Source organism: Chelatococcus asaccharovorans, assembly GCF_003201475.1.
Classification (GTDB): domain Bacteria; phylum Pseudomonadota; class Alphaproteobacteria; order Rhizobiales; family Beijerinckiaceae; genus Chelatococcus; species Chelatococcus asaccharovorans.
The window spans coordinates 920520-978190 of sequence record NZ_QJJK01000001.1 but is presented as its reverse complement, the minus strand read 5'-3'; the positions used below and the strand labels follow the sequence as shown (position 1 = coordinate 978190).

The 57671-nt window shown below is 67.2% G+C and carries 45 protein-coding genes and 1 pseudogene (2 of these 46 cut by a window edge); 27 read left to right on the top strand and 19 right to left on the bottom strand.

Going from position 1 to position 57671, the window contains the following annotated elements; all coding sequences use genetic code 11:
- On the bottom strand, window positions 1-2062 hold the 5' portion of the coding sequence (locus C7450_RS04595) for a 3-hydroxyacyl-CoA dehydrogenase NAD-binding domain-containing protein (RefSeq protein ID WP_110373149.1). Its footprint begins 89 nt before the window's first position; 2062 of the gene's 2151 nt are visible here — the first part of the coding sequence; it begins with the start codon at window positions 2060-2062; its stop codon lies off the left edge, out of view.
- A 50-nt stretch (window positions 2063-2112) separates the two neighbouring features.
- Window positions 2113-3321, bottom strand: a complete 1209-nt coding sequence (locus tag C7450_RS04590) for an acetyl-CoA C-acetyltransferase (protein ID WP_110373148.1) — start codon at window positions 3319-3321, stop codon at window positions 2113-2115.
- A gap of 205 nt (window positions 3322-3526) precedes the next feature.
- Between C7450_RS04590 and C7450_RS04585 the strand changes: the two genes are divergently transcribed.
- From C7450_RS04585 to C7450_RS04570, 4 genes are all read left to right on the top strand, one after another.
- Window positions 3527-4582, top strand: a complete 1056-nt coding sequence (locus C7450_RS04585; RefSeq protein WP_170147046.1) for an MBL fold metallo-hydrolase — start codon at window positions 3527-3529, stop codon at window positions 4580-4582.
- Window positions 4583-4798: 216 nt separating this feature from the next.
- Complete coding sequence (locus C7450_RS04580; RefSeq protein ID WP_170147045.1) at window positions 4799-6421, top strand: class I adenylate-forming enzyme family protein; 1623 nt, start codon at window positions 4799-4801, stop codon at window positions 6419-6421.
- Window positions 6422-6573: 152 nt separating this feature from the next.
- Window positions 6574-7731, top strand: coding sequence for an acyl-CoA dehydrogenase family protein (locus C7450_RS04575; protein ID WP_110373145.1), 1158 nt, complete (start codon window positions 6574-6576; stop codon window positions 7729-7731).
- A 29-nt stretch (window positions 7732-7760) separates the two neighbouring features.
- Window positions 7761-8153: a nuclear transport factor 2 family protein gene (locus C7450_RS04570; protein WP_110373144.1), complete on the top strand. Its 393-nt coding sequence runs from the start codon at window positions 7761-7763 to the stop codon at window positions 8151-8153.
- Between the two features lie 240 nt (window positions 8154-8393).
- Here the strand turns inward: C7450_RS04570 and C7450_RS04565 are convergent, their stop codons facing one another.
- Entirely contained in the window at window positions 8394-11108 is a 2715-nt protein-coding gene (locus C7450_RS04565; protein WP_110373143.1) for a winged helix-turn-helix domain-containing protein, read from the bottom strand.
- A 315-nt stretch (window positions 11109-11423) separates the two neighbouring features.
- Here C7450_RS04565 and C7450_RS04560 point away from each other — a divergent pair, with 315 nt between their 5' ends.
- The 12 genes from C7450_RS04560 (at window position 11424) to C7450_RS04505 (ending at window position 25147) form a co-directional block, all read left to right on the top strand.
- Entirely contained in the window at window positions 11424-12308 is an 885-nt protein-coding gene (locus C7450_RS04560) for an SDR family oxidoreductase (protein WP_245449470.1), read from the top strand.
- 10 nt (window positions 12309-12318) lie between these two features.
- Entirely contained in the window at window positions 12319-13395 is a 1077-nt protein-coding gene (locus C7450_RS04555; RefSeq protein WP_110373261.1) for a CaiB/BaiF CoA transferase family protein, read from the top strand.
- A gap of 52 nt (window positions 13396-13447) precedes the next feature.
- Window positions 13448-14104 (top strand): TetR/AcrR family transcriptional regulator, encoded by a 657-nt coding sequence (locus C7450_RS04550; RefSeq protein WP_110373141.1) that lies wholly within the window; start codon window positions 13448-13450, stop codon window positions 14102-14104.
- A 64-nt stretch (window positions 14105-14168) separates the two neighbouring features.
- Window positions 14169-14807 (top strand): TetR/AcrR family transcriptional regulator, encoded by a 639-nt coding sequence (locus tag C7450_RS04545; protein WP_110373140.1) that lies wholly within the window; start codon window positions 14169-14171, stop codon window positions 14805-14807.
- 418 nt (window positions 14808-15225) lie between these two features.
- On the top strand, window positions 15226-15738 hold the full coding sequence (locus tag C7450_RS04540) for a nuclear transport factor 2 family protein (protein ID WP_110373139.1): 513 nt from the start codon (window positions 15226-15228) through the stop codon (window positions 15736-15738).
- A gap of 120 nt (window positions 15739-15858) precedes the next feature.
- Window positions 15859-17121, top strand: a complete 1263-nt coding sequence (locus C7450_RS04535; protein WP_170147044.1) for a cytochrome P450 — start codon at window positions 15859-15861, stop codon at window positions 17119-17121.
- A 14-nt stretch (window positions 17122-17135) separates the two neighbouring features.
- On the top strand, window positions 17136-18821 hold the full coding sequence (locus tag C7450_RS04530) for an FAD-dependent oxidoreductase (protein ID WP_210206357.1): 1686 nt from the start codon (window positions 17136-17138) through the stop codon (window positions 18819-18821).
- A gap of 115 nt (window positions 18822-18936) precedes the next feature.
- On the top strand, window positions 18937-19728 hold the full coding sequence (locus tag C7450_RS04525) for an SDR family NAD(P)-dependent oxidoreductase (protein WP_110373136.1): 792 nt from the start codon (window positions 18937-18939) through the stop codon (window positions 19726-19728).
- Between the two features lie 40 nt (window positions 19729-19768).
- Window positions 19769-20815, top strand: a complete 1047-nt coding sequence (locus C7450_RS04520) for an ABC transporter substrate-binding protein (protein WP_110373135.1) — start codon at window positions 19769-19771, stop codon at window positions 20813-20815.
- Between the two features lie 14 nt (window positions 20816-20829).
- On the top strand, window positions 20830-22608 hold the full coding sequence (locus tag C7450_RS04515) for an ABC transporter permease (protein ID WP_146227256.1): 1779 nt from the start codon (window positions 20830-20832) through the stop codon (window positions 22606-22608).
- Window positions 22605-23801, top strand: coding sequence for an ABC transporter ATP-binding protein (locus C7450_RS04510; RefSeq protein WP_110373133.1), 1197 nt, complete (start codon window positions 22605-22607; stop codon window positions 23799-23801). The genes C7450_RS04515 and C7450_RS04510 overlap by 4 nt, the downstream gene beginning before the upstream one ends.
- Window positions 23750-25147, top strand: a complete 1398-nt coding sequence (locus C7450_RS04505; protein WP_170147043.1) for an MFS transporter — start codon at window positions 23750-23752, stop codon at window positions 25145-25147. Before C7450_RS04510 ends, C7450_RS04505 begins: the two co-directional genes overlap by 52 nt.
- An 18-nt stretch (window positions 25148-25165) precedes the next feature.
- Here the strand turns inward: C7450_RS04505 and C7450_RS04500 are convergent, their stop codons facing one another.
- From C7450_RS04500 to C7450_RS33860, 7 genes are all read right to left on the bottom strand, one after another.
- The gene (locus C7450_RS04500) at window positions 25166-26788 is read right to left on the bottom strand and encodes a class I adenylate-forming enzyme family protein (protein WP_110373131.1); all 1623 of its coding nucleotides are present in this window, start codon (window positions 26786-26788) and stop codon (window positions 25166-25168) included.
- 38 nt (window positions 26789-26826) lie between these two features.
- Window positions 26827-27570 (bottom strand): SDR family NAD(P)-dependent oxidoreductase, encoded by a 744-nt coding sequence (locus C7450_RS04495; protein ID WP_110373130.1) that lies wholly within the window; start codon window positions 27568-27570, stop codon window positions 26827-26829.
- Window positions 27571-27776: 206 nt separating this feature from the next.
- The gene (locus C7450_RS04490) at window positions 27777-28940 is read right to left on the bottom strand and encodes an acyl-CoA dehydrogenase family protein (protein ID WP_110373129.1); all 1164 of its coding nucleotides are present in this window, start codon (window positions 28938-28940) and stop codon (window positions 27777-27779) included.
- A gap of 104 nt (window positions 28941-29044) precedes the next feature.
- Window positions 29045-31747 (bottom strand): winged helix-turn-helix domain-containing protein, encoded by a 2703-nt coding sequence (locus tag C7450_RS04485; protein WP_110373128.1) that lies wholly within the window; start codon window positions 31745-31747, stop codon window positions 29045-29047.
- 252 nt (window positions 31748-31999) lie between these two features.
- On the bottom strand, window positions 32000-32704 hold the full coding sequence (locus tag C7450_RS04480) for an ABC transporter ATP-binding protein (RefSeq protein ID WP_110373127.1): 705 nt from the start codon (window positions 32702-32704) through the stop codon (window positions 32000-32002).
- Window positions 32697-33467, bottom strand: coding sequence for an ABC transporter ATP-binding protein (locus C7450_RS04475; RefSeq protein WP_245449469.1), 771 nt, complete (start codon window positions 33465-33467; stop codon window positions 32697-32699). The genes C7450_RS04480 and C7450_RS04475 overlap by 8 nt, the downstream gene beginning before the upstream one ends.
- On the bottom strand, window positions 33464-35392 hold the full coding sequence (locus tag C7450_RS33860) for an ABC transporter permease (protein WP_170147042.1): 1929 nt from the start codon (window positions 35390-35392) through the stop codon (window positions 33464-33466). Before C7450_RS33860 ends, C7450_RS04475 begins: the two co-directional genes overlap by 4 nt.
- A 385-nt stretch (window positions 35393-35777) precedes the next feature.
- Between C7450_RS33860 and C7450_RS04465 the strand changes: the two genes are divergently transcribed.
- From C7450_RS04465 to C7450_RS04455, 3 genes are all read left to right on the top strand, one after another.
- Window positions 35778-37886, top strand: a complete 2109-nt coding sequence (locus tag C7450_RS04465; protein WP_110373126.1) for an oxidoreductase — start codon at window positions 35778-35780, stop codon at window positions 37884-37886.
- Entirely contained in the window at window positions 37883-38686 is an 804-nt protein-coding gene (locus tag C7450_RS04460; protein ID WP_110373125.1) for an enoyl-CoA hydratase/isomerase family protein, read from the top strand. The genes C7450_RS04465 and C7450_RS04460 overlap by 4 nt, the downstream gene beginning before the upstream one ends.
- 69 nt (window positions 38687-38755) lie before the next feature.
- The gene (locus tag C7450_RS04455; protein WP_170147041.1) at window positions 38756-39412 is read left to right on the top strand and encodes a TetR/AcrR family transcriptional regulator; all 657 of its coding nucleotides are present in this window, start codon (window positions 38756-38758) and stop codon (window positions 39410-39412) included.
- Here the strand turns inward: C7450_RS04455 and C7450_RS04450 are convergent.
- Both C7450_RS04450 and C7450_RS04445 read right to left on the bottom strand, forming a co-directional pair.
- Window positions 39387-40142: an SDR family oxidoreductase gene (locus tag C7450_RS04450; RefSeq protein ID WP_110373123.1), complete on the bottom strand. Its 756-nt coding sequence runs from the start codon at window positions 40140-40142 to the stop codon at window positions 39387-39389. The genes C7450_RS04455 and C7450_RS04450 overlap by 26 nt on opposite strands.
- On the bottom strand, window positions 40139-41929 hold the full coding sequence (locus C7450_RS04445) for an acetyl/propionyl/methylcrotonyl-CoA carboxylase subunit alpha (protein ID WP_110373122.1): 1791 nt from the start codon (window positions 41927-41929) through the stop codon (window positions 40139-40141). The genes C7450_RS04450 and C7450_RS04445 overlap by 4 nt, the downstream gene beginning before the upstream one ends.
- A gap of 148 nt (window positions 41930-42077) precedes the next feature.
- On the opposite strand from C7450_RS04445, the gene C7450_RS04440 reads away from it, so the two are divergent.
- Window positions 42078-43649: an acyl-CoA carboxylase subunit beta gene (locus C7450_RS04440; RefSeq protein WP_110373121.1), complete on the top strand. Its 1572-nt coding sequence runs from the start codon at window positions 42078-42080 to the stop codon at window positions 43647-43649.
- A 68-nt stretch (window positions 43650-43717) separates the two neighbouring features.
- Here the strand turns inward: C7450_RS04440 and C7450_RS04435 are convergent, their stop codons facing one another.
- The 4 genes from C7450_RS04435 to C7450_RS04420 form a co-directional block, all read right to left on the bottom strand.
- A complete protein-coding gene (locus tag C7450_RS04435; RefSeq protein ID WP_110373120.1) occupies window positions 43718-45391 on the bottom strand; it encodes a class I adenylate-forming enzyme family protein in 1674 nt (557 codons plus the stop codon).
- An 8-nt stretch (window positions 45392-45399) separates the two neighbouring features.
- Entirely contained in the window at window positions 45400-45819 is a 420-nt protein-coding gene (locus C7450_RS04430; RefSeq protein WP_210206356.1) for a nuclear transport factor 2 family protein, read from the bottom strand.
- Between the two features lie 105 nt (window positions 45820-45924).
- Window positions 45925-46416, bottom strand: a complete 492-nt coding sequence (locus C7450_RS04425) for a VOC family protein (protein WP_110373119.1) — start codon at window positions 46414-46416, stop codon at window positions 45925-45927.
- Between the two features lie 27 nt (window positions 46417-46443).
- Window positions 46444-47607, bottom strand: a complete 1164-nt coding sequence (locus C7450_RS04420; protein ID WP_110373118.1) for an acyl-CoA dehydrogenase family protein — start codon at window positions 47605-47607, stop codon at window positions 46444-46446.
- Window positions 47608-47809: 202 nt separating this feature from the next.
- Between C7450_RS04420 and C7450_RS04415 the strand changes: the two genes are divergently transcribed.
- Window positions 47810-48145 (top strand): type II toxin-antitoxin system HicB family antitoxin, encoded by a 336-nt coding sequence (locus C7450_RS04415; protein WP_110373117.1) that lies wholly within the window; start codon window positions 47810-47812, stop codon window positions 48143-48145.
- A 181-nt stretch (window positions 48146-48326) separates the two neighbouring features.
- Here the strand turns inward: C7450_RS04415 and C7450_RS04410 are convergent, their stop codons facing one another.
- Window positions 48327-48599, bottom strand: coding sequence for an AMP-binding protein (locus C7450_RS04410; RefSeq protein WP_245449468.1), 273 nt, complete (start codon window positions 48597-48599; stop codon window positions 48327-48329).
- A 149-nt stretch (window positions 48600-48748) separates the two neighbouring features.
- Between C7450_RS04410 and C7450_RS04405 the strand changes: the two genes are divergently transcribed.
- Together C7450_RS04405 and C7450_RS04400 are read left to right on the top strand one after the other, a co-directional pair.
- Window positions 48749-48982 (top strand): AbrB/MazE/SpoVT family DNA-binding domain-containing protein, encoded by a 234-nt coding sequence (locus C7450_RS04405; RefSeq protein ID WP_110373115.1) that lies wholly within the window; start codon window positions 48749-48751, stop codon window positions 48980-48982.
- Complete coding sequence (locus C7450_RS04400) at window positions 48979-49383, top strand: type II toxin-antitoxin system VapC family toxin (protein ID WP_110373114.1); 405 nt, start codon at window positions 48979-48981, stop codon at window positions 49381-49383. The genes C7450_RS04405 and C7450_RS04400 overlap by 4 nt, the downstream gene beginning before the upstream one ends.
- Before the next feature lie 400 nt (window positions 49384-49783).
- Here C7450_RS04400 and C7450_RS04390 read toward each other — a convergent pair.
- A pseudogene (locus C7450_RS04390) lies at window positions 49784-49948 on the bottom strand (IS66 family transposase zinc-finger binding domain-containing protein); the annotation flags it as partial.
- A 586-nt stretch (window positions 49949-50534) separates the two neighbouring features.
- Here C7450_RS04390 and C7450_RS04385 point away from each other — a divergent pair.
- Complete coding sequence (locus tag C7450_RS04385; protein ID WP_110373113.1) at window positions 50535-51704, top strand: efflux RND transporter periplasmic adaptor subunit; 1170 nt, start codon at window positions 50535-50537, stop codon at window positions 51702-51704.
- Window positions 51704-54838, top strand: a complete 3135-nt coding sequence (locus C7450_RS04380) for a multidrug efflux RND transporter permease subunit (RefSeq protein ID WP_110373112.1) — start codon at window positions 51704-51706, stop codon at window positions 54836-54838. Before C7450_RS04385 ends, C7450_RS04380 begins: the two co-directional genes overlap by 1 nt.
- Before the next feature lie 143 nt (window positions 54839-54981).
- Here the strand turns inward: C7450_RS04380 and C7450_RS04375 are convergent, their stop codons facing one another.
- Window positions 54982-55509 (bottom strand): GNAT family N-acetyltransferase, encoded by a 528-nt coding sequence (locus C7450_RS04375; protein WP_110373111.1) that lies wholly within the window; start codon window positions 55507-55509, stop codon window positions 54982-54984.
- A 345-nt stretch (window positions 55510-55854) separates the two neighbouring features.
- Between C7450_RS04375 and C7450_RS04370 the strand changes: the two genes are divergently transcribed.
- Together C7450_RS04370 and C7450_RS04365 are read left to right on the top strand one after the other, a co-directional pair.
- Complete coding sequence (locus C7450_RS04370; RefSeq protein ID WP_110373110.1) at window positions 55855-56529, top strand: response regulator; 675 nt, start codon at window positions 55855-55857, stop codon at window positions 56527-56529.
- Window positions 56526-57671: the 5' portion of a sensor histidine kinase gene (locus C7450_RS04365; RefSeq protein WP_110373109.1), read on the top strand. The gene runs 180 nt beyond the window's last position; the window shows 1146 of its 1326 coding nt (coding positions 1-1146); its start codon is at window positions 56526-56528; its stop codon lies beyond the right edge, outside the window. Before C7450_RS04370 ends, C7450_RS04365 begins: the two co-directional genes overlap by 4 nt.

The following is a 57671-nucleotide window of genomic DNA, read 5'->3' as shown; positions in this document are numbered from 1 at the left end:
TGCCATAACGCTGGGCGAACCCGTCGCATTGCGCGACGAAGGCCTCAAGCCCGACCGTGTCGATGTAGGAGAGCGTACCGCCTGTCCAGCTGGGGAACCCCCAGGCGAGAAGCGAGCCAAGGTCGCCATCGGCAGCGGTCGTCAGCACGCCCTCCTCCAGGCAACGGGCCGTATCAAGCGCCTGAATCGCGAGCAGCCGGTGGCGAATTTCGGTGATGTCAGGCTGGTCGGCGCGTACGGGATAGATGTCCGCCAGTCCCGGCCAAAGGCGCTTGGGGCCGTCCTGCGGATAGTCGTAGAAGCCGCCACCGGATTTGCGTCCGCCACGGCCTGCCGCAAGCATCCGCTCGAGAACCGGCGTGCCGCACGGCCTTTCGAAAGCCTGGCCAACCTCCGCCTCGGCCTGGCGGATGATCTTCATGGGGAGTTCAAGCGTCACCTCATCGGTGACCGCCAGCGGGCCCACGGGAAAGCCGGCAAAACGCGCGGCATTCTCGATGAGGGCCGGGGCGATTCCCTCGCCGAGCATGGCCATGCCTTCATGGATGAAGGTCTGGAAGACGCGGCTGGTGTAGAAGCCGCGGCTGTCGTGGACCACGATCGGCGTCTTGCGCAGGAAGGCCACGAAGTCGAGCGCGTGAGCAAGCGTCTCCTGGCTCGTCCGGCGGCCGAGGATGACCTCGACGAGCGCCATGCGATCGACCGGCGAGAAGAAGTGCAGACCGATGAAGCCTTCGGGCCGCTGAGAAGCCTCGGCGAGACCGCTGATCGGAAGCGTCGACGTGTTGGAGGCGAAGATCACGTCGGGGCCGGCCACCGCCTGCGCCCGCCGCGTCACGTCGGCCTTCACCGCGGTTTCCTCGAACACCGCCTCGACGATCAGTGACACGCCGGCAAGTGCCGCGAAATCCTCGCCTGGCCTGATCCGCGAGAGGATGTCGTCGGCCTGAGTCTCACTGCGCCGGCCGCGCTCAACCTCGCGCGCCAGCGTCTTCTCCGCGAAGGCCTTGCCCTTGTCGGCTTCTGCCTGGCTGCGGTCTATCAGCACCACTTCGGCGCCCGCCACCGCCGCCACATAGGCGATACCGGCCCCCATCATGCCGGCGCCGAGCACGCCGACCCTGGCAAAATTCGCCTTGGGAACGCCGGCCGGTCGGCTGGCGAGCTTCTCCGCTTCACCCTTGCTGACAAAGGTCGTGCGGATGATGTTGCGCGCCACGGGGCCGGAAAGCAGTTTCGCGAAATATTTGCTCTCCACCGCCAAGGCCTTGTCGAACGGCAGCTGAATGCCCTCGAACACCACGGACGTGATGGCCGCCGGCGCGGGATCGTTGTGGAAGGTCTTGGCGGCATTCGCCGCTGGCTGCATGGAAAACAGGGCGGCCATGCCCGGGTTGAGGAGACCGCCCGCTTCCGGCGCGGCATAGCCCTTTCGGTCCCAGGCGCGGACCGGATCGGGCGCTCCCATCAGCCAGGCTTTCGCCGCCGTGATGAGGTCCCCGGGAGGCACGACCGCATCGACGAGCCCGGCCTTCAAGGCCTCGGCCGGACCAAGCGCCGCCCCGGAAAGCAGCAACTCCAGGCCCTTCTGCACGCCGATCAGCCGGATCAGCCGCTGGGTTCCGCCGGAACCGGGCAGGAGCCCGACCTTGACTTCCGGCAATCCGACGACCGCCTTCGGATCGTCGACCAGCAGACGGTGGTGGCAGGCGAGCGCCAGTTCGAAGCCACCGCCGAGGGCGAGGCCGTTGAGGGCTGCAACAAAGGGCTTGCCACAGGTTTCGAGACGGCGGTGCATGCGCGTTGGCGCTTCGCTGAAGGCGAGCGCCTCGGCCTTGCTGAAGCCCTTCGATAGCAGTTTGAGATCGGCCCCCGCCATGAAGGCCTTCTTGCCAGAGGTGACGATCGCGCCTTTCACTGCCGGGTCCGTGGCCACCGTCTCGACGGCCGCGGCGAATTCCGCCAGCCATTCCGGCGACACGAGGTTCATCGTCTCCGCCGCGTGGTCCAAGGTGATGAGCGCGATGCCATCGGCGTCGATGGTCAGCGTTAGATGGTTCATGATGATGTCTCGTGTCGCGGCTCAGGCCGCAGAACTGGCCGGAACGCGTCTCAGACGCGCTCGATGATGGTGGCGGTCCCGAGACCGTTGCCAGCGCACAGCGTCACGAGCGCGGTTCCAAGGCCGCGCCGCTCCAGCTCGTCCAGCACAATGCCCGTGATCATCGCACCGGTGGCACCCAGGGGGTGACCCATGGCAATCGCCCCGCCGTTGACATTGACCTTGGCGTGGTCGAGCTCGAGTTGCGCCATGAAGCGCAGAACCACCGAGGCAAAAGCCTCGTTGAGTTCGAAGAGATCGATATCCGACACGCGCATGCCGGCCCGCGACAGGCATTTGCGCGTGACCTCGGCCGGCGCTGTGAGCATGATCGTCGGCTCGCTGCCGATGGAGGTGAAGGCACGCACCCGGGCACGGGGCTTGAGGCCTGCCCGCTCGCCGAAGGCCCTGCTGCCGACCAGCACCGCGGCCGCCCCATCCACGATGCCCGACGAATTACCGCCGGTATGGACGTGGTTCACGGCGGTGAGCGCGGGATATTTCTGCATGCCGACCAGATCGAAGCCGGCCTTCTCGCCCAGCGCCGTGAAGGCCGGCTTGAGTGCCGCCAACTGCTCCAGCGTCGTTCCCGGACGCATGTGCTCGTCATGGTCGAGCAGCACGTCCCCGAGTACGTCGCGCACCGGCACGACCGAGCGCGCAAAACGCCCCTCTCGCCAGGCCTCGGCGGCACGGCGCTGGCTTTCGACTGCGTAGCTGTCCACATCTGTCCGGCTGAAGCCGTCGATACTGGCGATCAGGTCGGCGCCGATACCCTGCGGCGCGAAATAGGTGTCGTAGGCGACCGTCGGATCGGCGGTCCAAGCCCCGCTGTCAGCGCCCATAGAGACGCGCGACATGGATTCCACGCCGCCGCCGATGGCGGCATCCGCCGCTCCCACCATCACCTGTGCGGCGGCGTTGTTGACGGCCTCCAGCGCGGACGCGCAGAACCGGTGCACCTGCTGGCCTGCGACGCTGTCGGCATAGCCTGCGGTCATCACCGCGGCGCGGCCGATATTGCCGCCCTGCTCGCCCACCGGCTGGGCACAGCCGAGGATGACATCGTCGACCAGCGCCGTGTCGAGGCTGTTGCGGTCGCGCACAGCGCCCAACATCTGCGCGGCGAGTTGCACCGCCGTCACTTCATGCAGGGCGCCGTCAGGACGACCCCGGCCGCGAGGCGTGCGCGCATGGTCGTAAATAAAGGCTTCGGTCATTGGCATGATCCAGGATCTGAGGCCCGCGCAGGGCATTCCATCCCCCAATGCCGCAGCGCAAAATGGGCCGCACCTACCAAAAGAAAGGTTGGCCTCGCCGGCAGGCGGCACCATGATCGCCGCAGTGTTCAAAGTCCGTCGGGGAACCCCGTTGCCAAGGACCTCGTTGCCAAGGACCTCGTTGCCAGGAAGTCTTGCTCACCCGATGCCGCAGTTCCTCGTCGATACTCCCCCGCCGTTCAACACCCCCGTGGCGATTGCCGACGACCTGCTCTGGGTCCGTGTGGCCATCCCCTACAGCCTCGATCACGTCAATATCTACCTTCTGCGCGACGGTGATCGCTGGACGGCCATCGACGCCGGCGTCGACGATGCGCGCACCCGCCAGGCGTGGGGCGAGATCCTCGCCCCACTCGGTGGCTTGCGGAGCCTTGGCCGGGTCATCCTTACCCACTTTCACGCCGACCATGCCGGTGCGGCGGGATGGCTGCAGAATGTCTCCGATGCGGCGATCCTTACCTCCCGGGGCGAGTGGGACGCGCTGGTCGGAAGTGCTGAGCCGCAGCCCGCCGACAAGGCGGACCGCTTCGAGGCGCATCTCCTGCGCATGGGCTGCGATCCGGACGAGGCGCGGATGCTGCGCGAACGTTCCGAGCCGATCGATTCCAAGATGGGGCCGCTGCCCGAGGCACCGGTCATGCTGGATGACGAACCGGCTATTGCCATGGCGGGAACGGCGTGGCAGGTGCTGTCTGGCCCCGGCGGCCATTCGCCCGCTCCCCTCAGCCTCGTCAGCCCCGGGCGCGACATCCTGTTGCCCGGCGACCAGATGCTGCCGGGCCAGTCACCCTTCGTGGGCACGCGGCCCGAGGAGCCCGGGGAGACGCCGCTTGGCGACTATCTCGACTATCTGGCGCTGTTCGACGGGCACGTCGGAGCGCGGACCCTGGTCTTGCCCGGGCACGGCCTGCCGTTTCGCGGGGCACCCGACCAGTTGCGCGAGACGCGCGCCCACCACGCCCGGCGCTGCGCCAGCCTGGTCGAGGCCTGTGCCGGGCGACCGATGACGGTGCGGGCTCTGCTCGACGCGCTCATCCCCCATACGAAGCTGGGCATGCTGCCCCTGCGCATCGCCGACCTTCTGTCGCATGTGAACCTGCTGCGCCGCACCGGCGAGCTGGAGCCGGTGGACGAAGGCTGCGTCGTCACCTGGCACGCCACGCCCGTATCCGCCCGGCGGTTCGCGGAGATCGCCGGCTAGGCAGGCGCCGGCAGCGCAGGCTGTGGTATCGCTCTACTTGTGTCGCGCGAATGAATACTGCAGTCTTCGTGGGAATTACATGCGCGGGCGATGGCGCCGGCCTATCTTGAGATAGGCGTTTTCCGCGGGCCTGCCCTTAGATTCAAGGTCGCCGGCGGCCGGCACGGCACCATGCGGGCGCCCGAAGCAGGCGACGCCCCGCCGAGGAGGAGGCCGATGACCGAAGCCGTCGAGGACAGCTACATCCGGATGGTGCGTCGCGTGGCGCACCTCCGGCCGGAGGCGACCGCGCTGCTGATCGGCGACGATCGCCGCACCTACGGCGCGCTCCTCGACAATGCCGGCATCCGGGCGCGGGAGCTGAAGGTGCTCGGGCTCGGGGCGGGGGATCGACTCGGCATCCTGATGCCGACCTCGGTCGACTTCGTCGAGATCATGATCGGCGCCGCGATGATCGGCGTCGTCACGGTGCCGATGAACACCCGCTTCAAGACGATCGAGACGCGCCACATCATCGTCGATTCCGGCATGGCGGCGATCTACACCACCGATGCGATCGACGACGTCGTCAATTTCGCCGAACTGCTCGCCTCGGCCTTGCCGGGGCTAGAGACGCAGACCGACGCCGGCGCGCTGGCGATCGACGGCGTCCCCGGGCTCAGGGCCATCGTTCAGATCGGCGCGCCACGCCCGGCCTTCGTCGAGGCGGCGGCGCTGCGCGACCGGGCACTCGCCCTGCCGCTGCCGGACGAGGGCGAGGCGCCGGCGGCCACGGCGCCGTTCCTGTTGATGTACACCTCCGGAACCACCGCCAACCCCAAGGCCTGCATCCTCTCGAGCCGCGCCTTCCTGTCGACCGCGGCCAGGCTCGCCGAACGCTATGCCATCGGCGAGCGCGACATCTGGTGGTGCCCGCTGCCGATGTTCCACGTGGGCGGCATCATCTTCATGTCGCTGGTGTTGTCGCGAGGCGGCTTCTACATCGGCATGCGCCACTTCACACCGGACGCTGCCTTCGACCTCGTGGAGCGCTTCCGGCCGACCGTGCTCTATCCGCTTTTTCCGCCGATCACCCTGGCGATCATGGACCATCCGCGCTTCGCGAAGGCTGACTTCGGCAGCGCCCGCTACGTGTTCAGCGTGGCGCCGCCCGATGTGCAGATGAAGATCCAGACGGCCTTTCCCACGGCGACCCTGTGCAGTGCGTTCGGCCTGACCGAGGCCTGCGGCGCCGTCACCTTCAGCCCGCCGGACGACAGCGCCGAGGATAGGCTCACCACCTGCGGCACGCCATTGCCGGGATGGGACGTCCGCATCGTGGATCCGGAGACGCAGCAGCCGGCCGGCCCCGGCCAGCCGGGCGAGATCGAGATCCGCGGTGTTGGCCTGTTCGATGGCTATTTCGGCGATGCGGGACTCACGGCGGCGGCCTTCACCCCGGATGGCTTCTGCCGGACCGGCGACATCGGCTCGGTCGATCCCGGCGGACGGCTGCGCTTCCACGGGCGTTTCAAGGACCAGCTCAAGGTCGGCGGCGAGAATGTCTCGGCGCTCGAGGTCGAATCCTTTCTGTGTTCCCATCCTGCGGTCAAGCAGGCGCAGGTGGTCGGTGCGCCGGACGAGCGCTACGGCGAGGTCGTCGCCGCCTTCATCGAGCTGATGAGCGGCGCCGAGCTCAGCGCCGACGACGTGCTCGCCTACTGCGCCGGCAAGATCGCCCGCTACAAGATCCCGCGCTATTTGCGCTTCGTGCAGGATTGGCCGATGTCGGCCACCAAGGTGCAGAAGCACCGGCTGCGTGACCGCATCGCGGCCGAGCTTGCCGCCGGCCACGGTTGAGCGGGGACGCGCCCTTTCTTTCGGTAGGTGCGGACCATGGTGGCGCCGCGGCAATGACGGGTGATGTCATGCCCACGGTCCCTGGCGCGCGATGCCCTGCCATCGCCGTCATCCACGACTGGACCCGTCGAGCGCGTCCCGGAGCCTCCGCCATGCAGCGTCTGATCTTCGAACCCGAGCACGAGCAGTTCCGCGACGGCGTGCGCCGCTTCTTCCAGCGCGAGATCGCCCCCCATGGCGAGCGCTGGCGCGAGCAGGGCTATGTCGACCGCGAGGCCTATCTGAAGGCCGGGAAGCTCGGCTATCTGCTGATGTGGGCCGACGAGGCCTATGGCGGCGCGGGGGTCAAGGATTTCCGCTACGAGCAGATCGTCTACGAGGAGAACATCCGCAACGGCGAGCTCGGCTTCTACATCAACCTGCATTCGGGGCTGGTGGCGCCCTATATCGGCGGCCTCGGCAGTGAGGCGCAGAAGCAGCGCTTTCTGCCGAAATGCATCTCGGGCGAGACCATCCTCGCCGTCGCCATCTCGGAGCCGGGCGCTGGCTCGGACATCGGCGGCATCCGCAGCCATGCCGAGGACAAGGGCGACCACTGGCTGCTCAACGGTTCCAAGACCTACATCTCGAACGGGCAGCTGGCGGATCTCGTCATCGTCGTGGCGCGTACCGTGCCCGACAAGCGCAGCGGGCTCGGGCTGTTCATCGTCGAGGCCGGCATGCCCGGTTTCGAGCGCGGGCGGCGCCTGAAGAAGATGGGAATGTCGGCCCAGGACACCTCGGAGCTGTTCTTCCACGACGTCAAGGTGCCGAAGGACAACGTGCTCGGCGATCCGACCCAGGCCTTCGCCTATCTGGCACGCTTCCTGTCCTGCGAGCGCCTCATCGCCTCGGTCGGCTCCATGGCGGCCGCCCAGACGGCCTTCGACCTGACGCTCGACTACGTCCGCGAGCGGCGGGCCTTCGGCCGTCCCATCGGCGCCTTCCAGAACACACGCTTCGTGATGGCCGACCTGCGGACGCAGCTCGACGTGGCGCAGACCTTCATCGACCAGTGCGTGCTGCTCTACAACGCCGACCGCCTCACGGCCGAGGTCGCGGCCGAGGCCAAGCTGTTTTCCAGCGAGGTCGAGGGGCGGGTGACGGACGCCTGCGTCCAGTTGCACGGCGGGGCGGGCTACATGGAGGAATACCGCATCTCGCGGATGTTCACCGATGCCCGCGTCACGCGCATCTTCGCCGGCTCGTCCGAGATCATGAAGGAGATCATCTCCCGGTCGATCGGTCTCGACGACCGCAAGATGAACTGAGGACGTATCGGAGCTGAACTGGGGTGAATATGGCATACAGGGCATTCTGCGAAGCGTTCTTCGCCGCGCTCGACAAGGGCGACTTCGAAACCCTCGGCGCGATGATGGACCCGGATTTCGTATGCCACGAGGCGGAGGGCCTGCCCTATGGCGGGGCCTGGCGCGGCATCGCCGGCTGGAAGGCGCTGTGCAAGCAGATCGTCGGCGCCTGGGCGGGCGTGAAGGCTGTGCCAATCGAGTTCCTCGGCGAGACCGCGGACACCATAGTGCTGCGCTTGCAGCTGACCGGCCGCTCGCGCCGCACCGGCACCGCCTTCGACACGACGGTGATGGAGCTGTGGCGGTTTCGCGACGGCAAGCTGCGCGAGATCGTCCCCTACTACTGGGATACGGCCGCACTGGTGGCGGCCGACACGCCCTGAACGGCTAGAGCATTTTCGAGCGAAGTGGACACCGGTTCGCGTGAAGAAAATGCGCTAAAACAAAGACATGGATCATTTTCGCGATTCGGAGAAACGCGAAAATGCTCTAGCGACCCAGCACTTCCCGCGGCCGGGGATGAGAGGGTGCGGCGGGTCCGTCATGCCGGGCCCGCGCGGGCGCCGCCGTCGTGGCACCGGAACCCGCCGGATGGCGTGCGTCCGGGCCGCGCCCGTCGGCCTTCAGGCGATCAGGCCGAATTGCCTGGCCCGTTCGACCGCCTGGGAGCGGCGGCGGATGCCGACCTTGTCGTAGACCTGCTGCATGTACCACTTGACCGAGCCCTCGGAGAGGCCGAGGCGGTTGCCGATCTCGCGGTTGCGCATGCCGCAGCCGACCAGCGTCAGGATTTCCAGTTCCTTGCCGCTCAGCCGGCCGTAGAGGCCCTCGTCGCCCGGCACCACCGCGACGACCGGCGCCGTCCGCCGGCTGCGGAAGGCGTCGAGCACGTGGCGGGCGAACAGGTCGGTCGGGTGCTGCGATTCGAGCGCATCGCCATAGGCCTCCGTGAGGATGGTGAGCACGGCGGTGCCCTCGTCGAGGAAACTGCGCACCACATTGGCATTGGAGGCGAGGGCGATCGCCTCGCGCATCAGGCGCTGCGCCGCACGCGGATCGCCGTTGATCATCAGGATCTGGGCCGCCAGGATGTTCCAGCGGATGCCGGCGCGCCGCGCGCCGCGGCTGGCGCAGAAGGCCCGCCACTGCTTGGCGAGGGCGAGGGCTTCGGCCATCTGATCGCGGCTCATGGCGATGCGCACCCAGATGGCAGCGCGGAGATCGTCACGCGAGGTGGCATTGCCGGCCGGGCCGAGGCCATCCGGTTTGTCGGGAAGCTTGGCGGCGGCGGCATGCTGGAGCGCCGCCTCGGGCTGGCCGTTGCGCAGCAGCAGACGCACCTGCTCGTGAATCACGGCGAGGCGAAGTCGCTCCAGGTCGCCCTCATGCGCCACCTCCATGGCTTCGTCGAGCGCCCGGCGCGCTCCGGCCATGTCGCCAGCGCTGGCATGCAGGCGCGCCCGCACCACATGGCCCGCCTGGAGCTGGTCGACGAAGCAGATCTCGCGCGAGACGGGCAGATGGTCGTCGACCAGCCGGCGCGCCGCGTCGAGATCGTTGGCCTCGTAGCGGAGGTCGGCCAGCGGCAGCGCGACGAGGGCACCGAGCCCGGATTTCGGTCCGGCCCAGCGGGCGCTCTCGGCGAGGCCCTGTTCCAGGGCGGTGGCCGCCGCCTCCGTGCGCCCGGCGGCCAGGAGAGACAGGCCGACGGAGGCCTGCAGGGCGATCTTGGCGAAGCGGTAGCCCGATTCGTCCGCCAGCATGCGGGCCTGCGCGTAGAGCTTCTCCAGGCCATCGAAGCGGAACTGCTCGCGCCGCGCCGCGGCCAACTGGCCGTAGACGGTGCAGGTGAGGTAGGGGCGCTGGGTGCCGAAGATCTGGATGAGGGAGTTGCACTCCTCCTCCACCCGCGCCGGCTCGTCGCGCGCGGCGGCGATCACCATGGCGCGATGGCGGATGGTATGCTCGAGGGCGGCGATGGCGTCCGGATCGCCGGCGTCACCGGCGCGCAGTTCCGCCACATGGGCGCGGGCGATGGCCAGCAGACGCTCGGCCTCGGCAGTGTTGCGGCTGCGGGTCTTCAGCCAGGCGATGGCCAGCACCGTGCGCGGCGCGCGCGCCAGCGCCTCGGCGGTCAAACCGGCCGCAAACTGGGCGATGATGCCGATCTTTCCCTTGAAAGTCAGCTCGTCGGCGTTGCGCTCCAAAAGGTCGACCAGCATGGCGTCGTCGCGTGCCTGAAGCGCGTGTTCCAGCGCCTCGACGACCTGGCCTTCGCCGGCGAACCAGGCGGCGGCGCGGCGGTGAAACCGGGCGACGGCGCCGGGCTCGGTCTCGGCCAGCTTGCGCCGCAGGAACTCGGCGAACAGGCTATGGTAGCGGAAGCTGGCACCCTCGTCGTCCATCTGGACGATGAACAGGCCGTGCTCCTCGAGGGCCCGCAGCATGGTGCCGGCCCCGGCCGCGCCGGTCATCGCCTCGCAGAGCCGGGGCGTCAGCCGCTCAAGCACGGCGGTCTCGAGCAGGAAGCGCTGCACGTCGGGGCGCTGGCCGGCGAAGACATCCTCCTCGAAATAGTCGGCGATCGCCCGGCGGCGGCCCGAGAACGCCACCACGAAGGCGCTGGGATCCGGGGACTTGGCCATGCCGAGGAGGGCGAGCTTGAGGCCCGTCACCCAACCCTCGGTCTTGCCGACGAGCGCGGCGACTTCAGTATCCGTCAGGCCGGGCGCGCCGGCGCCGAGCAGGAGCGCGGAGGCCTCGGCGATGGTGAAGCTGAGCTGTGCGTAGCCGATTTCGTACAGCTGGCCATAGGCGCGCATCGCCGCGAGCTCGATATGGCGGGTGTCCCTCGCGCCGAAGGCGACATGCACCTGGCCGGGGGCGTGCGCCACGAAATCGCCCAGCGCCACCGCCGCCTCCGCATCGAGCGCATGCACGTCGTCGAAGAACAGGAAGACGGGCTCGGCGTGCGCCGACAGGCGCTCGATCACCTGGACCATCAGGGCGTCAGCGTTGAGAAAGGACTGATGGGCGGCGAAGGGGCAGAGCTCATCGCCGAGACCGGGGATGCGCGACAGCATCGCCGCGATCGAGCCGATGAGGGCGGAGGCGCTGTTTTCGCGTGCGGTGAGTGTCAGCCAGCCTACGGTGGCGCCGCCCGACGCCAGTTCGTCGTGCCATTGCGCCATCAGGGTCGTCTTGCCGTAGCCGGCGGGCGCCTGGATGACGGTGAGCCGGTGACGGGCGACCTCGCTGGCCAGGGTGCGCAGGCGCGCACGGTCCAGCATCCCGAGAGGTTCCAGCGGCGGGACGAACTTCGTGCACAACGTGGGCATGGCGTCTTCCTCTCCCTGCGGTGCCGGAGCGGACAGGCTTACCGCGTCCTTGATCCGGCGTCGTGCCGATTTTCTACCATTCGTCTGGTTGAAAAAACAAGATGCATCTGGAACGATTTTTGTAATTATCCGGGGGGGGGGGGGGGGGGGGGGGAATGGTCCCGCCGGCCGGTGGCTGGGTGTAGCCCTCAGTAAATCCGCGCTGCCCGGGAGGGTGCAGCGCCCCGCTCCGCATGCAGCCGCCTGTGGGCTCCCGCGGCGCGCGGCCTATCGGACGATAGGTCACCCGGCCTGCCATTGGGTGGAGGTTAAGGCTTGTCGCCCTCCGCCGGTGGAGGGTCCCGCCAGCGCGACACGCGCCGGCGCAAGAGCGGTCACAGCATGGTCCAGTCTCCCACTTCACTGTTCGACGTCTCGGGCAAGGTCGTCCTCATCACGGGCGGCGCGCAGGGCATGGGGCGCATGATCGCCGAAGGCTTCGTCGCCGGAGGTGCCAGGGTCCACATCACCTCGCGCAAGGCGGATGTCGCGGCAGCCGCGGCCGAGGCGATGAACGCGCAAGCCACGAGGGCCGAGGCCACGGGTGCGACAGGCGCGTGCATCGCCATCGCCCGCGACCTGTCGTCGCCGGAGGACGCGACCGCGCTGGCGCGGGATATCGCCGAGCGCGAGACCAGGCTCGACGTGCTGATCAACAATGCCGGGCGCACCTGGGGAGCGCCCCTGGCGACATTCCCTGACAAGGCGTGGGCGTCGGTGATGGCCGTGAACGTGCAGGCGCCGTTCACGCTGGTCCGGGATCTCCTGCCGCTGCTGCGCGCCGCAGCCACGGCATCGGACCCGGCGCGCGTCATCAATATCGGCTCACTGGCCGGGCGCATCGTCGAGAGGCTATCGGCATTCTCCTATGCTGCCAGCAAGGCCGCCGTCCATCACCTGACGCGGGAACTGGCGGCGGAACTGGCGCGCGACCGGATCACCGTCAACACGGTTGTGCCCGGCTATTTCCCCACGCAGATGACCTCGCATATCCGCGCCGGGGAAGAGCGGTTGGCCGGATTGGTGGAGCGCATCCCGCTCGGCCGGCTCGGTTCGGCGGAGGACGTGGTGGGCGCCTGCGTCATGCTGTCCTCGCGGGCGGGCGCCTATATCACCGGCTCCGAGATCGTCATCGATGGCGGCCTGGCCGGGTGCCGTTAAGGACGTGATCATGCCTGTGCTGTCGGGATTGAAGATTGTCGAATTCGACGCGCTCGGACCGGTGCCGCTCTGCGCCATGATCCTAGCCGACCATGGCGCCGAGGTGGTGCGCATCGCACGGCCGGGAACGCCTGTGGTGGACGAGAGCGTCGGCGGCGCCATCCTGCATCGCGGGCGCCCCCTGGTGACGCTCGACCTGAAGAAGTCCGGCGATCGGGACGCCGCTCTCGACATCATCGCCGCGGCCGATGCGGTCATCGAGGGCTTCCGACCGGGTGTAATGGAGCGGCTTGGCCTCGGCCCCGAGGCCTGCCATGCCCGCCAACCGGGGCTCGTCTACGGACGCATGACCGGCTGGGGCCAGTCCGGCCCGCTGGCCGAGCGCGCCGGCCATGACATCAACTATATCGCGCTCACCGGGGTGCTGGCGGCGATCGGTCCGCTGGACGCGCCGGTGCCGCCCCTGAACATCGTCGGCGACTATGCCGGAGGCACCATGTTCCTGGCCTTCGGCCTCCTGGCCGCGCTGCTCGAGGCGCAGCGCACCGGTCGCGGGCGGGTGGTCGACGTGGCGATGTGCGACGCGGTGCCGGTGCTGCTCAGCCTGGTCCAGGCGTTCCGGCAGACCGGCGGCTGGGAGGATGCCCGCAGCCGCAACCTGCTCGACGGCGGGGCGCCGTTCTACCGCTGCTACGCCTGCCGCGACGGGCGCTTCGTCGCCGTCGGCGCCCTGGAGCCCCAGTTCTACGCGGCGCTGATGCAGGGCCTTGGGCTGGCGCCGGAGGATTTTCCGCAGTATCCCCGCACCGGCTGGCAGGCCATGCAGGCAGCGATTGCCGCGCGGTTCATGACGCGCGACCGCGACGCCTGGGCCGACCACTTCTCGGCGATCGACGCCTGTGTCAGCCCGGTGCTGACCTTCGCCGAGGCGCCGGATGCGCCGCATCTCAAGGCGCGTGGAGTCTTTCGCCACCGCGACGGCCTCATCGAGGCGGCGCCGGCGCCGCGCTTCGGGGATTGGGGCGCGGCGCCGACGCCTTCTGCCGCGATGATGCCAGATGAACTCTTGGCGCGGTGGCGTTCATGATCTATGTGCCTCTATGCCATGATGGCTGGAGTGTAGAGGTGGCGGGCAGCACATGAGCAGTGAGGCAACCGGACCCAAACCACCTGCCGCGATCGACAGGATGTCCGGGGAACTGCGCAAGGCCGATCTCCAGGACGCCGCGACGCAGCTCTTTTCAGAGCGGGGTTATGACGGGTCGTCGCTCCAGGAGATCGCCGACCGTATCGGCATCCTGAAGGGAAGCGTCTATTACTACTACCAGTCGAAGGAGGACCTGCTCTTCGACATCGTCAAGGCGATCCACGACGAGCATCTCGAGAATGTGCGCATGCTGGCTGCGCGCGCCGGCGACCCGATGCAGCGGCTGCACGCCGTGCTCGTCGGCCATGCCATCTTCGTTTGCGAAAATCTGGTGAAGACCACGGTGTTCCTGCGGGAGCTTGAGCGTCTGCCCGCAGAACGTCAGGCCGAGATCCTGCGTCCGGACCACGCCTACCAGCGGGTTTTCCGCGACCTGATCACCGAGGCCAGGGATGCCGGGCTGGTCGCGGCGGAGGTCAGCCCCAAGCTCGCCTCCCTGTGGATCCTCGGTTCGCTGAACTGGCTGCACCGCTGGTACCGCCCGCATGTCACCAGCGGGCCCGAGCAGGTGGCCGAGCAATTCGCCGACCAGTTGACCAGGGGCATCAAGCCCTCGGTGCTGTGGGAGCGCCAGGCCCGTTCGTCATGACCATGCCCAATGCTTTGCTATCACGGCCGGCGCGCACCGCCCCCCGCCTGGGAGGAGCCTGAGCATGGCCCAACCGGCCCGCAAGCGACTGTCGCACGAGGAGCGGCGGCGCGAGATCATGCATGTCGCCAAGCAGATCATCCACCGCAAGGGGTTTGAGGCGGCCTCGTTGCAGGATATCGCCGACGCGCTGAACATGAAGAAGGCGAGCCTGTACTATTATTTCGGCTCGAAGGAGGAACTCCTCCAGGACGTGCTGGCGGCAATCATCGGCGAGGGCATGGCCCTCGTCCGCGACATTCTCGCCAGCGACCAGGACGACCCGCTGACCCGCCTGTGGCGGCTTGTCGCGAGCCACATCCACCATCTCTGCGCGAACGTGGTCAATGTCGCGGTCTTCCTGCACGAGCGCAAAGTGATCCCGCTGGAAAAGCGCAAGACGCTGCTGGCCGACGACTACGCCTACCAGGCGGCCTTCATCGATACCATCCGGGCCGGCCAGCAGGCCGGCCAGATCCGCGCCGACGTCGACGCCAAGCTTGCGGCGCTCAGCCTGCTTGGCTCGACCAACTGGACCTACACATGGTTCAAGTCGGACGGGGACCTGGAACCGGCCTTCATCGGCCGCCAGTTCGCGACCATGACGATCAACAGCCTGGCCAACGCGCAGACGCTCGGGACCTGGCAGCCGCCGGCCGCGTAATACGCCCGCTCTTGCCGCCGCGGCGTAAGCACCCGCCGTCCGCGAGCCGCCCCTTCCCCGTCACCACCGGGCTTGTCCCGCTGACCCCGATCGGCGAGGGCAATCCCATCGGGTTGGCCGAAACAAGCCCGGCCATGACGGGTGGGGGGACGGAGAGGGCGAAGGACGGATGGCGAGAAGGAGGGACGGGGGCCGTTGCATGTCGGCCGGCGCCCGGGCCGTTCCCGCTCCGCCATGGCGGGCGGTGGCGGAAGCCCTTTCGTCTCTGGTCCGGTCCGCGGTGGACAATGCCGCTGTCCACGAGCGGTCCATCGACGGTCATCACCCGGGCTGTTTCGTCGCCACCGATCTTTGGATAGGCGGCAGGGCGCGGCAAGGCGCTAGGCTTCCCTGCAATTAACCGCAAGGAAACGCCGCCATGACCGAACTCGACGCCCTCGTCGCCCGCATCGAGGCGCTCGAGGCCGAACGCGAGATCACCCGCACGCTCCATGCCTACGGCCACACCATCGGCCGCGGCGAGGACGACGGCTGGATCGATTGTTTCACCGAAGACGGGGTGTTCGAGGTGCGGCGGCGTCCACTGGGCGCCACCGGCGCGACATCGCATCCCCATCCCGACGTGCGCGCCGGCGGCGACGGCGCGGCCATCCGCTACGAGGGCGCCGGCCTGCGCCAGTTCATCTCCCGCCACCCGCGGCCACCCTCCCGCTGGCACAAGCATATCGTCGTCGATCCTGCCATCATCCTGGACGGGGCCGCCGCCTCGGTGGTCAGCTTCTTCGTCCGCCTCGATGCCGGGCCGAACGGCCATCCGCACCTCACCGCCTTCGGCCGCTACGTCGACAGGATGGCGCGCTGCGACGACGGTCGCTGGCGCTTCCGGCATCGCATCGCCGAGGTCGAGTCGCGGGGTGCCGATCCCATCTGAATGCGACAGGCCTCCGCGCGCGCCGCGCTCCCATACGGCACGGCTTCCGCTCTATCGGAAGATAGGTGAGGGCGCCCCGCTCAGGTCTACCTTCGGGCAATGGTTGAGGATGGGCGTTTCATGACCGGATCGACGACGCTTCACGACGATTTGCGGGCCATCTTCCGTTCCGAGCCGGCGGCGCTTGCCAATCCCTTCCCCGTCTGGAACCGCCTGCGCGACGAGCACGCTGTGCTGCGCCTGGACGAGGCCCTGCTGGTGGGCCGCCATGCGCTCGTCGGGTCGCTGATGCGCGACGTGCGCTTCCTGTCCAATTCCAAGGGTCGCGGCTCGCAGTTCGAGGCGATCCGGGCGCGGCTCGGCGGCGAGGACCGGATCGCCCTCGACGAGGTCACGGCCTTCGAGGCAAACTATGTCAGCCGCAACAACGGCGAGGCCCACGCCCGCCTGCGGCGGATCGCGCAGCGGGCCTTCCACCCCCAGCGCGTCGCCGCGCTGAAGGAGCGGATCCGCTGGCATATGGACGATCTGATGGCGGAGACGGCGCTCCAGGACGGCTTCGACCTGAAGGCGCTCGCCTACCGGCTGCCGCTGCGGGTCATCGGCGAGTTGCTGGAGATCGACGCCGGCGACCTGGAGCAGATCCACGCCTGGTCCGACGCGGTGGGCCGCAACCGCGGCGGCACGGATACCCCGGCGCTGCTCGCCGCCCATCGCGCCCTGCGCGAATTCCGCAGCTACACGGAAGGCCTGGTCGCGCGCAACCGCCGGCGCGGCGTGCAGGGCGACGGCAGCATCGTCGATCTCCTGATCGGCGCAGAGCAGGAGGAACGCCTGTCGGCGGTCGAGCTCACGGCGATGTTCGTGATCCTGCTGTTCGCCGGGCATGAGACCACCACCAATCTGATCGCATCCGGCATTCACCAGCTGCTGGTGTCCGGGGAATGGAACAGACTCGTCGCCGCCCCGGAGGCGATCCCGACCACTGTGGAGGAAATGATCCGCACCGTGACGCCGGTGCAGTTCGCCGGGCGGGTCGCTTCCGAGGATATCGAGGTTGCCGAAGAGATGGTGCCGGCTGGCACCACCCTCTACCTGATCCTGGCTGCCGCCAACCGTGATCCAGCCGTGTTCCAGGAGCCGGACCGCATGGACGTGATGCGCAAGGACGTGCGCGGGCACCTCGCCTTCGGCCACGGCCCGCATCTGTGCATCGGGCTGCAACTGGCACGCCTCGAGGCCGCGACGGTGCTCGAGGAACTGGTCTCCCGCCATCCGTCCCTCGGCCTTGCCGAGGGCGACCTGCGCTGGGGAGGCCACGCCATGCTGCGCGGACTGGTCGAACTTCCCGTGCGCTTCGCCGCGCCGGCCGAACATGCGTGAGCACAGGCCCTGACATGAACGCAATGCCTCCCCAACTCAACGAACGCTCCGCCGACGTGGTCGTCGTCGGAACGGGCGCCGCCGGCCTCGCGGCGGCGCTGACCGCCAACGGATCCGGCTTCGACGTGCTGATGCTGGAAAGCTCGGATCTCCTGTCCGGATCGACGGCGCTTGCCGGTGGCGGCATCTGGGTGCCGGCCAACCGCTTCATGCTGGCCGATGGTGACAAGGATTCGGCCGAGGACGCCCTGCGCTATCTCGACGACGTGGTCGGCGACCAGGGACCGGCGACCTCGAACGCCCGCAAGCGGGCCTTCGTCGAGAACGTGACGAAAGCCATGGCCTTCCTCGAATCCACCGGCATCCGCCTGCGGCGCACGCCTGGCTATCCCGATTATCATCCCGATCGGCCCGGAGCGTCGGTTGCCGGGCGCGGCATCGAATCCGCCGTATTCGACATGAACCAGCTCGGCGACTGGTCGACGCGCTTCCTCCGCCGGCCGTTCCCGCGCACCATGCCGATGGGCACGCGCGACGTGGCGCGCCTCGTGCTCGCCAAGCGTACCCTGAGCGGCCTCCTCACCTACGCCCGCGTCTTCGTGCATTTCCTCTGGGGCAAGGCCACCGGCCGGCGGCTCGCCGCCGGCGGCGGGGCGCTCGCCGGCCAGATGCTGAACCAGGTGCGCCTGCGCAACATTCCCCTGCTGCTGCAGACCCGCGTCACCGAACTCGTCAAGGACGGCGAGCGGGTCGTGGGGGTGCGGGCGGAGGGTCCGGACGGGCCGCTCACCATTTCGGCGCGCCGGGCCGTCGTGCTGGCGGCCGGCGGTTTCGCGCGCAATGCCGAGATGCGCGGCACCTACCAGCCGTCGCCGGTCACCGGCGCCTGGACCTCGGCGAGCAAGTCCGATCTCGGCGACGGCATCCGTCTTGGCCAGTCGGCAGGTGCGGCGCTGTCGCTGATGGACGAGGCCTGGTGGGGACCGGCCAGCGTCATGCCGAACGGCGTCGCCATCTTCCATGTCTCGGAACGCTCCAAGCCCGGATCGCTGATCGTCGATGCCACGGCGCGGCGCTACATGAACGAGGCGATCTCCTACGTGGATGCCGGCCACGAAATGATCGAGCGTAACAAGAACGGCCAGAGCATCCCGTCGTGGCTGATCTTCGACCAGAACTACCGCTCGCGCTATCCGTTCGGCTTGCTGTTTCCCGGGGTCACGCCGAAGGAACTGGTCGACAAGGGCTATTTCCGGCGTGCCGACAGCATCGCGGCGCTCGCCGCGATGATCGGCCTCGACGCGCCGACGTTGACCCAGACGGTCGAGCGCTTCAACGGCTTTGCCCGCCGCGGCGTTGACGAGGACTTCGGCCGGGGCAGCAATCCCTACGACCGCTATTTCGGCGACCCGACGGTCAAGCCCAATGCTTGCCTCGCCCCGCTGGTGAAGGCGCCGTTCTGCGCGGTGGCGCTCTATCCCGGCGATCTCGGCACCAAGGGCGGGCTGGTGACCGACGAGCATGCCCGAGTGCTGCGCGAGGATGGCAGCGTCATCGAGGGGCTCTATGCCGCGGGCAACACCACCGCCTCGGTGATGGGCAGGCGCTATCCCGGGCCGGGCGTGACGCTCGGGCCGGCGATCACCTTCGGCTACCTCGGCATGCGTCATCTGGCTTCGGTCGCCAAGGCGCGTGCCTAGCACGGGATCAGGCGCCGCTTCCGGGGTGCGATCCAGGCGGCGGCCGTAACATACAGAAGCCGCGCCGCTCGTTCGGGCTTTCCGGCGGGCGCGACAGGTTCGGGGAGACGAGACGATGAAGATCCTGATTACCGGTGCCGCCAGCGGCATCGGCCGCGCCGCCGCCTTCCGGCTGCAGGATGATGTCGCCCGCCGCGAGGGCCGCGGCGCCGAGCTCATGCTTGTCGACATCCATGCAGCGCCGCTCGAGGAGGTCGCCGGCGAACTGGCGGCGAAGGGCGCGACGGTCAGGACCTTCGTCGGCAATCTGGCAGATCCCGCCGTGCCGGCGGCGGCGGTCGCCGCCACGGAAGCGACCTTCGGCGGCCTCGACGCCCTGATCAGCAATGCCGGCATCATCTCCCGCGGCACGCTGCTCGAAATCAGCCTCGAGGAATATGAGCGCGCCTTTGCCATCAACACGCGCCCCACCTGGCTGCTGAGCAAGGCCGCCTATCCCATGCTGGCGGCGGCCAGGGGCTGCCTTGTCGCCACGGCGTCGATCGCCGCGCACGAGCCGACGCCGACGCTTGGCGCCTACGCACCGTCGAAGGCAGCCCTCATCATGCTGGTGAAGCAGCTTGCCTGCGACTGGGGGCCGGCCGGCATCCGCTGCAACACGGTCTCGCCCGGCAGCACCCAAACGGCGATCTCGGCCAATTCGTCGTCGCCCGGCCAGGACCGCCGCGAGGGCCGCAACCCCCTCAGGATGATCGCCCAGCCCGAGCACCAGGCGGCGGTGATCGCCTTTCTGGCGGGCCCGGACGCGGCCTTCGTCACCGGCGCGGATTTCGTCTGCGACGGCGGCGCCCAGACTCAGCTGATGACGGCATCGGGCATGGGAAACCCGTGGCAAAGGCCGGATTGATCCACGTTCAACAACAAAAACTGTCCAGGGAGGACTTGCCATGACCATGCGTGATTGGGTTTCGAGGCGAAGGGCGATGTGGCTGGCAGTGGCCGGCGCAACGATGGCGCTGGCGGCGGGCGGCCCGGCCCTGGCCCAGGGGCCGGTGCCAGCCGCCGATCTCCCGGCGCTGATCAAGGCCGCGCAGGCCGAGGGCGAGTTCACTTTCTACAGCGCGGCGACCGAGAACGTGGCGAGCCGCGTGACCAAGGCCTTCGCCGACAAATACGGCATCAAGGCGCAGTTCCTGCGCCTCGGCAGCGCCGCCTTGCTGCAGCGCTACGCCACCGAGGCGGAATCCGGCAAGATCGTCGCCGACATCATCCTCTCCGGCGGCAATTCAGTGCCCTTCGCCCGCCAGGGCATCGCCAAGGGCTGGATCGAGCCGCTCTCCAAGGCCGGCATCCCTGCGGTGACCTCCGGCGAGTTTCCCAAGGCCTTCGATCGCGACGTCTCGGCGATCGTCCAGGTGCAGCTCTGGCAGTTCGCCTACAACAACGAGAAGGTGAAGGCCGCCGACGCCCCCAAGGACTGGCCGGATATTCTGAACCCGAAGTACAAGGGCGAGTTTATCCTTCCCGATCCGGCATCGTCGGACGCCTATGTCGATCTGTGGGCGGCGCTTTACGCCAAATACGGCGATGAATTCTTCAAGAAGCTGCGTGAACAGGACCCACGCCTGTTCCCCGCCGGTGTTCCCGCCATGCAGTCGCTGGCCGCCGGCGAGGGGGCAGTCCAGGCCCCGGTGACGGCGCCGCAGACCAAGGCCATGCAGGACAAGGGCGCGCCGCTGACCATCGTCCGCCCGTCCTATACGACCGGCGTCGAAATGCAGCTGATTCTCACCGACCGCGCTAAGGCCAAGTCGCCCAATGCGGCGCGGCTGTTCGCCAATTTCCTGATGAGCGCCGAGGGCAACAAGCTGCTCAATGCCGAGGTGGGCAACGTCTCGGTCTACGATACCACGGCATTCCCGCCGGAATATGTGTCGCCTGATCCCGGCAATGCGGGCCGCAAGGATCAGATCCGCAAGCTCCTCGGACTGTGATCGACAGCCCGCCCATGAGCACTGTTCAGACCCGAGGGCCCGACTGGGTGGGCAATGCCCCGGACATCGTCTTGCCGGCCGCCGGCAAGACGGTGCGCCGGCGGCCGTCGCTGTTCGATGTCGTCAGCATCGGGGTGGTCGCGGCGCTGGCCTTCCTGGCGCTCTACCCGCTGGCGCGGATCGCCATCCGGCTGTTCTTCACCGGGGAGGGCGGCGGGGCTGCCGCGCTGGCGGTCTATGGTCAGCCGGGTACCTGGGTGGTCATCTCCAATACGGTCATCGTCGTCGCGGCGAGCGGTATGCTCTCCCTCGCCATCGGCTCGGCCCTCGCCTGGATCAACGAGCGCACCGACGCGCGCATCGGCGTGCTCACCGACATCGTGCCGCTCCTGCCCTTCCTCGTGCCGCCGATCGCCGGGGCCATCGGCTGGGTGCTGCTGCTCTCGGACAGGGCCGGCTTCGTCAACGCCGTGCTGCGCTGGGCGCTCGGACTGTTCGGCGTGGAGATGACGCGCGGTCCGCTCAACATCTACACCTGGGGCGGATTGATCTTCGTCTACACGGTCTATGCCGTTCCCTACGTCTATCTCGTCGTCTCGGCGGGGCTGCGCAATGTCGACAGCGCCCTCGAGGAACAGTCGCGCATCTGCGGCAACGGCCTGCTGCGCACCATGGCCAAGGTGACCATTCCGGCCGTGCGGCCGGCGCTGGGCGGCGCGGCGCTGCTCATCGTCTGGTTCGGCTTCTCGCTGTTCTCGGTGCCGGCGATCATCGGCACCGGCGCCAAGATCGAGGTGCTGCCGGTACGGCTGGTGCGGCTCGTGACCTTCACCTATCCGCCCGACATGGCCGGCGCGATCGGCCTCGGGCTCGTCGTGCTGCTGGCTGTCGGCACGGCGTGGATGCTGCAGCTCAAGGTGCTCTCCAAGGGCCGGTTCGCGACGGTCAGCGGCAAGGGCAGCCGCACCGTCACCATCGAGCTCGGCGCCTGGCGGCCGGTGGCGCGCAGCGTCATCGTCCTCTACATGCTGATCTCGGCGGTGTTGCCGCTGGTCGCCCTGCTTCTGGTGGCGCTCAACGGCTTCTGGACGCCGACCATCCGCTGGACGGCGCTGAACTTCAACACCTTCCGGGAGATCCTCTTCGAGGACGGCCTGACGCTCACGGCGCTGAGCAACAGCCTGTCGCTTGGCATCGCCGGCGCCACCATCGGCATCGTCGCCGCGGCGGTCCTGTCGCTCTTCGTACAACGCCACGGCTCGGCGGCGGCGCGTGCCGTCGACGGGCTGATCAAGCTGCCGGCCTCGGTCTCGAGCATCGTGCTGGCCCTGGGCTTCGTGCTGGCCTTCAGCGGCGCGCCGTTCAACCTGAACGGCACGTTCCTCATCCTGCTCATGGCCTATCTCGCCCTCTACATGCCGCAGGCGTCGGTGGCGGCGGATTCGGCGGCGGCGCAGGTCGGGCGCGAGCTCACCGAGGCGTCGCGCATCTGCGGGGCGAGCGGCGGACGCACGTTCATGCGCGTCAGCCTGCCGCTGATGCTGGGCGGGCTCGCCGCCGGCTGGGCACTGCTGTTCGTGCGCATGATCAGCGACCTCACCGCATCCTCGATCCTCGCCGGCACCCAAAACCCGGTGGTCGGCTTCCGCATCCTGGAGATCTACGAGGGTGCGTCATTCGCGGGGCTCGCCGCGCTGTCGAGCCTGTTGACCGTCATCAGTTGCCTGGTGGTCGGCCTCGTCCTCGTGTTCTCGCGCCGCCGCGGACGCGGCACGCCCAGGAGTGCATCATGAGTAACGCCGGCGTCATTCCCGTCCTGGAGCGCGCTCCGCATCGTCCGCAAGGGCGTGTCGGCGAACAGAGCGTCGCCAATGCGATCGCCAGCCAGGCGCAGCCCGTGGTCTCCGTCCGCGACCTGCACAAGCAGTTCCGCCGCGAGGACGGCCGCACGGTGCCGGCCATCGACGGCATCTCGCTCGACGTCGGGCAGGGCGAGGTGCTTGTGCTGCTTGGCCCCAGCGGCTGCGGCAAGACCACGCTGCTGCGGGCGATCGCCGGCCTGGAAAAGCCCGATGCCGGGCAGATCGTGATTCATGGCCAGCCCGCCTTCGACGGTGCGCGCGGCCTGAACCGCCAGCCGGAGGACCGGCGCATCAGCATGATCTTCCAGTCCTATGCGCTCTGGCCGCATATGTCGGCGGCCGACAACGTGTCCTATCCGCTGGTATCGCGCGGCATGGCCAAGGCCACGGCGGCGGCGCAGGCAGTCGATGCGCTGCGGCAGGTCGGCATCGGCGATCTCGGCGGACAATATCCGGCACAGATGAGCGGTGGCCAGCAGCAGCGTGTCGCGTTGGCCAGGGCGGTCGTCTCCAAGGATGCGCTGGTGCTGTTCGACGAACCCCTGTCGAATGTCGATGCCAAGGTGCGCCAGCAGCTGCGTCTCGAACTGATCGACATGCAGCGCAAGCTCGGATTCAGCGCGGTCTATGTCACCCATGACCAGATCGAGGCCATGGCCCTGGCCGATCGCATTGCCGTGCTGCGCCAGGGGCGCGTCGAGCAGATCGGCGCCCCGGATGCCATCTACGACCGGCCGGTGTCGCGCTACGTCGCCAATTTCATCGGTACGACCAACGAGCTGCCAGGCCGGGTGATCGGCGTCGCCGCCGGCCAGGCCGAGGTGGACACGGCGCTCGGCCGGCTGTCGGTCGGCGCGCCCGACGGCGCGGCAGCAGGCGACGCGGTCTGCGTGCTGTTCCGGCCGGAGCATTGCGCCGTCGGGGCGGCGCGCCCGGCCGACGGGCCAGGCTGGGAGGGCGTCGTGGTCAATTCGGTCTTCCTCGGCGCCTATACCGAAACCCTGCTGCGCTGCGGCCATCTGCAGTTCCAGGTATGGGGCCAGAGCGCGCCGTTGCCGGCAGGCGCGACCATGTGGGTGTCCACCAGGGCGGAGCGCCTGCGCATGGTGCCGCAGGACAGCTAGGACCGCGAGCCGCCATTGCCCATCCCTTCGAGATCGCCAGGCCGCGCCATGCCCGGATCCCCGCGGGGCGGACCAAGGCGGGCGCCCCGCTTCCCCGCCCACTCGGCCCGACGGCGCGGGTGGTGCCCCCGGCCGCGGCCATGATGCACAGGCCGGCGGCAAGCGGAGGGCCGCGGCTGTTGCCGCTCCTCTCCATTCCCTTCTGCGTCATGACCGGCACGGGCATGATGTTTCCGCTGCTCGCCGTCATGGCCGAGCGCGACGGCAGCGGACAGGCCGGTGCCGGCATCCTGCTGACCAGCTTCGCCGCGGCGAGGCTCGCTTCCAACATGCCGGCCGGCGTGGCGGCGGACCGCTACGGCCGCACCGTGGTGATGCGGGCGGGGTTGCTGATTCTGGCGCTCGGCTCGTTCGGCGCCTATTGGGCGCTGGGGCTGCTGGCCTCCGCCCTGTGCATCCTGCTGCTCGGAGCGGGTTCGTCGATCGCCCTGACAGCGGCTCTCGCGGCCCTGACGGACCGGTCGGCCGCGGGGACGCGGGGCCTGATGATGAGCCGCTACCAGACGGCGGTGCTGATCGGCATATCGCTCGGGCCGGTCACCGGCGGCCTGCTCAGCACCCGCTTCGGCGTGGCATCGCCGTTCCTGCTGCAGGGGGTGATGGCCTCGCTCGCCCTGGCGCTGGCGCTCGCCTACGCCGCGGATCGTCCCCAGGTGCAGGCGCCGCCGCACGCTGCCCCTGCGCCCGGGCGAAGTGGCAGCGTGCTGACCCAGTTCCTGTCGCTCGGCTTCGCCGTGCTCGGCGTGCTGACATTCACGCTCTACATGACACGCACGGCCACCTCCTGGCAGATCGTGCCGATCATCGCACGCGACGCGTTCGGCATGAGCTTCGAGACGGTAGGGCTGCTGCTCACCGCCGGAGCGCTCGCCAACTTGGTCATCCAGCCGTTCATCGGCCCGTTCATCGACCGGCTGGGCGCGGCCCCGTCGATCCTGCTCGGCAGCGTGACCGTGACGGTCGCCTTCGTGCTGATCAGCATAGAGAGCGACGTCCGTTTCCTGTGGGCCGGCGTCGTGCTGTCGGGGGCGGCGAGCGGCATCCTGGCGCCGTCGCTCAACAGCTTCGCCGTCGATCTGTCGAAGGGTGGCTATGGCGCGACGCTGGGCGCCCTGCGCACCGCGGGCGATGCCGGGCTGGTGCTCGGCCCCCTGGTGCTCGGCCCCATGCTGGCGTTGTTCGGCCTGAGCCACCAGGTCGGGCTGATCGCCTCGGCGGTGACTATGGCCGCGAGTACGCTGCTGTTCATCGCCGTGCACGGCGGCCGCCTGGGCCGGCCCGGCTGACAGCCGGGCGCCGCGCCGTTACAGCAACTCGCGCAGGCGAAATTTCTGTACCTTGGTCGCCGACATCGGCCATTCGGTGACGAAGATCACCTGCCGCGGGATCTTGAAGTTGGCGATCTGGCCCTTGCAGAACGCCAACAGCCCCTCTTCGTCGACGCTCATGCCGGGATTGCACTCGACGAAGGCAACCGGCACCTCGCCGAGGCGTTCGTCGCTGCGGCCCAGCACCTGCACGAATTTCACGGCCGGATGGCCGCTGAGAAAGGACTCGACCTCGGCGGCGGCGACGTTCTCACCGCCGACCTTGAGCATGTCCTTCAGGCGGCCGAGGAAGTAGAGCCAGCCTTCCGCGTCGAACATGCCGAGATCGCCTGTCCGCACCCAACCGTCGGCCAGGATGGTCTTGTGCGTGTGCGCCGGGTCCTTGTAGTAGCCACGGAAGGCGCCGGCGCCGCGGAAGACGATCTCGCCGCGGGTGTCGGCCGGCAATTCCTCCAGGGTCTCGGGATCGACGATCTTCGCCTCGGCGCCGTGCAGCGGACGGCCGCTCGAGGCGAGGCGCTTGTCCTCGGGCGCATCCGGCGGGGTCAGCATGAACAGGCCCGACGATTCCGACATGCCGAACAGGTTCATGATCGGCACGTCCGGCGGCAGCAGGTCGCGGATGACATACTGGGTGCCGAGCGGACCGACATTGACCATGCTCTTGACGAAGCCGGTCCAGCGCGCCCGGTCGTAGTGCGGGGAGCGCAGCACCGGAAGGCTGAGAGTGTGGAAGCCGGGATAGAGATGCTCGACCCGGTACTCCTCGATCAGCTGCGCCACCAGGTCGGGATCGAAATGCGGGGTACTCAGGATGGCGGCCCCACACGCCATGATGCCTGTGATGAGACCGATGCCGCCGGAGTGGAAGAACGGCATGGGGTCCCAGACCGTTTCACCCGGCGCCAGCCCGACAGAACGGGAATAGACCCGCCACGCCCGCTGCAAGCTGGCGTGCGAGAGTTTGCAGGCCTTCGGCGCGGCGGTGGTGCCGGAGGTGTAGATCATCACCGCCGTGTGCTCGGGATGTTGGGCGGCGTGGGCGCTGTCGAGCACGCTGTCCGGGACAGATGCGCCGCGCGCCAAGAGATCGGCATCCGACAGCGCCGGCTCCCAGCGCGTCTCGCCGAACAGGACGATATGGTCGAGTAGCGGCGCCTCCGCCAGCGCGATGCCATCGGGCGACGGGGCGTCGGAGAGCCTGGGGAAGGTGGCAGCCAGAAGACCGGCGAAGTCGACATGGTCGCGGATCCGGTCCGTCGTGATGACGATGCGGGCATCCGTGTGGGGAACCACTGTCGCCAGTTCGTGCTGCTTGAAACGGGCGTTGTAGAGGACGCTCTTGCCACCCGCGAGCTGCACCGCGAAATGCGCGAGCAGGAAATCCAAACAGTTCGGCATCATGATGCCGACGTGCTGACCGGGTTCGAGCCCCAGCGCGATCAGGCCCTTGGCCAGCGCCCGGCTACGCTCGTACAGTGCTCCATAGGTGATCGTCACGTCGGGAAAGATGGCATAGAGCTCATCCGGACGAACGCGTGCGTTGTTCTCGAGGAGTTGGGCGAGGGTAAAGACGCTATCGTTGCGAGGCGTGGTCATGGATCGTCCCTGGGCATTGGCCGGCCTGGTCTAAGACTTTACACACGCGCGCCTGCGTCAAAGCGGATGATCGACGCGTTCATGAAGCGGTTCTCGATGAGATGGCAGACCAGTTGGCCGAATTCGTCCGCGTGTCCCAGACGCTTCGGAAACACGGTCTTGGCGACCAGCGCCGCGGTCCAGTCGGCGGGCAGGCCGCCGAACATCTCGGTGTCCATGAATCCCGGGCAGATCGCATTGATGCGAATGCCGAGGCGGGCGAGGTCCCGCGCGACCGTCAGCGTCAGGGACACGACGCCGCCCTTGCTCGCGGCGTAGGCGGCACTGCTGCTGGCATCCACGGCCGCGATCGAGGCCGTATTGACGATGACGCCGCGCTCGCCGTCCGGCCCGGGCGCGTTGCGCGCCATGTGCCGGGCGCAGTGGGCAAGCACCTGGAACGTACCGGTGAGGTTGACGTCGATCGTGCGCCGGAACAGCGCCATCGGAAAGATGCCGTCGTCGCCGACCACCGGCGCGCCCTTGACGATGCCGGCGCAGTTCACGCAGACATGCACCGCGCCGAAGCGCGCCACCACCGCCGCGATGGCGGTCGCGACGGCTTGTTCGTCGCTGACATCAACGGCGAGAAAGAGTTCGCGTTCGTCGTCGGGTGCCCGATGCGGCTCCCGCAGGTCGAGATTGGCGACCCTGGCGCCGCCGGCGAGCAAGGCCTCGATTGTTCCCTGCCCGAGACCCGACGATCCGCCGGTGACGACACAGACCCGATCTTTCACATCCATGGGCGTCCAGTCCTGAACGGCGTCTTCTCGGCATGCGCCTAGGCGTCAATCTACCGGCCCGCGGCCGCCCGCCACCTATCGCCCGATAGGGGCCGTTGCGCGGGCCGCCGCTGCGACAACAAGAAGGACCGGACGTGGTCGATCCGGCCCAGTTGCCCCCGGTGGGCGCCGGGGGTCAGGGGAGGGGGGAGCCGGCGCCGGCGCGATCAGAACGATCGCGGCAGCCCGAGCCGCTCGGCGATGCCATTGCGGGCCATCTCGTTGGTGATCGGGCCGATCTTCCACAGGCGCGCGTCGCGCCAGTAGCGCTGCATGTCGGTTTCCGCCGAATAGCCCATGCCGCCGAGGATCTGGATGCCGAGGTCGGCGGCCTGCACCGCGTAGTCGGAGGCCATCACCTTGAGCATGCTCGATTCCATGCCACAGTCCTTGCCCTGCGACTGCAGCCAGGCGGTGTTGTGCAGCATCAGCTCGATGGCCTTCTGCCACGTCGCGATATCGGCGACGTAGTGCTGCAGCGCCTGGAAGGAGCCGATGGTCTTGCCGAAGGCCTTGCGCTGCTTCATGTAGTCGAGGGCGTCCTCGAGTACGCCGTCGATGACACCGAGGCAGAAGGCGCCGACCATGATGCGCTCGTTGTTGAGCGTCGGCAGCAGCATATACCAGGCGCGGCCCGGCTCGCCGAGCACGAGGTCGTCGGGCACGAAGACATTGTCGATATGGACGAGGCAGGAGCCGATCGAGCGCATGCCGAGTTTCGGCAGCGGCGTGACGGTCAGGCCCTTCTGCTTGGCCGGCACAAAGAACAGCGTGACGCCGTGATGGCGCTTCTCGACATTCTTGTCGGTACGGGCGAGCAGCAGGATGTAGTCGGCCACATGCGATGACGAGCACCAGATCTTCTCGCCATTGATGACCCAGCCGCCGTCGACCCGCTCGGCGGTGGTGCTGAGCGCCCCTAGCACGTCCGTGCCGCCGTTCGGCTCGGTGAAGCCGATCGAGGCGCGCAGCTCACCGCGCGCCATAGCTGGCAGGAAGCGCTTCTTCTGCTCCTCGTTGCCGTAGACGCCGATCGACTTGCCGCCGGCGAAGGACGTCAGGCCCCAGATCCAGGCGAGGCCGCCGAGGGAGCGGGCAAGCTCGCGACCGAGAATCATCTGGGTCATGACGTCGCCGCCCTGGCCGCCATAGGCCTCGTCGATGCCGATGCCGTGGAAGCCGGCGGCGGTGAACTTGTCCCAGAGCGCGAAGGGATAGTCGTGCTCGTTGCGCTCCAGTTCCCGCGCCCAGGCCTTCGGGGCCTCCGTGTCGACCCAACGCCGCACCATGTCGCGAAATGCGCGGTTTTCTTCGGAAAGCTCGAAATCCATGACGGGGCTCCTTTCGTTACGTGCTGTTGTCTGGCGGAGCCCGGGACGCCTCACCTATCGCACGATAGTCGGGGCGCGGGGCCCCGCCACAAATCGCACAGCCTTCAGGCGATCAGGCCGAATTGCCTGGCCCGTTCGACCGCCTGGGAGCGGCGGCGGATGCCGACCTTGTCGTAGACCTGCTGCATGTACCACTTGACCGAGCCCTCGGAGAGGCCGAGGCGGTTGCCGATCTCGCGGTTGCGCATGCCGCAGCCGACCAGCGTGAGAATTTCAAGCTCCTTGCCGCTCAGCCGGCCGTAGAGGCCCTCGTCCGGGGCGGCGAGCGCCCCGAGCATCGGGCGCTTGCCCTCGAAGGCCGCGAGCACGCGCTGCGCGAACAGGTCGGTCGGATGGTCGGAGGCGATGCTGTCCGCATAGGCTTCCGACAGGATCGAACGTACCACCGTGCCTTCGTCGACGAAGCAGCGCACCAGCCCGGCGGGCGCCGCCGTGGCGATCGCCTCGCGCATCTGCCGCTGCGCCGCCCGCACTTCGCCGCCGAGTAGGAGCGCCTGGGCCATCAGGATGCTCCAGCGCACGTGCAGCCTGACAGCGCCGCGCTGGGCGCAGAACGAACGCCACTGCTTGATGATCGCCAGCGCCTCGGGGATATCGTCGTAGCTCAGCGCCATGCGCACCCAGATCTCGGCGTGGGTCTCCTCGCGGGTGGTGGCGCCGGACCGCGGCAGGCAGCTCTCGAGCTCGACCGGCAGTCCCGCCCATTCGAGAAGGCGGCTGGCCGCCTCGGGCATGCCGTTGCGCAGCAGCAGACGGATCTGCTCGTGGATGACGGCGAGGCGCAAACGCTCGAGATCGCATTCGAGGGCGATGGCCGAGGCCTCGTCGAGGGCGCGGCGGGCACCCGCCAGGTCGCCCTTGGCGGCCAGGAGGCGCGACGCCACGATATGGCCCGACACCAGCTGGTCGGGAAACGACATTTCGCGCGCCACCGGCAGGTAGCTGTCGATGAGTTCGGCCGCGCGCTCGACTGCGTTGGTCTCGTAGGCGACTTCGGCCAGCGGCAGCGCGACCAGGGCGGAGAGGCCGGAATTGCGGCCGGTCCACTGCAGGCTTTCGGCGAAGCCGTTCTCGAGCGCGGCCGTGGCGGCCTCGGTGCGGCCGTTAGCGAACAGGGTGGCGCCGGCGGCAGCCTGCAGCGAAATCAGGGCGAAGCTGTAGCCCGACTGCTCGGCCGTCGCCTTGCCGTCGGCATGGATCTTGTCGAGCCCGTCGAAACGGAACTGCTCGCGCCGGGCGATCAGCAACTGGCCGTATATGGTGCAGGCCAAATAGGGCCGGCGCCCGTCGAAGTAGCGCATGAGCCGGTGGCAGCGCTGCTCCACCTGGGCCGCATCGTCATGGGCGGCGGCCAGCATCATCTCGCGATGCTCGATGGCGTGGCGCAGGGCCTCGCTGCTGCCGTCGTCGCCCGTCGCCAGCCGCTGGTCGAGGCACAGCCGTGCCTGATCGAGCAGGCGCCGCGATTCGGCATGGCGCATGGCGCGGATCTTCAGCCAGGCGACCGAGACCATCGTCCATGGACATTGCGCGAAGATCGCCACCGGCAGGTGGCCGGCGTAGCGCGCGACTACGCCGAGGCGGCCCGTATAGGTGAATTCCTCGGCAATGGCTTCGAGATAACGCCCCAGCCGCTCGAAGTCGCGTGCGCGCAGCGCATGTTCGAGCGCCTCTGCCCAATGGCCGTTGCACGACAGCCATTCGGCCGCGGCGCGCTGGAGGCACGGCTCTGCGCCGGGATCGACGTCGGCGAGCTTGCGCCGCAGGAAGTCCGAGAACAGGCTGTGATAGCGGTACCAGTTGCCCTCGTCGTCGAGGGCGGCGATGAACAGGCCGATCTCCTCCAGGCGCCGCAGCATGGCTGCGGAATCGCTGCGGCCGGCGACGGCGTCGCACAGCGGCGGCGACAGGCGGTCGAGATGGGCGGTGGCGAGCAGGAAGGCGCGGATGTCCTCGTTCTGGATGGCGAAGACGTCTTCGGCGAAGAAATCCGCCACCGCCCGCCGCCGGCCGGAGAAAGCGGCCAGTTGCGCCGACCGGTCGGCGCAACCGTCCAGCGCCAGCGAGGCGAGTTTCAGGCCGGTCACCCAGCCTTCGGTGCGCTCCATCAGCGTGTCGATGTCCTCTGGCGAAAGATCGCCATGGCCGGCACCGGCAAGCAGCGCGCAGGTCTCGTCGCGGGTGAACTGCAGGGCCTGCATGCCGATTTCGCAGAGCTGGCCATAGGCTCTCAGAACGCCGAGTTCGAGCGCCGCCGTCTCGCGTGTGGCGATGACGAAGCGCGTGTTCGCCGGCGCGCGCCGGAGGAGCAGGCCGAGCATGTCGGCCGCGTCGTCGGCAAGGACATGGGTGTCGTCGAGAACGATGAAGACGGGCGCCGCCAGGGCGGCAAGCCGGTCGATCACCGCCGCGAGCAGGCCCTCGGCATTGAAATAGGTCTCGTTGCGAAAGATCGAGTCCAGCCCGTCGGCCATCCCGTTGGCAGCCAGCATGGCGGCGAGGGAGGCGGCGAGGGCCTTGCCGGAGCGCTCCTGGCGGTCGAGGGTCAGCCAGGCTACCCGCGCGCCCTGCCGCGACAAGGCCTCGTGCCATTGAGCGAGCAGCGTGGTCTTGCCATAGCCGGCGGGAGCCTTGACCAGGGTGATGCGGCGGGCGGATGCGCTGACGAGGAACTGGCGGAGCCGGGGGCGATCGAGCAGCCCGGCAGTCTCGATCGGCGGAACGAGCTTGGTCCGAATCGGTTCCATGGCGTTTCCCCATATATGAATTTTGTTGTCCGGCGGCTTTGGCCGCCAGTTGTCATTACCGCTAATCTACCATTCGTCCGGTTGGTTGCGCAAGGAGAACACGCCTCCCGATGGAACTTTGCCTGCCCCTGCAGGCGGCATGGGTGCAACCTGCACCCCAAAATGCAGTCGGCCCGGGCGTTTCCGCCCGGGCCGGTGTGTCACGCGCTGCCAGGAGACGCCGGAAGGCGCACCCGGACGGTGGATGGGACCTCACACGGCGAGATGCCGGTTGCGCACCTCCGGGTAGGCGTCGAATTCGTCCCATGTGCCGCTGAACACGATGCGGCCGGTGTCCAGGACGTGCAGGGCGTGGGTGCATTGGCGCGCAAACCACAGGTTCTGCTCGCTGAGCAGCAGCGCCACTCGGTGCTCGTCGCAGATGGCGTTGATCGACTTGGCCATCTGCTCGACGATGATCGGTGCCAGGCCTTCGGTCGGCTCGTCGAGCAGCAGCAGCTTCGGCATGGGCAGCAGGCCGCGCGCCACGGCCAGCAGTTGCTGCTGGCCGCCGCTGAGCTGATTGCCGAACCGGGCCTTCAGGGTCTCCAGCATGGGAAAGAAACGAATCATCGCCTCCGGCGAGGCGGGCGTCTTGCCCTTCGCCGTGGCGTGGCGGGCGATCTCCAGATTCTCGACCACGGTGAGATGCGGAAAGATGCGCCGGTCCTCGGGCACCAGCGACAGGCCGAGGCGCGTGCGCTCGAACCCTTTCAGCCGGTGGAGATCCGCGCCGTTCCACTGCAGCACGCCATGGGCGGCGGGGCCGCCGCCCATGATGCTCTTCAGCAGCGTCGACTTGCCGGCGCCGTTGCGGCCGATCACCGCGACCCGCTCGCTCGGCGCGATCTTCAGATCGATGCCGTGCAGTACCAGGCTGTCCCCATAGAGGGCGCGAAGTTGTTTGACCTCAAGCATGCTGCACCTCATGGCCCAGATAGACGTCGCGCACCGCCTGGTTGGCGCGGATCTCCTCGCCGGTGCCGATGGCGATCACCTGGCCGTAGTTGAGCACCATGATCCGGTTCGACAGCCCGAACACCACGTCCATGTCATGTTCCGTCAGCAGCACCGTCACGCCGAACCTGTCGCGGATCTGCTTGACCAGCGCCACCATCTCGACCCGGTCGGAGGGCGACATGCCGGCGGTGGGCTCGTCCATCATCAGCACCTTCGGGCCGAGCGCCAGTGCCAGCGCCATCTCGAGCCGCTTCTTGTCGCCGTGCGATAGGAAGCGCGCCTCCATGTCCCGGCGCGCGCCCAGGCCGACGGCCGCCAGCCATTGCTCGGCGTTGGCGAGGGTGTCGGCTGAGGGCTTATAGTGGAACAGCCCGCCGAGGCGCTCGCCGGCGTTGCGCTTGCGCGCCTCGACGGCCAGCACGAGATTGCCGAGCAACGTCGTATCCGGAAAGATGCGCGCCACCTGGAAGGTGCGGCCAAAGCCGCGGGCGACGCGACGCGCCGCCGGCATGCGGGTGATATCCTCGCCAAACGCCTCGATGCGCCCCTTCTCGGGCAGCACCTCGCCGGTCAGCGTCCGGAACAGGGTGGTCTTGCCGGCACCGTTCGGGCCGATGATCGCCAGGGTCTCGCGGTCGGCGACTGCCAGGTTCACGTCCTTCAGCACGGGAATGGCGCCGTAGCTCTTGTAGAGGTTCTCGACGTTCAGCACCGGGGTCATGGCCGCGCCTCCTTGGCCACGAATTCGAGCTTTGGTCCCTGGCTCGCCGCCCGCTTGCGCAGGCGGAGACGGCCGATGATGCCGAGCACCCCGTCCGGCGCGAGCATGACGAGGAGGAGCAGCACGCCGCCGGTCACCACCTCCGACAGGCCGGCCAGCGCGCGCGTCGCCTCGGCCAGGATGAAGAACAGCACCGTGCCGACCACCGGGCCCCAGAAGAAGGCGGCCCCGCCGAGAAGCGTGCTCAGCATCGGCTGCATCGACACCAGGTAGTTGGCGGCTTCGGGGGTGACGATCTGCACCCACGGCGCCTGCAGGGCGCCGGCCAGTGTCGCGACCGATCCGGAGATGATGAAGGCGACCAGCCGGTAGCGGCCGATGTTGATGCCGAGGAAGCTGGTGCGCTCCGCGTCCTGCTTGACGGCGCGCAGTACGCGCCCGAGCGGCCCGGCGCTCAGCCACCACAGGCCAAGCGCCATGGCGCCGCAGACCACGAACAGGAACCAGAAGTAGTTCTGCGTGCTCTGCAGGCTGAGCGTCGTGAAGCCGAGGTCGAGATCGGGGCGCGGAATGCCGGAGACGCCGTCGTCGCGCCCGAGGCTCGCCGACGAACTGATGAGCAGGCGCATGATCTCGCTCAGCGCCAGCGTCAGAATGGCGAGCGCAATCCCCGTCGTCCGGCGGATGGCGACCGAGCCGACGATCGCCGCGACCACCGCGCCGATCAGCGCGGCGGCGATCAGCACCACCAGGAACCACTGGCCGCCGGTCGCCTTGAGCATCAGGCCGGAGGCGTAGCAGCCGATGGCGAAGAACGCCGCATGGCCGAAGGTGGCAAGGCCGGTCGTGCCGAACAGGAGATTCCACGACAAGGCGAACAGCGCCGCGATCAGCGCCACCCCGGCGAGGAACACGGTGCCGGGATTGGCCCACAGCGGCATCGCCGCGACGCCGATCGCGCCGGCGATGCCGGCCACCGTCAGCATCGTGCGGTAGCGGGCCCAGTCGATCGGGACGCTGGCGGCGGCATGCTGCGACGTGGCGTGGTCGACGGTGCCGGCCGAGAGCAGACCGGCGGGGCGCCACAGCATGAAGGCGACCATCACCACATACATGGCGACGCCCGGCTGGTCGGGCAGGACGACCGCGTTGAGGCTCTCCACCAGACCGAGCACGAGCGCGGCCATGAAAGCGCCGCGGATATTGCCGAGCCCGCCAATGATGACCGCGATGAAGGCCTGCAGCAGGAAGGCGTGCGACAGGGTCGGCGACAGGCTCTGGTTGGGCAGGAGCAGTCCGCCCGCCGCCCCTGCGAGGAAGAAGGCGGCGACGACCGTGAGCGTGAGCATGAGGGGAACGTTGATGCCGACGAAGCCGGACATCCACTGGTCATGGGCCAGCGCCTGCACGATCTTGCCGATCCACAGACGGTGGATGGCGAATTCGAGGATGATGAAGACGAGGATGCCGAGCCCGATGATGAACAGCGAGAAAATCGGCACGATCACCGGCCCGAACATCAGCACCCCGCCGAGCGAAGGTGGCGGGCTGATCGAGTGGTAGTTGAGCCCCCAGATCAGCTTGATAAGGCCATCGAGCAGCATCATCAGCGCGAAAGTGGCGATCAGCGTATAGGCCTCGTCGTAGTTGCGCAGGCGGCGGAACACCACCATGTCCGTCACCAGTCCGAGCACGGCAACGACCACACCGGACACCAAGGCGGCCAGCAGAAACACCCAGATGGAACTCGCGGAGGGCCCCATGATGCTGAAGGCCACATAGGCGCCGAGCATGAAGAAGCTTCCCTGCGCGAAATTCAGAATGCGCAGCAGGCCGAAAATCAAGGTGACGCCAGCGGCCACCAGGAAGACCGCCATCCCCGTCGCTAGGCCGTTGGCCAAGGCAAACAACACTTGATCCAGCATACGTCCTCCCTGAGACACGTGGGCCTGCCCGATGCTGGACGACACGTCACCCGCGTCTGTTGTGTTCCACCCCTGGCGCCGGCCGCCGGTCTTAGTCGTGCCGGCGGGCGACGTCGTCGCTTTGCCCGACATTACCATGAACAGGCCCAGACCCTAGGGGTTGAGGCGCCTGCGAGGACCTATCGATCGATAGGGTTCGCCCCACCGCGGCTGGGGCTATCCACGATGCAGGGAGTGCCGGCGCGACGGACTTCCGGCACAGAGGGCAGGGCGGCGACCATGATGCACGGCAGGAGCGAAGCGATCGGCAGGCAGGCGGGCGGGCGCGCCCCCGCATCCTCGGCGGCGACGTTCGGCGCCGGCATCTCGGGCACGGGCCGCTAGAATGGGGGAGCGCGACGACGGCGATACGGCCGGCTGTTCCTTCCCGGTAGGCGCGCCGCGCTTTCCCCGGCTGGCGAGCCCGATCCGGCTCGCCGGGCTCACCATTCCCAATCGCACCGTCATGGCGGCGATGTCGAGTGTGCTCGCCGACGAGGCGGGTGGCGTCACCGACGACACCGTTGCCTATTACAGGGCGCGGGCGGCCGGCGGCACCGGGCTGATCGTGGTCGAATTCACCAGCGTCAATCGGCGTTACGGCCGGGCGGAAATGAGGCAACTCGTACTTGATGACGACGGCGCCATCGCCGGGCATCGCAGGATCGCCTCCGCCATCCGCGAGGCCGGCTCGCTGTCGGCCCTGCAACTGCATTCACCCGGCCAGCACGCCGATCGCCGCACGCTCGACGGCCTGCCGTTCGCGCCGAGCCAGGAGATCTCGCGCCGCGACGGCGTGACGCCGACCACACGCATGCTGGAACCAGCGGAGATCGAGGAACTGGTCGCCGACTACGGCCGGGCGGCCACGCGGGCCATGGCCGCGGGCTATGAGGCCATCGAGATCCACGGCGCGCATGGCTATCTGCCCATGGCCTTCCTATCCCCGCTGAGAAACAGGCGGAATGACGCATGGGGCGGTGACTTCGAACGGCGGCTGCGCTTCCCCCTTGCGGTGATAAAGGCCGTCAAAGCGGTGCTCGGCGCGGAACGGCCACTCATCTACCGGTTGTCCTCCTCGGATTTCCTGCCGGGCGGCCTCTCCCTCGACGACATGGTCGCGATCGTCCCGCATCTCGTCGCCGCCGGCCTTGACGCGATTCATGTCTCGAGCGGCGTGATCGAAGGGACGCTCGACCGGACCATCGATCCGATGTCGGCGGTCGAGGCATGGCGATTCGCCCATTGCCGGGCGATCCGCGCGGTCGCCGGCGTCCCCGTCATCGGCGTGGGGCCGGTGCGCTGGCCGGACGTGGCCGAGCGCGGTCTCGCGGAGGGCGACATCGACATGGTGGCGCTGGGGCGGCCGCTGCTCGCCGATCCGGACTGGACGCGCAAGGCACTGGCCGGCGATGTCGATGCCATCCGCCCATGCACGAATTGCAACTGGTGCTTCGATCGGGTGCTGAAGCACATTGGCATCAGCTGCGCCGAGAACCCCCGCGCCGGCCAGGAAAATCACATGCCGGCCGTCGGCGGCGGCGCGGGGCGCCTGGCGCTCGTGGTCGGCGCCGGGCCGGGCGGCATGGCGGCGGCGCTGGAGCTGTCCGAGGCCGGCTTCACGACGCGCCTGTACGAGGCGAGAAACGAGCTCGGCGGTGGCCTTATCGCGTCGGCGTCGCCACCCCACAAGGAAAAGCTGTTCTGGTATCTCGACTATCTCAAGAGGCGTCTGGCCGGCAGCCGCGTCGAGATCTTGCTGGACCATCCGGTCGAGGCAGGGGAGCTGGCTGCCCAGCATCCGGTGCTGGCCATCGTCGCGACAGGTGCGTGCTCGCAGGCGCTGCCCTTCGCGGCCGGGGACGCCACGCGCGTATTGAGCGCCTACGACATCCTGTCCGGCGACGCGGAGCCGCCCGCGCCCGGACCGCTGCCGACGCTGGTCTACGGCGGCGGCGAGACCGGCTGCGAGACGGCCGAGTATCTGGCGGCGCGCGGCCACGGCGTGATCCTCGTCACGCGCTCGGCCGCGCAGCAACTCGCGCGTTCCGCCGAGATGATGTACCGTAAGCATCTCCGGGCGCGCCTGCAGGGCAACGCCCGCATCACCGTCGTCGACAACACCACGATCACCCGGGTCGAGGGGCCGCAGGTCGCGACGCTGGCAGGCGAGACGGCCGGCCGCATCGAGGTGGCGTGGGTGGTGGTGGCCCAGGGCCGGCAACCGGGATCGCCGCTCGGCGAGGGACTGGCCGCCGCCGGAATCCCCCACGCGCTTGTCGGCGATGTCGAGACGATCGGCCGGATTGGGGATGCTGTGCATGCGGCGCGCGCGGCTGTCTCGCTGCTGGCGGCGCAGGTCGCCGATCAAGACGCCGGCCATGTGGCCGCTCAGGCCGCCGGCCACATCACCGGCCAAGCTGTCGGCCAAGCCGCGCAGGGGGTGGAAACATGACGGGCAATGCTGACATCGCCGTCGACGACACCCCCCTCGCGGTCCACCGCGATGGTCCCGTGGCTCTGGTCACGATTGCTCGGCCGCTCAAGCTCAACACCTTGACGCGGCGCTTCTATGCCAACATCACCGCGACCCTGCAAAGCCTGGAACAGAACGGCGGGGTGCGCGCGGTCGTGATCACCGGTGCGGGTGAGCGGGCGTTCTCCGCCGGCGGGGACATCGGCTCGCTCCACAGCCTCGGCGACATGGTCGATCGCCGTGCCTACCAGCGGGAGGCCATGGCCGCCTTCCTGGCGGTGGAGCGGTGCCCGCTGCCGATCATCGCCGCGGTGAATGGCCTGGCGCTCGGCGGCGGCTGCGAACTCACGCTTGCCTGCGACATCGTCATCGCCGCGGAACACGCCGCATTCGGCATGCCGGAGGCGGGCCTCGGCCTCGTTCCGGGCTATGGAGTCATCCGCGCCGCCGACAAGATCGGCCGGGCGATGACCAAGCAACTGATCGCCACGCGCCGTCGCATCGATGCCGCGACGGCGTTGCGAATCGGGCTCGTCGAAGAGGTGGTGCCATCCGCCGCGCTGCTGAGCCACGCTCTTGCCATGGCGAAAGAGATTGCGGAGAGTTCGCCGCTCGCTCTTGAAGTTGCCAAGCGCATCATCGATCGGAACCTGACACAGGCCGATCTCGATTATTCTATAGAGGCACTCGCCGTGCTACAGGCAAGCCCCGACGTTCGCGAGGGAACCGCTGCGTTCCTCGGTAAACGGAAGCCCGTCTTTGCCGATCGGCGTGGCTGAAATTGGGATGATCGAATGACCAAGGTCCTAGCCCGCGAGCCCAGCCGCAAGCTGCCAGAGCCGGCGCCGGTGCGCCATCGCCTGCGCGGCCACGAACGGCGCGCCGAAATACTGGCGGCGGCAACGAAAGTCTTCCATCGCAAGGGTTATGAAGCAGCCTCCCTGCAGGACATCGCCGACGAGCTCGGCATCCGGAAAGCGAGCCTGTTCTACTACTTTCCCTCGAAGGAAGAACTGCTGCACGAGGTGCTGGCTTCGATCATCGCCCGCGGCATCGCCAATCTGCGCCGGATTATGGAAGTTCCCGCCGACCCGCTGACCGTGCTATGGCGGCTCATCGCCGGCCATATTCTGCATCTGTGCGAATATCTCGAAGAGACGGCGGTGTTTCTGCACGAACGCAAGTCGATCCCGGCCGAGAAGCGCCACACGGTGCTCGCAGACGACCACACCTACCAGAACCACTTCGTCGAGACGATCAGGGAAGGCCAGGCGGCCGGGTTGATCCGGTCCGATGTCGATGCCAAGCTGGCGGCGCTGAGCGTGCTTGGCTCGGCCAACTGGACCTACACATGGTTTCGCCGTGGTGGCAGCATGAAGCCCGAGGTCATCGGCGAGCAGTTCGCCACGATGAGCGTCAACGGCCTCGCAAGCGAGAAAGCACTGGAGATCTGGCGCAAGCCTTCCCTGTCAGAAGCAGTCAGCCCATCAACTGCCCGCCGTTGATCGAGAGTGTCTCGCCGGTAACGAATGCAGCGCCGTCCGACATCAGGAAAGCGGCGACGCCGGCCACTTCAGCGGGTGTGCCCGGTCGTCCGGCAGGGATCTTCGTCAGTTCCACCTCGCGCACGTCCGGGCGGATCGCGCGGGTCATCTCCGAGTCGATGAAGCCGGGCGCGATGCAGTTGGCCGTGATGCCGAGGCTGGCGTTCTCCAACGCGAGCGCCTTCGTCATGCCGATCAATCCGGCCTTGGCTGCCGCGTAATTCGCCTGCCCGGCCTGGCCCTTGAGGCCGTTCATGGACGACATGTTGACGATGCGTCCGAACTGACGCTCGCGCATCTTTGGCAGGATGGCCCGGCACATGTTGAACGGGCCAGTGAGATTGACGGCGATGACCGGCTCCCACTGGGTGGCCGGATCCATGCGATGCATGAAGCCGTCGCGGGTGATGCCGGCGTTGTTGACAACGCCGCCGATCGGGCCGAGCTCCGCCTCGATGGCCGCGACCATCGCGACGACGTCATCGAAGCGGGTGACGTCGAGCGCACGCCGCAAAGGGCCCATGTCCGAAAACCCGATGTCGACACGCACGACGCGCCAGCCGCCGGTCTCCAGCGCTTCAGCGATGGCCGCACCGATTCCACGCGCCGCGCCCGTGACAATGGCGACGTCCGGTCTTTGGGGGGAAGAGCTCACGGCGTGAGGATGTCCGGTGTCAGGTCCTGTGGTCATGGGGTCTCCCTATGATCTGCTGATGGCTCGATGGCGCAGACGAGGGCGCCGGCCTTGATCGTCTCGCCAACCGCGACATGCAATGCGGTCACGATCCCATCAATCCCGGCGCGGATAGGCATTTCCATTTTCATGGCCTCGACCATTGCCAGAACCGTCGCACCCGTCACGACATCGCCCACTGCGACCGCAACATTGACCACCGTCGCATCAATCGGCGCGACGGGCCCCGGCATCGCTGCCTGCACGTGGGAGACCATCGTCGCTGGACCGCGCCGCTGGCGCCCCGCGCGGAGGCCCGGCTCCATCTGCGCGGTACGGATGTCGAGCACGACCTGGCCCTGCGGCGTATCGAGCACCTCGCGCCGAAACGGCAGGGCCCGGATGCCGTCTTCGCTATCCGCCACGGCCTCCCCGACAGACTCGGTTGCGCCGGCAGGCGTGAGGGTTTCTGCCGCGCGTTCGATCCAGCCGACGTCGTGCTTCACCTGCGCGAAGGCATCGCTGTCGACTACGCGGCGCAGGAACGTGCAATTGCTGGCAATGCCGTCGATGCGCGTCTCTGCAAGCGCGCCGCTCAGTCGCCGCGCCGCCTCCGCTCTTCCGTTCCCCCAGGCGAGCACTTTCCCAAGCATCGAATCGTAGAAAGGTGGCACGGTATCACCCGGACCGAAGCCGAAATCCGTCCGTACCCACGGGCCGGCCGGCATGTCGAGGCGCCCGATGCGGCCCGCCGAGGGCATAAAACCCGCGGCCGGGTCCTCGGCGGCGATCCGCCCCTCGATGGCATGGCCGCGCAAGACGACCTCGGCCTGGGTGAACGGGAGGGCCCGCCCCGCCGCAGCAAGTAGCTGCAGTTCCACGAGGTCAAGGCCGGTGACCAGTTCGGTAACGCCGTGCTCGACCTGAAGACGCGTATTCATTTCGAGGAAATAGAAGTTCTCCCGTGCCGCATCGACGAGAAATTCCACGGTTCCTGCGCCGACGTAGCCGACGTTCCGGGCAAGGCGCACCGCGGCTTCGTGCAGCTCACGACGCAGGTCAGGCGGCAGGTCGGGCGCAGGCGCCTCTTCGATCACCTTCTGGTGGCGTCGCTGCATGGTGCAGTCCCGGTCGCCGAGATGGACGACATGGCCATGCTGATCGCCGAAAACCTGCACTTCGACGTGGCGCGGCCGCTCCACATAGCGCTCGAGAAACACCTCCGGCTTGCCGAAGCTTGCCTGCGCTTCCCGCGCAGCACTCTCCAGCGCCAGCGCAAGCGCCGTCTCGCTGGCCACGATGCGCATGCCACGCCCCCCGCCGCCGAAAGCCGCCTTGACCAGCAGGGGATAGCCTATAGCGCGGGCTGCCACCCGGGCGGCTCCGGCATCGAGGCCCGCCCTGCTGCCGGGAAGCACGGGAAGACCGGCGGCAATCGCCGCCGACCGCGCCGCCGTCTTGTCCGCCATGGTGGCCATGACCCCGGGGGACGGGCCGATGAATGTCAGCCCGGCGTCGATGACGCCTTGAGCGAAGGCCGGATCTTCGCTGAGAAAGCCGTAGCCGGGATGGATCGCGGCGACACCCTCGGTGACCGCCGCAGCGATGATCGCCTCCGCATCGAGATAGGAATTGCGCGCCGGTCCTTCGCCGATCCGCACCGCCCGGTCGGCGAGCCGGACGTGCAGGGCGTCCGCATCCGCATCGCTGTAGACGGCGACGCAGGGGATGCCGAGCGTCCGGCAAGCCCGGATAAGGCGCACAGCGATCTCGCCGCGATTGCTGATCAGTACAGATGAGAACATGGGTCACCGCATGTCGGACGCTTCCATCTGCGTTACGGGCCCCGCCGCACGGCGCAACCTATCGAAAGATATATGACGGCGAACCGGATTTCATGGGACCCGGTTCGAGGCTCGCAGACCGGACCAGGCCGAACTTTGGGAACGCACCATGAGTGACAACGCCGGACAAGCCGCCCTTGAGGCGAAGATCGCCGATTTGCGCGCCCGCAAGGCGCGCGTGATGGAGATGGGCGGCGCCGTCGCGGTCGAGCGCCACCGTGCCTCGGGACGCCTGCCGGTGCGCGAGCGCCTCGACCTCCTGCTCGATGCCGGATCCTGGTTCGAGTTCGGCGCCCTCGCCCTGCCCGAGATGCGCAGCGAGCGCTTCGTGGCCGGCGACGGAGTCGTCACGGGCTTCGGCCGCATCGACGGTGCGATGGTCGGGGTGATCGGCATCGATTCGACGATTCTCGCCGGTACCACCGCGCCGACCAGCATGCGCAAGCAGAGCCGGCTGATCGAGCATGCCCAGCGCTCCGGCTTTCCTATCGTGCTGCTTTGCGATGCCGACGGAGGCCGCATCCCCGACGTTATGGGATGGCGCTTCAGCGGTCTGCCGCTCGATTTCCTCACCTTCGTCAAGCCGGCGCCGGGCCAGGCGGCGGTGCCGCGGGCGGCGGCGATCCTCGGCCCGTCCTACGGCGATTCCGCCCTGCATGCCTCGACGGCGCATTTCACGGTGATGATCGCCAGCGGCGCCGTCGCGCTGTCCGGGCCCTCCGTCATCCAGTCCGCCATCGGCGAGACGATCAGCGATACCGAACTCGGCGGGCCGGAGCCCGCCCAGGCGGCCGGCAACGTGCATATGGTGGTCGGCGACGAGAGCCAGGCCATGCAGGCCATCGCCGCCTTCCTTTCCTATCTGCCGGCCAATGCCGAACTGGAGGCGCCGGTGGCACCGGCCCGGCCAGCCGGTCGTCCGGCGGAGGACTTCGAGAGGTTGGTGCCGCTCGGTGCCAAGGCGGGATACGACATGCGCAACGTGCTGGAGGCGCTGGTCGACGAGCACAGCCTGCTGCCCTGGGGCGCCGGCTGGGGGCCGAGCCTGCTGACCGGGCTCGCCCGCATCGAAGGCATGCCGGTCGGCATCGTCGCAAACCAGCCGATCGTCAACGCCGGGGCGCTCGATCCCGCCGCGCTCACCAAGGAATGCGCCTTCGTCGATCTGTGCGATACGTTCAACCTGCCCCTTGTCTTTCTCAATGACGTACCCGGGCTGATGATCGGCTCGCAGGCCGAGCGGGGCGGCATCCTGAAGGCCTACGAGACGCTCGTGGCCCGCATAGCCGAAGCCACGGTTCCGAAGGTCGCCGTGGTGCTGCGCAAAGCTTATGGCGGGGGACATTTCGCCATGGGTGGCCGGCCGACGCGGCCGGACTTCCTGTTCGCCTGGCCCTGCGCCGAGATGGGCTTCATGGCCCCCGAGACCGGTGTGCGCACCGTCTATCGCCGTCGCATGGAGAAACTGCTGGAGGAGGAGGGCCCGGAGGCCATGCAGCGCCTGGTCGACGAACTCACCGCGCAATGGACCGTCGAGTCCGAGCCCTGGGAAGCAGCCGCCCACCTCTCCTTCGACGACATCATCGAGCCGGCGCAGACGCGCATCGCCGTGGCCCGCAGTATCGAGATCGCCTGGGGCCCACGCCGACCGCGGCTCGGCCGGCCGCGGCCGGCGCGGTGATGGCTGCACCGCCGGATATCGGCTGATCAACGCTATGACCGGCGACAAGGCCGCCAATCCCGGCGGTTCTACTTCGAGGCTTCCGGCTGCCTCCGGAGGACGCTGGCCACGTCTATCTTGCCGGTTGGGGTGAAACTCTCGAGAAGCTTGAACTTCTGTATCTTCGTCGCGCTCATCGGCCATTCCGTCACGAAGCGGACATAACGGGGAATTTTGTAGCTTGCAATGCGGCCTGCACAATAGGCGATGAGCTCATCGGCGGTCATCGTCTCGCCCGACTTGAGCTCGACAAACGCAGCCGCGACTTCAACGAGCCGGTCGTCCGCCACCGCCACGACTTGCGTCATTTTCACTTTGGGATGCTTCACCAGAAAGCTCTCGATCTCGACGGCCGCGACATTCTCGCCGCCGATCTTGAGCATGTCCTTGATGCGGCCGGCGTAGACGAGAAGCCCATCCGGATCGAGCCAGCCGGCGTCGCCCGTCCTCAGCCAGCCGTCTGCGCCAAGCGCCTTGTCCGTCTGTTCGGCCTCCTTGTAGTAGCCTGAAAAGATCGATCCCCTGATCAGTATTTCCCCACGCGTGCCCGCGGGAACCTCAGCCAGCGTGTCCGGATCGACGATCCGCACCGCGTGCACGGCAAGCGGCCGGCCCACCCGCGTCACGCGCTGTTCGAGCGTTTCCTCAGGGCTCGACATGACGCTGATGCCGCCTCCCTCGGTCAGGCCGAAGCAGGCGATCTGCGTCGCCCGCGGCAAGGCCGCGGCGAATTTGCGCAACAGCTCCGGCGCACCGATGTTCAGCATGAGGCGGAGGCGCGAGAGATCGCGATGCGCGAAATCGGGGTGATCGATCATCGCTGCGGTCAGGGTCGGGAACGCGGGATAGCAGATGGTGGCGCCCCAGGCCTCCATTTCCCGCAGCGCCTCACCGGCATCGAAATGCGTCTGGCAGAGATAGGCCGCGCCGACCTTCCGGCAGGCATTCAGGGGAAGGTGCGAAGACATGTGATAGAACGGCAGTGGATCCCAGAACACGTCGTCCTGCACCAGGCCCAGACGTTCCGCCACGGCGCCGGCGACATCGTTCAGCGTCCTGTGACTGATCAGACAGGCCTTCGGTTGCGCCGTTGTCCCCGACGAGAAGATGACGAGAGCGGTCTCCTCCGGTCTGACGGCGGCGATGCGCCCCGCGAGGATGTCGGCGGATACGGTCGCCGCGCCGGCCGCGAACACGCGTTCTGTCGCCCACGTCTCTTCCTCGGGCGCCTGGAAGTGAAAGACGGCGCGCAGCTTCGGAGCCGCTGCGATTGCAAGCGGCTCGCCGTCATGCCAACGTGCGAGTTCTGGAAACTCGGCGCAGAGCAAAGCGCGCAAGTCGAGATGCGGACGCCCGATGCCCGCCGTGAACAGCACGGTGATATCCGCATGCGCGATAACGAACCGCAAGTCTTCGCCGCGATAGCGCGCGTTGAGCACAACCGCGGCTGCGCCCACCATATTGATGGCGCCCACCAGCACCGCGTAGTCCCAGCAGTTCGGCATCAAGACGCCGACATGCTCGCCGGGCTTGATGCCGAGCGCGAGCAGCCCGCGCGCCGCTGTCTCGGTCTGCCGGGCGAATTCGGCATAGGTCACGGAACGGCCCGCCAGGATGAATGCCGTCCGCTCGGGCCAGCGGTCGGCCGCGTCCAGAATGGAATGCCCGACGGTGGAAGGCGCGGCGCGCGAGGTCTGATGCACGGGCGCACCTATATCTTGGCGGCGAATATCGTGTCGCGGAAAGCGATCTTCCACGCGCCATCCTCGACCGCGAAGCGGTCCACGTATTTGGCCACCACATAGGGCGCCTCGAGCTTCGGCAGTCCGTCGGCATTCTCACCATAGCTGCGGAAGACCGTGACATATGACGTCGCGCGGCCGGCATGCGGGCTGTCGATATGGATAAGCATATTACTGCAAACGTGGACGAGGGGATCCGTTGTCAATTTGGCGAAGAACGCGGCGATCGCGGCGTGACCCGCAAATTCGCCGTCGGGCCTCTTGAGCACGCCATCCTGCGTGAAAAGCCCGACAAGCTTGTCGAAGTCACGCATGTCCACACACGCACAATATTCGATCATGAGGCGCTCGCATGCGCGCTCCGCCACAAGGAGATCCAGGCCCTGCACGTCGTCCTCCTCCCATGTTGAACCCGACGACCCAACCGAACGATCGGCGACCGCCAGATCATCAACCGCTGTCTGTCGCCGCCCAGGCTGCGAAGCCGCTTCACGTCACGTCTTGGCGCTCCCCGCCGGATACCAGCGGCCGTCGTCATGTGTCTCGTAAGGCGAGGCAATCTCGATGAGCACACCGTGGGCGCTCCTGGCCGACGCCCACCCCCACTTCTGCCATTTCTCCTCCTCATCATAGAAGAGTTGCTTGGTTGGCAGCTTGATTCCCTTGGCTTCGAGTTCGTCGAGCGCGCCAGGCACGTCGGCGGTGGTAAAGCAGAGATGGTGCACATGTTCGCCACGCTGCTGCAGCCGCTCGAACAGCGGTGTTCCTGGAGCGGGCTGCATCAGCTGGATTTCTGTCCCGTGGTCGGCGACAAAGCAGGCCCAGCGAAGACCCGCGTCTTCGCCGCCTCCGAAGGACTCATACCTGACGATGGGCCTTTCAAGCTGCTGCGGGTCCAAGACCTGGAGAATTTTCGTCCAGTTCGCGATAGCAGAATCAAGGTCATTCACAAGAAGACAGACGTGGGCGAAGGGGCCTGAGGCCATAACAATCTCCGACTGGAACAGGGCTTATTAGAAAGACCTCGGCAGACCGAAACTCTCGGCAATCGAATTGCGCACCATTTCATTGCTAATGGGAGAAATGCGGAGGATGCGGTGATCGCGCCAATAGCGCTGCATATCGGTCTCCGCAGAGTACCCCATGCCTCCGAGGATCTGAATGCCGAGATCCGCCGCCCGCCCGACCGCCTCGGACGCCATCATTTTCAACATGTTGGCCTGCTGACCACAGGGCATGTTGTTACTCTGCAGCCAGGCCGTGTAGTGCAGCATCAGCTCGGTCTGCTGCTGCCAGGTGGCGATGTCGGCGATGTAATGCTGTATCGCCTGGAACTGCCCGATCGGCCGGCCAAAGGCCTTGCGCGTCTTCGCGTAGTCGACCGCGTCCTCCAGGACCGCATCGATGGTGCCGAGACATTGGGCACCCACCAGTATCCGCTCGTTGTTGAGCGTTGGCAGAAGCATGTACCAGGCACAACCCGGCTCGCCGAGAACCAGGTGGTCGGGAACAAATACGTCCTGCAGCGTGACCGAGCACGAACCGATCGATCGCATTCCAAGCTTTGGCAGAAGACGGGTGCTGACCCCACGGCTCTTCGCCGGCAGGAAGAACAGGGTCACGCCGTGATGCCGCTTCTCGACGTTCTTGTCGGTGCGCGCGAGAAGAAGGATGTAGTCCGCGACATGGGCGCCTGTGCACCATGTCTTCTCGCCATTGATGATCCAGCCGCCCTCCGTCCGCTCCGCGAAGGTCCTGAGCGCGCCAAGGACGTCCGTGCCGCCCCCCGGCTCGGTGAAGCCGATGGAAACGCGGCAATCCCCCGCCGCGATCTTCGGGAGAAAGTCGCGCTTTTGCTCCGGCGTTCCGTATGAGCCGATCGATTTGGCGCCGGCGAAAGACGTAGGCATCCAAACGAGCAGCAGCCCCGCGAGCGAACGGGATACCTCCCGCGCGAAGATGGATTGCATGAGCACATCACCGCCCAGTCCACCATATTCCTCGTCTATCCCGAGGCCATGGAAGCCGGCATCCGTAAACCTGTCCCAAAGCTCGAAAGGATAGTGCCCCTCGTCGCGCTCCAACTCACGTGCCAGCGATTTCGGCATCTCGGCATCGACCCAGCGGCGAACTGTGTCTCGAAATGCCGCGTGTTCCGGCGAAAGAGCGAAATCCATATCCTGCACCAGTCGCAACCATTGATGCGACAAGTTGGTGCAAAGGAAGGAGAAAAATCACCTATCTATCGATAATGAATGAGCAGCGTGAGCATTGGACCGGGCAGTCCCAGATCCAGACAAGTCAGCGCAATCAGCCTTTGGAACCGAGGTGGTAATCTACGGTCATATCGCGATGGCTCACAAGCCATGGAGTGAAATGATGAAGGACGTGATCGAGATCGATGGCCATAAGGCTGTCGTGTCGTTCGACCCTGACATTCAGATGTTCCGGGGCGAGTTCCTGGACCTGACAGGCGGGGCAGACTTCTACGCCGACAATGTGAAGGATCTCGAGGCAGAGGGCCGCCGCTCGCTCGAGACCTTCCTCGAGGTATGCGCCGAGAGGGGCATCGAGCCGACGCGGAAGTTCTCGGGGAAGTTCGTCCTCCGCGTCCCGCCAAAGGTGCATGAGGCAGCCGCGTTGCGTGCCGCAGCCGAGGGCCGGAGCATGGACGAATGGCTTGCCAAGACAATCGAGGAAGCTGCCACGGCTTAAGCGGCGCAACCTCGCCGTATCAGATTGACCAGGCCCGCGAAACATTCGGCCTTTTTACGCGTCTTCGATGAGCTGAACGCCTTTCAATGCAACGTGTTGAGGCGTGTGAATCCACAGGCGTCGATCTACCGAGAGCATGCAAAATCAAGGGGCATGGATTGGCGCCGTTCGGTACGGCGCCTTAGCCGTCCGCGCGGATCGGGCGGAAGCCCTCCGTCGTGACGTAGCCGGTCATCAGATGCTGCGCGCGGATCATCACCTCGCCGGTTTCGCCGGGCGGGAGGGGGTGACCATTCTCGTCATGGATCGCGATCTCGACGCCGGGCGCCGGCCAGCCGACGCAGGCATCGCCATTGCCCTGCGCATACCAGGCCTCGGTCTCGGCGGCCTCGAGCACGGTGATCGGATTGAAGATCTCGCTCTTGCCGTGGGGCACGTCAGAGGAGCGGATCAAGGCGCCAAGCTGGCCGTGCCTGCTGTGCCGTCGCGCAGGGTCTTGAGATCGAACAGCGGAATGTGGGAACGGTCGGTCGATGACGTCGACTTGAATCCGGAGCGCCGAAGTAATACCTTCAACGAAACCGGCATTACAGGATTGAGGTTATGACGAGCACGGTGACGTCCAAGGGGCAGGTCACAATCCCGAAAGCGGTCAGGGATCTGCTTGGAATTGCTCCAGGAAGCAAGGTGGCTTTCCGGAGGGCTGCTGATGGCAGCGTGGTGCTCACCAAAGCGGACACGGACATACCCCCCAGCCGGTTCCGGCGGCTCAGGGGGCACGCGGGCAAGGGACTTGATACGGATGCGATCATGGCGCTCACGCGTGGTGAAGCGTGACGCTCGTTGATACCAACGTCCTGCTCGATCTTGTGACGAATGATCAAGACTGGGCAGATTGGTCGATCGAGCAGCTTGAAACTGCTTCTCTCGCGGGTCCATTGATGATCAACGATGTTGTGTATGCAGAGCTATCGGTTCGCTACGATCGCATAGAAGGGCTTGATGCCTTCATTGAAGACGCGGGCTTGGAACTTATCCCCATCCCTCGGTCAGCCCTGTTTTTGGCCGGCAAGGTGTTCACACACTATCGCACGGCAGGTGGATCCGGAACCGGAGTGTTGCCGGACTTCTTCATTGGAGCCCATGCAGCGGTTCAAGGTCTGCCTTTGTTGACGCGAGATCTAAAGCGCTATCGGACATACTTTCCAACGGTGGAGCTAGTTTCGCCAGCGTCGTGAGATGGGGCAGGGGGGCAGTGGCTGAACGCGTGATTGTCCTGAAATTGCATCCGCCCGACGCAGCCACGTACTCGCCATCTTGGCCCATGCACAGCAAAAATTGCATGTGGAAGTAGCCTTCATGGATCCAAGGGACGAAGCCTGATCTACGCAGTAAATGCGTTGCATCGCCTTCTGTGTCCGTTCTCGCGCCGTAGCATCAACTAAAAGAGCGCAACTGCTACATGAAAGCCGCCGATTCCGAGAGCCGGAGCCTCCGAGGCTCACCATCAACCGCGCATCCGCTCAATCTTGAGCTTTCCGCGCTTATGGCACGATCACGCCAAGCCGCCGCGCAAGATCCAGGAGCGATTTCACGGAGGAGGCGGGCCATTGCCGGCCGCCGCGCGGCGCGCGCTCCCGCAGCCTGCACGACGACCTCCTCGCAGGCACGGCAGCCATATCCGGGCCGACGCACGACGATCACGCGCAGCTGCGCCGGCACGATATCCAGCCGCTCGCTCACGTCTTCACCGATCCTGTGCAGCTCGTTGCGGCAGCAGGGGCATTCGTGGTTCTCGATGTCGTCTTCCACGACGACCTCATGCGCCTGCGTACCGAGCACGGACCGGCCAACATGGCCAACATGGCCACCATCCGCCACGCCGGCTTGAGGGCTGTCCAGCGGCTGAACCCGAGACTGAGGGGCGGAGACGTGCCCTGGCGTTGTATGGATCTCTTGACGCGCCAGAAGTGGATCGTCGACTTTACTACATCTGGACCGCCGACGGTTGGCTCTGCGTTTCCGCCGTCGTTGACCTGCTCTCCCGCCGGGTGATGGGCTGGTCGATGAAATCGCTACGCGGGAGACGATCCGCCGGTCGGAAAAGGGCGCTCACAGTCGGACTTCGTTCTCATGAGCTGGCGAAGAACGCCGCCAGCTGCGGCTGCCTCTTCGATCCCGATGGACGCGTGGTCATTGAAGTTGCGGTAGAGCACGAGGTCGTTGGTGTGACCTTGAAGAGAAAAACTCCTCAGGCGGCAAAAAAACCCACGGCTTTGGCAGCTCGCTTGCCGCGCACATGTCACGTAGGCAAAGGAGTTCCGCTTTGCCTGGTTGGCGCCCCGCCACCGTAATCTCCTGGCAATCAAGCTGGCCGATAGCGCAGTGCATGAGACAAGGCTCACACTCTCCAAGCCGCGCGCCGCGGCTCCATCGTCTGTTCCTGCTCGCCGCAGCGCTCATCCTGTCATCCTGCCAGGATGAGCAGCCTCCGGAGCGCGAAGCCCCGGCCGAGGTTTCAGTGATCCGGCTACGCCCGGAGAGCGTGTCGATCTCCGATCTCCTGCCCGGCCGCGTCGTGGCTTTTCGCACCGCCGAGATTAGGCCGCAGGTCGGTGGCGTCATCCGGGAGAGCCTCTTCCGCCAAGGCAGCGAGGTCGCGGCCGGGCAGCCTCTGTTCCAGCTCGATCCCGCCCCTTTCGCGGCCGAGACGGCGATGGCTGCCGCGGCCCTACAGCGGACCGAGTCTGTGCTGAGCCGAGCGGAGATACAGGTTGGGCGGATCGAAACCTTGCTCAAGACCCATGCAGCCAGCCGGCAGGCGCATGAGGACGCGTTGGCGCTTCGGGCGCAGGCCGCGGCGGATGTGGCCCAGAGCCGGGCCGCGCTGGAGCGCCGCAGGCTCGATCTTGGCTTCACCACCATCCGCTCGCCGATCGCTGGTCGAATCGATCAGGCGCTGGCGAGCGAAGGGGCGCTGGCGGTGGTCAGCACGTCGCCGCTGGCGGTCGTGCAGCAGATCGACCGCGTCTATATCGATTTGCGCCAGCCGGCGCGCCGGTTGGACGAGCTTCGCGATCTGGCGCGCGCCGGCAGCCGGGACGATGGTGCCACCGTGGAGATTCTCTCGGGCGACGGGCAGCCCTATCCCGTCACTGGGAAGCTGCTCTTCTCCGGCATCGGCGTCGACCCGGGGACCAGTGAAGTGATTGTGCGGGTCGAGGCGGCCAATCCAGAGCGTTTCCTGCTGCCGGGCATGTTCGTGCGCGCCAGACTGCCGCGCGAGAGGCGGTCGGATGCACTGCTAGTGCCCCTCCAAGCGGTGAAACGTGACGGCAACGGTATCGCGCAGGTCGCCTTGGTCGCCGATGACGGCCAGATGCGCCTGCAAACGATCACGACCGGTGCCGAGGTCGACGGGCGGATCGTCATCGAGAGCGGCCTCAGCCCCGGCGATCAGGTCATCGTCGAGGGCCAGGACCGGCTGCAGCCGGGCATGCAGGTTAAAGCCATGCCGTGGCGCGCGGAGCGCATCGCCGGTGTGGATCCGCAGCGCTGATGTCCGGCTTCTTCATCGACCGTCAGGTCTTCGCCTGGGTGATCGCGATCACGATCGCGCTCGTCGGCGCCATCGCCATCCCGCAGCTTCCGACGGAACGCTATCCCGCCATCGCGCCGCCCGGCATCAGCATCTATGCGACCTATCCCGGCGCCTCGCCGCAGACGATAAACGACGGCGTGGTCGGCTTGATTGAGCGCGAGCTCTCGAGCGTGCGCAACATGCTCTATTTCGAAAGCTCCGCCGACACCTCGGGTTCCGCGACGATCACGGCGACGTTCAAACCGGGTACTAGCCCCGAACTGGCGCAGGTCGACGTGCAGAACCGACTAAAGGCGGTCGAGCCGCGCCTGCCGCAGGCGGTGCGGCAGCTCGGCCTGACGGTCGAGGCTGTCGCCTCGGGCTTCCTGCTGCTGTTGGATATTGAATCGCCCGACGGGAAGCACGACGAGGCGACGCTCGGCGACTACGCTGTGCGGAACGTCGCCGACGAGCTCAAGCGCGTTGCGGGCGTCGGGCGCGTCCAGCTCTTCACCACCGAGCGCGCGATGCGGGTCTGGATCGATCCCGCCAAGCTCTCGGCCCATGCGCTCGCCTTCGGCGACGTCACCGCCGCGATCGCCCAGCAGAACGTGCAGATCGCGCCGGGCGCGATCGGGGCCGAGCCCACAACCGGGACCCAGCGCGTCACCGTGCCGCTCGGCGTCGACGGAAGGCTGCGGACGCCGGAGCAGTTCCGGGCGATCGTGCTGCGCGCCAATGCAGACGGATCGAGCCTGACACTGGGCGAGGTCGCCAGGGTCGAGCTGGGTTCGCAATCCTACATGTATGCCAGCCGCTCCAACGGCAAACCGGTCGCGACGCTTGCGGTGCAGCTCGCGCCCGGAGCAAACGCAGTGACGACCTCCGCGGCCATCGCGGCCCGGATGGCCGACCTCGCGAAGGCGATGCCGCGGGGCATGTCCTATTCGATCCCCTTCGATACCGCGCCTTTCGTGCGCATATCGATCGAGAAGGTGCTCGCGACCCTGTTCGAGGCGATGGCGCTCGTCTTCCTGGTGATGTTCCTGTTCCTGCAGAAGATCCGCTACACGCTGATCCCGGCGATCGTGGCTCCGATCGCGCTGCTCGGCACCTTCGCGGTGATGCTGGCGGCGGGCTATTCGATCAACGTGCTGACGATGTTCGGCATGGTGCTGGCGATCGGCATCATCGTCGACGACGCGATCGTGGTGGTCGAGAACGTCGAGCGGATCATGGCGTATGAAGGGCTCTCGCCGCGTGCCGCGACGCGCAAGGCCATGGGCGAGATCACGGGCGCGGTGATCGGCATCACGCTCGTGCTCTCGGCGGTCTTCGTGCCCATGGCGCTGGCGGCCGGCTCTGTCGGCGTCATTTACCGCCAGTTCGCGCTCGCGATGGCGGTGTCGATCCTGTTCTCCGCTTTCCTGGCCCTGACGCTGACCCCGGCCCTGTGCGCGACCATACTAAAGCCGTCGCCGGAGCATGGCGCGAAGAAGGGCTTCTTTGGCTGGTTCGACCGGCGTTTCGAGCGGCTGACGCAGCGCTACGAACGCTCCGTTGCGGGGCTGGTGCGCCGCCCGCTGCGCATGATGGCTGGCTTCACGGCTCTGCTCGCCCTGCTCGGGCTGGCTTTCGCGAAGCTACCGTCCGCCTTCCTGCCGGAAGAGGACCAAGGCTATTTCTTGACCTCGATTCAGCTCCCGCCGGACGCTACGGCGAACCGTACGCGTGAAGCGGTCGAGACAATCGAGCGGCACAACGCCACCCGGCCGGCCGTTAGGCACACGGAGAGCATCATGGGGTTCGGCTTCTCGGGCGCGGGCGCGAATGTCGCGATGATCTACACCATGCTGGAAGACTGGAAGCTCCGCAAAGGCGCCACGGCCGCCAACGAGGTCGCGCGGGCCAATGTGGCCGCGCGCGCGATCCGCGAGGGCAGCGTCATCAGCATGCTGCCGCCAGCAATTGAGGGGTTGGGCACGACCTCTGGATTCGCGCTGCGGCTGGAGGATCGCGCTGGCCGGGGCGCCGCCGCGCTCGCCGCTGCGAAGACGCAGCTCCTGACCGCGGCGGCCCGGAGCCCTGTCCTCACCGGCGTCTACGAAGAGGGGCTGCCCTCCGGCAGCCGCATCCGGCTGGAAATCGATCGGCAGAAAGCCCAGGTGCTCGGAGTGGGCTTCACGACGATTGCCGATACGCTGAGCGCGGCGATGGGCTCCTCGTACGTCAATGACTTCCCCAATCTCGGCCGGATACAGCAGGTAATCGTGCAGGCGGACGCGGCAGCGCGCATGAAGCTCGACGACGTGCTGCAATTGCGGGTCCGCAACGCGGCAGGCGACACGGTGCCGCTCTCCGAGCTCGTCACGCCCGCATGGGAAAGCGGGCCGCTGCAGCTCGTGCGCTACAATGGCTACCCTGCAACTCGGATTACCGGCTCGGCCGCGCCGGGCCGCTCCAGCGGCGAGGCGATGCGCGAGATGGAAAGGCTGGCCGGCGGGCTGCCGCCGGGCTTCGCCGTCGAGTGGACGGGCCAGTCCCTGGAGGAAGTGCAAGCGGGCGCGCAGGCGCCGATGCTGCTCGCCTTCTCCATGCTGGTCGTCTTCCTCGTCCTCGCGGCGCTCTATGAAAGCTGGTCGATGCCGCTCTCGGTGATGCTGGTGGTTCCGCTCGGCCTACTCGGCGCGGTCGTCGCCGTCATGCTGCGCGACATGCCCAACGACGTGTTCTTCAATGTCGGCCTCGTCACCATCATCGGGCTTTCGGCCAAGAACGCCATCCTGATCGTCGAATTCGCCAAGGCCGGCCGCGACCGCGGCCTGACCGCCACGCAGGCCGCGATTGATGCGGCACGGCTCAGGCTGCGCCCGATCGTGATGACCAGCCTCGCCTTTACGCTCGGCATCGTCCCGCTCATGGTTGCCGAAGGGGCCGGCAAGGAAACGCAGCAGTCGATCGGTACCGGCGTGTTCGGCGGCATGATCAGCGCGACAGTGCTTGCCGTGATGTTCGTGCCGGTCTTCTTCGTGATCGTAAGCGCGCTCGCCGACAAGCTGCGCCGCTCGCGCAAAACGCGCGTCTTGTCGAAAGGTCAGGACAGCCGGCCGTGACTGGGCCGCAAGGAGAGCGTGTCCCTTCTCGCGGACGGTGTCGAGCGGGACTGTTTTCGTGTGTTCCCTGCTTAACGTCGGACGGATCGCGGCCGTGCCTGTCGTCGCTCTACTGGCAAAGATGGGGGCTGCCGGAGGCGGCGTCATTCGCCAGGGCTCATGACCTTCTCGAACTTGAGCATGCCCCCGGGCAGCGGAGGCTGCTCGGGATGGTGCGGGTCGGGATGGCCCGCATGGTAATAGGCGACGATCCTAAAGCCGCATTTGTTGACGTAGAAATGGATGTTGCGCTTCTCGAAATAGGGCGTGTGCGTCGTCCAGACCTTCGTTGCGGGGTAGCGGGCCTCGATCGCGCCCCAGGCTTCCCGGCCGATGCCACGGCCTTCGGCGCCCGTGGCGACGAAAAAAAGATCGAGCGAGTTGTCCTGGGTCGCGCGGTCGATCGAGATGACGGCTCCGCCGATGCGCCGGCCATCGGCCAGGACGTGAAGGACCTCCGCGTCCGGGTCCTCGAAGGCTTCGGCGACATCCTCGTTGGGCGGGATCGCTCCCTCACCGAGGAAGCCGAACTCCGCGACGACGGCCACGGCGAAGGCCTTCTGCAATTCCTCCCTGAACAGCACCAGCTCGGCGGCCGTCACGGGTTCGAGGGTGATCCGTGGTTGGGTCATGATTTGCTCCGTGTCTTGCCGTCCGGGAGGGCGGGCGCGCCATCTTCCGGCATCATTGTCCGTGGCATACGGCGAGGAGGAGTAGGGGATCCGAAAAAAAAGCCGAGCAGGATGCGCAATGCCGCGAGAATCCGCAGCAGCAGCTGAAGCCGCTGGCTTTGCGGCCCCGGCGACGCCTGCTTCGTCGATGCTCGCGAAAATCTCATGGGCATGCCGCCCGCATCAAGCGCCCGGCGGTTGCGCGAACATTACAAGGCACATCGAACGGGAACAGGAGGCGGCGGCGTAATCTTCGTGTAAGGATTTCCGCCAAGAACGGTCCCATTAAGGAAGGAAAGTTCGCTGGTGCGCTTGCTCGTCGTAGAGGATGATGTCGATCTCGGCCCTTGGCTCCGCGAGGCACTGGAAAGAGCGTTCGGCGGGGCTGATCTGGTCGCAACGCTCGACGAGGCGTGCGCCGCGCTGAAGGTGCGCCATTTCGACTTGGTCGTGATGGATCGGCGCCTGCCCGACGGGGACGCGATCACCTTGATCCCGACCATGCGTAGGCTTAATCCCCGCCCGAGTATTCTAGTCCTGACTGCCCTCGACGACCCCAACGACATCGCGAAGGCACTCGACGCTGGCGCCGACGACTATTTGGCAAAGCCCTTCGAGCCGGTGGAGCTGATCGCGCGCGCCAAAGCGATTCTCCGGCGCAGCCAGCTCGACCAGAAAGGTGTTTCGAGCGTCGCCAATCTCCGTTTCGACACCTTCGCCCGGATGGCTTATGTCGATGATGAGCCGCTGATTCTGCCACGCAGGGAACTCGCGTTGCTCGAAGCTCTGATGCGGCGCACGGGCCAGGTCGTCCTGCGTGAAAGCCTCGATAACGCGGTCTATGGTTTTGACGACGAAATCCAGTCCAACGCGATCGACGCCCATCTGTCGCGCCTGCGCAAGCGCTTGCGGGAACGTGGCTGCAAAGCCGAGATCAAGCCGCTGCGCGGGATCGGCTATCTGATGACGGACGGACGATGAAGCTCGCCAGCCGGTCAATTGCCACATCGGCAGCCATGTTGCTCGGTGGCCTGATCTCGGCTTTTCTGTTCTGCCTTGTAATGGGGTTTATCGCCTTCTACGGCGATGAGGGTGACGTCGCCCAATACGACATCGCGACCGAGATCCAGCGCTCGGTCGAAATGGATGACAGCGGCCAGCTTGGCATAAAGCCAAATGCGAAGCTGATGGCGTTCCATCGTCAGTTTCCGCGGCTGTGGTACCTGGTTACTACGCCACAATCTCATGTGTCATATGGTCCGGTGCCAGCCCGGGTTCTGGCGAGCAAAGGTGTTTGGGACCCGCCGCAGGCGCGCTCGGCCTATGACACCGAAGGCGATTCCTTGCGCCTAAGCCGCTCCGCGCGCGTGGGTACCGACTCGAAATTCCTCATCGAGCTCGGGGGAGCCGCCTACAGCAGCACCGAGGTTGTCATGTCGATTCTCAGGGAGCCTGACATGACTTCGATCATGCTGGCTGCCGTCGTCACGATCATCATTTTGACAACCATTCTGGTGGTTCCCGCCTTGATCGTGCGCCCCGTCCTTCGCGCCGCTGCCGCGGCCGAAGATATCGGTTCCAAGGATGGAGTGCGGCTGCCGATCGAGAGCCAGCCATCTGAGCTGAGGCCCCTGGCGCTCGCCTTTAACCGTGCTTTGGATCGGATCGATGCGGCGACGGCCGAGCAGCGGCGCTTTCTGTCCAACGCGGCCCACGAGCTGCGGACGCCGCTCACTCGCCTGCGAACCCGGCTCGAACGTGTCGAGGACAAAGAGGTCAGGGCTGAGCTCGTCGGCGGACTCCAATCCCTGTCTGGAACAGTCACGATGCTGCTGCAGCTCGCGCGCCTGACCTCGCAGCCGACGGAGATGGCCCGGATCGACCTTGCAGCGACCGCTCGCGATGCGGCCGTGCGAGAGGTGCCGACGGCGCTGGCGGGTGGAGTTGATCTCGAATTTCGCGGCGATGCGACTGAGATGATCTCCGGCTCGGCTCAGGCTATCGGCATCGGCCTGTCTAATCTTATCCGGAATGCGATTCAGCATGGCGGAGGCGGCGGGCGAGTGATCGTCGAGGTTGGCTCACCCCGCCGGGTGTCGGTGATCGATTTCGGGCCAGGGTTG

What these genes read in the sequence shown, in the direction of transcription:
- C7450_RS04385 (WP_110373113.1), top strand. Translation starts at nt 50,535, where the DNA reads ATGAGACAAGGCTCACACTCTCCAAGCCGCGCGCCGCGGCTCCATCGT.
- C7450_RS04530 (WP_210206357.1), top strand. Translation starts at nt 17,136, where the DNA reads ATGAACGCAATGCCTCCCCAACTCAACGAACGCTCCGCCGACGTGGTC.
- C7450_RS04510 (WP_110373133.1), top strand. Translation starts at nt 22,605, where the DNA reads ATGAGTAACGCCGGCGTCATTCCCGTCCTGGAGCGCGCTCCGCATCGT.
- C7450_RS04520 (WP_110373135.1), top strand. Translation starts at nt 19,769, where the DNA reads ATGACCATGCGTGATTGGGTTTCGAGGCGAAGGGCGATGTGGCTGGCA.
- C7450_RS04475 (WP_245449469.1), bottom strand. Translation starts at nt 33,467, where the DNA reads ATGACCCCGGTGCTGAACGTCGAGAACCTCTACAAGAGCTACGGCGCC.
- C7450_RS04580 (WP_170147045.1), top strand. Translation starts at nt 4,799, where the DNA reads ATGACCGAAGCCGTCGAGGACAGCTACATCCGGATGGTGCGTCGCGTG.
- C7450_RS04440 (WP_110373121.1), top strand. Translation starts at nt 42,078, where the DNA reads ATGAGTGACAACGCCGGACAAGCCGCCCTTGAGGCGAAGATCGCCGAT.
- C7450_RS04540 (WP_110373139.1), top strand. Translation starts at nt 15,226, where the DNA reads ATGACCGAACTCGACGCCCTCGTCGCCCGCATCGAGGCGCTCGAGGCC.
- C7450_RS04420 (WP_110373118.1), bottom strand. Translation starts at nt 47,607, where the DNA reads ATGGATTTCGCTCTTTCGCCGGAACACGCGGCATTTCGAGACACAGTT.
- C7450_RS04450 (WP_110373123.1), bottom strand. Translation starts at nt 40,142, where the DNA reads ATGACCACAGGACCTGACACCGGACATCCTCACGCCGTGAGCTCTTCC.
- C7450_RS33860 (WP_170147042.1), bottom strand. Translation starts at nt 35,392, where the DNA reads ATGCTGGATCAAGTGTTGTTTGCCTTGGCCAACGGCCTAGCGACGGGG.
- C7450_RS04545 (WP_110373140.1), top strand. Translation starts at nt 14,169, where the DNA reads ATGGCCCAACCGGCCCGCAAGCGACTGTCGCACGAGGAGCGGCGGCGC.
- C7450_RS04445 (WP_110373122.1), bottom strand. Translation starts at nt 41,929, where the DNA reads ATGTTCTCATCTGTACTGATCAGCAATCGCGGCGAGATCGCTGTGCGC.
- C7450_RS04585 (WP_170147046.1), top strand. Translation starts at nt 3,527, where the DNA reads ATGCCGCAGTTCCTCGTCGATACTCCCCCGCCGTTCAACACCCCCGTG.
- C7450_RS04525 (WP_110373136.1), top strand. Translation starts at nt 18,937, where the DNA reads ATGAAGATCCTGATTACCGGTGCCGCCAGCGGCATCGGCCGCGCCGCC.
- C7450_RS04570 (WP_110373144.1), top strand. Translation starts at nt 7,761, where the DNA reads ATGGCATACAGGGCATTCTGCGAAGCGTTCTTCGCCGCGCTCGACAAG.
- C7450_RS04535 (WP_170147044.1), top strand. Translation starts at nt 15,859, where the DNA reads ATGACCGGATCGACGACGCTTCACGACGATTTGCGGGCCATCTTCCGT.
- C7450_RS04550 (WP_110373141.1), top strand. Translation starts at nt 13,448, where the DNA reads ATGAGCAGTGAGGCAACCGGACCCAAACCACCTGCCGCGATCGACAGG.
- C7450_RS04515 (WP_146227256.1), top strand. Translation starts at nt 20,830, where the DNA reads ATGAGCACTGTTCAGACCCGAGGGCCCGACTGGGTGGGCAATGCCCCG.
- C7450_RS04555 (WP_110373261.1), top strand. Translation starts at nt 12,319, where the DNA reads ATGCCTGTGCTGTCGGGATTGAAGATTGTCGAATTCGACGCGCTCGGA.
- C7450_RS04380 (WP_110373112.1), top strand. Translation starts at nt 51,704, where the DNA reads ATGTCCGGCTTCTTCATCGACCGTCAGGTCTTCGCCTGGGTGATCGCG.
- C7450_RS04465 (WP_110373126.1), top strand. Translation starts at nt 35,778, where the DNA reads ATGGGGGAGCGCGACGACGGCGATACGGCCGGCTGTTCCTTCCCGGTA.
- C7450_RS04500 (WP_110373131.1), bottom strand. Translation starts at nt 26,788, where the DNA reads ATGACCACGCCTCGCAACGATAGCGTCTTTACCCTCGCCCAACTCCTC.
- C7450_RS04490 (WP_110373129.1), bottom strand. Translation starts at nt 28,940, where the DNA reads ATGGATTTCGAGCTTTCCGAAGAAAACCGCGCATTTCGCGACATGGTG.
- C7450_RS04405 (WP_110373115.1), top strand. Translation starts at nt 48,749, where the DNA reads ATGACGAGCACGGTGACGTCCAAGGGGCAGGTCACAATCCCGAAAGCG.
- C7450_RS04590 (WP_110373148.1), bottom strand. Translation starts at nt 3,321, where the DNA reads ATGACCGAAGCCTTTATTTACGACCATGCGCGCACGCCTCGCGGCCGG.
- C7450_RS04460 (WP_110373125.1), top strand. Translation starts at nt 37,883, where the DNA reads ATGACGGGCAATGCTGACATCGCCGTCGACGACACCCCCCTCGCGGTC.
- C7450_RS04485 (WP_110373128.1), bottom strand. Translation starts at nt 31,747, where the DNA reads ATGGAACCGATTCGGACCAAGCTCGTTCCGCCGATCGAGACTGCCGGG.
- C7450_RS04425 (WP_110373119.1), bottom strand. Translation starts at nt 46,416, where the DNA reads ATGGCCTCAGGCCCCTTCGCCCACGTCTGTCTTCTTGTGAATGACCTT.
- C7450_RS04575 (WP_110373145.1), top strand. Translation starts at nt 6,574, where the DNA reads ATGCAGCGTCTGATCTTCGAACCCGAGCACGAGCAGTTCCGCGACGGC.
- C7450_RS04415 (WP_110373117.1), top strand. Translation starts at nt 47,810, where the DNA reads ATGAAGGACGTGATCGAGATCGATGGCCATAAGGCTGTCGTGTCGTTC.
- C7450_RS04495 (WP_110373130.1), bottom strand. Translation starts at nt 27,570, where the DNA reads ATGGATGTGAAAGATCGGGTCTGTGTCGTCACCGGCGGATCGTCGGGT.
- C7450_RS04480 (WP_110373127.1), bottom strand. Translation starts at nt 32,704, where the DNA reads ATGCTTGAGGTCAAACAACTTCGCGCCCTCTATGGGGACAGCCTGGTA.
- C7450_RS04375 (WP_110373111.1), bottom strand. Translation starts at nt 55,509, where the DNA reads ATGACCCAACCACGGATCACCCTCGAACCCGTGACGGCCGCCGAGCTG.
- C7450_RS04565 (WP_110373143.1), bottom strand. Translation starts at nt 11,108, where the DNA reads ATGCCCACGTTGTGCACGAAGTTCGTCCCGCCGCTGGAACCTCTCGGG.